The sequence below is a fragment of the Fervidicella metallireducens AeB genome, assembly GCF_000601455.1.
GTDB lineage: Bacteria > Bacillota > Clostridia > Clostridiales > Caloramatoraceae > Fervidicella > Fervidicella metallireducens.
On record NZ_AZQP01000003.1, the window covers coordinates 57,672 to 115,342 of the forward strand.

Sequence of the window (57,671 nt, forward strand, 5' to 3'; positions counted from 1 at the left end):
GCACTGTATTAAATTCCTTTTTTATTCCCATTAATGTTGTTTTAGGCTCTCCAGAGCCTGTAATACAAGCCGTATTAATTCCATGTTTTTTTAGCTCATATGCTATTGATTCATAAATATAGTTTGCTGTGTCTGCAAAAGCTGTAAATATCAATATCTTTCGGTTTCCAGGATTTATGGGAGTAGCTATTATTTTATTAACTATAACCTCCTGAAGAGTTTTTAGTTTTTCATCCCTATCATTATCAAGTATTTCCTTAACCTCATTCATAATATTTTTTAATATCTCTTTATCGTAGAGCAAATCTTCAAGAAAGTTTTGGCTCATTAAATGCTTAACATTTATCTCATATTTATAATCAAGTGTAATTTCACCTTCCTCATCTATATCATCCACTTCAAGATTCAAATCCTGTTCTGAATCTTTTGTTATCACATTAATATAATTATCTATTCTCTCCATAAGCCTTCTTATGGTTTCTCCAAAGGAATAAACAGAACTTTCAAGGCGCTTAAATAAATTAAAGCGATGTAATGTAGCTGTTATAAGCTCTCTCTGCTCATGATAAAATATTACCCTATCTCCATAAACCGTTTGATATTTTTCCCTATAATACTCCTTATACTGGGGTTTAATATATGACATGGGTGAATATACTGCAAGCTTTAATTTCTCAAGAACTTCATTGGTTTCTTTAAATTTTAGAAGTTTCCCTTCACTGTCAATTTCTGGATTATAAGTCTTAGGAGGAAGCTTGTCTGGAAACTTTCCTACATTATCATTACCATAATATTGTGTTATATGTTTTCTGCTTCTTGATATTGTAATCATCTCAAGAAGCTTAAAAAATTCAGATGGGAGCCTGTCAAGCAGGACATTCTTGCTTCTGTTACTTTCCCTCATCCACTCATTTATCTCTCTTTGAGCTTTTCTTAAAACTCCATCAACACTTGGAATGCCCTCTTCCTTAAAAGCTTTATCATCATCAATATTTATAACACTTAGCTGATTTTTAAGGTCTGTCAGTGAATTGTTGACAGGAGTTGCTGATAGCATTAAAACCTTAGTTTTAACACCCTTTTTTACTATTTCATTAATCAGTCTACCGTACCTTGTCATCTTTTCAGGATTTTCATTCCTGTTTCTAAAATTATGGGATTCATCAATAACCAGCAAGTCATAATTCCCCCAATTTATGCGTGATAAGTCAAGGCCACTACGTGCCCTTCCACCCTTTCTTGATAAATCAGTATGGCATACTATATCAAAAGCAAATCTATCCCTGGCAAATCTATTATCTATATAAGAGTTTCTAAAGGATTCCCAGTTATCATAAAGCTTTGCAGGGGTAAGTACTAATACTCTATGCTGTCTTAATTCATAGTATTTTATAACAGCAAGAGCCTCAAAGGTTTTACCCAGACCTACACTGTCTGCTATTATGCAGCCATTATGCTTTTCAATCTTTCTAATAGCAGAAACAACCGCGTCCTTTTGAAACTTAAATAAACTCTTCCAAATTTCAGTATCTTTAAAACCTATGCGGTCATTTTCAAACTTTTCAACATCTGAATCAAGGTTATCCCCAAAGAGTTCATTCAATGTAAAGAAATAGATAAACTCCGGACCATATTCCTTATATATAAAGTTTAAACTTTCAAGCAGCTGTTTTTTAAAATCCTCTGTATACTCTTTGCTATTCCAAAGCAGTTCAAAATTCTTTGATAACTGTTGAACTTGAATCTTATCTGTAAGTTCTACATTGAAATTAATAGTTTTATATAATCCGTTTATGGCTTTTTTTGTGATTTCTAAAGAGGAATCTCCAAAAACCGCGTAGTCATTATCAATAAGCATTAAATTACTCTTTACAATAGCTTTATTTTTTACCCTTTTTACATTTACATGCTTTTCTATAAATTCATGCATGCTCCTCGCCTTGTTTAAATGGTTTAACTTATTCTTTTCAATAATGTCATAGGAATTAAATAGCATGTCATTGACTGTACGGCTTATCTCGAATTCTCTTGATACCTCCCGTCCTGAAGGAATATAAGAAGAATCTCTGATTACAAGGTTAATATCTTTCACTTTGCTCATATTCTCTTTTAACTCTGAAAAGACAGAAAGAGTTAGTTTATCATTTATAATATTTACTCGGCTGCTTTTCTTATTAGAAAGCACACTATTTACTTTATTAATAAGCTGTTCATTTGAATTAATAATGCCGCTCACAGTCAATACCCCCACTTAAAACATAATCGTTTCTTTCCATCAGTTTTACGACAACCTCGTCTATCTATTGGTATATACAATAATATTTTATTCTTTATGAAGAAAGCATTCAATATTTTACATTATTTTCTCTAATTAATAGAAAATTCTATGTCCATGAATTTCTGCAACAGTTTATTATTTCATCTAACTTTATGCCAGCATAAAAAAACCCAGCTGACATTTATCACTTGTCAACTGGGTAGCACTTTTTACTATTCCCACTCAATAGTTGCTGGTGGTTTACTTGTTATGTCGTAAACTACTCTGTTTATTCCCTTAACTTCGTTTACAATTCTTCTTGAGATTGTTCCTAGAACTTCATATGGTATTCTGTACCATTCTGAAGTCATTCCGTCTATACTTTCAACAGCCCTTATAACTATTGCATGGGAGTATGTTCTCTCGTCTCCCATAACTCCAACACTCTTAATGTCAGGAAGAACCGTAAAGTACTGCCAGATAGCCTTATCAAGACCTGCTTTCTTTATTTCGTCTCTTAAAATAAAGTCTGTTTCTCTAACAAGTTCTAGTTTTTCCTCAGTTATTTCTCCAAGAACTCTTATTGCAAGGCCTGGTCCTGGGAATGGCTGTCTTGAAACAACTTCTTCTGGAAGTCCTAGTTGTCTTCCTACTTCACGAACTTCATCCTTAAATAATTCTCTAAGAGGCTCAATGAGTTCAAATTCTAAATCCTCTGGAAGTCCTCCAACGTTATGGTGACTCTTTATAACTGCTGAAGCACCGCTTCCACTTTCTACAACGTCTGGGTAAATGGTTCCTTGGACAAGGAATTTAACTCCTTCTAATTTTCTTTCTTCATCCTCAAATACCCTTATAAACTCTTCTCCGATTATCTTTCTCTTGCTTTCTGGGTCTGTTACTCCCTTTAATTTTCCTAGGAATCTTTCTTTTGCATCAACCATTATAAGATTCATTCCAAACTTTTCGGTAAATGTTTCATAAACCTGTTTTGCCTCATCTTTTCTTAATAAGCCATGGTCTACAAATATGCAGGTTAATTGATTTCCTATTGCCTTATGAACAAGAACTGCTGCAACAGATGAATCTACCCCACCTGACATGGCGCAGATAACCTTTTTATCTCCAACAATTTCCTTTATTTCCTTTATTTTTTCGTCTACAAAGGATGTCATGCTCCAGCTTCCATTAACCTTACAAACATTATATAGGAAATTTTCAATTACATTTTTGCCATATTCTGAATGTACAACCTCCGGATGGAACTGAACACCATAGAGCTTTCTTTCATCATTTGACATTGCTGCATGGGGACAGTTATCGCTTGAGCCTATAACTTTAAATCCTTCTGGAACAACAGCAACATGATCTGTATGGCTCATCCAGAAAATACTCTCCTCAGGTATTCCTTTAAATATTGGTGAAGTTGTATCTACTTTTATTTTAGTATTTCCATATTCTCTTACCTCTCCACCCTGAACTTTACCTCCCTTTGTATATGCCATAAGCTGCATTCCATAACATAGCCCTAATATTGGAATACCAGCTTCAAATATTTTCTTATCAAGTCTTGGTGCTCCTTCAGCATAAACACTGTTTGGTCCACCGGTAAAAATTATGCCCTTTGGATTTCTTGCTATCATTTCATCTACCGGCATAGTATTTGGCACTATCTCGCAGTAAACATGACACTCTCTGACCCTTCTTGCTATAAGCTGCTTATATTGTCCCCCGAAATCTACGATTAATATTAGTTCCTTTTCCATAGTTACCTCCCAATTAAACGTTAGTTGTGTAGTTTGGTGCTTCTCTTGTTATGTGTATATCATGTGGGTGGCTTTCTTTAAGACCTGCTGAGGTTTGAACAACGAATACTGCATTCTTTCTTAAATCTTCAATTGTTCCTGCTCCACAGTATCCCATACCTGCTCTTAATCCACCTATTAACTGATAGATAGTATCTGAAACTGGGCCCTTAAAAGGAACTCTTCCTTCTACTCCCTCTGGAACAAGTTTCTTTCCATCTTCCTGGAAGTATCTGTCCTTACTGCCGCATTGCATTGCTCCAATTGAACCCATACCTCTGTAAACCTTAAATCTTCTTCCCTGATATATTTCTTCTTCTCCTGGGCTCTCTGCACAACCTGCAAGTAAAGAACCAACCATAACTACTGATGCTCCTCCAGCCAGAGCCTTAACAACATCACCTGAGAACTTAATTCCTCCGTCAGCAATTACAGGTATACCGTATTTATCTGCTTCCTCTGCACAGTCCATAACCGCTGTAAGCTGTGGAACTCCAATTCCTGCAACAACCCTTGTTGTACAAATTGATCCAGGCCCTATACCCACCTTTACACAATCTGCTCCAGCAAGAATTAAGTCCCTTGTTGCCTCGGCTGTTGCAACGTTTCCTCCTATTACCTGAAGATCAGGATATTTTTCCTTTATAGCTTTCACTCCATTTATAACACCTGCTGAATGTCCATGTGCTGAATCCAGAACAACTACATCCACTCCTGCGTTATATAATGCAGTAACTCTATCTAATATATCTGCTGTTATACCCACTGCAGCACCAACAAGAAGTCTTCCCTTACTATCCTTTGCCGAATTTGGAAATTTAACAGCATTTTCAATATCTTTAATTGTAATAAGTCCCTTTAAGTTAAATTCATCATCAACTAATGGAAGTTTTTCTATTTTGTGTTTTCTTAATATCTGTTCAGCTTCTGTCAGGTTTGTATCTACTGGAGCTGTAATCAGATTTTCACTTGTCATAACTTCCTTGATTTTTCTTGAGAAATCCTTTTCAAATCTGATATCTCTATTAGTTAGTATTCCAACCAGCTTTGTTCCTTCTACTATTGGAACACCTGAAATTTTATATCTAGCCATTAAATTATCAGCATCTAAAAGGGTATGTTCTGGTGTTAAATGAAATGGGTCTGTAATTACTCCATGCTCTGAACGTTTAACTTTATCAACTTCCAAAGCCTGTTGTTCAATGGACATGTTTTTGTGAATTATACCTATTCCACCTTCTCTGGCAATGGCAATTGCCATTTTTGACTCTGTAACTGTATCCATACCTGCGCTCATAAGTGGAATGTTTAGTTTGATTTTTTTTGTAAGATAAGTTTCTGTCTTTACGTTCTTTGGAAGAACTTCTGATTTTTGTGGAACCAGTAAAACGTCGTCAAATGTGTAGGCTTGTTTCAAAATTTTTCCCATAATATATCCTCCCTCAACCAATGCTACTCATATCTGGAGGAAACAAAAAGCATGCTGCCTCCAGTTGGTGAGTGAAGTGCAACATGCAAAAAATGCAAAGCTACCTCACTCATAGTCAAAGGGTTATCGGCCCTTTGGTAGATACTCCCGAACCATATTATCAGGATTATATGAGTAATCATGTGTAATTTATATCCCTTATTTTATATGGTATTATACGTGTTATAAATCGCTGTGTCAATACAATTTACACTTTATTCAATATTATAGATATAAGTTTAAATTTTCAAAAACTTCACTGAACTTAATTTTCACTATATTTACTAATTACCTTCTGGCTTTGTTTCTTTCTCAAGATATTCTAAATAAGCCATAGCTTCATCTCTGTTTTTGCCGCACATTTCCTCTGAAGGCATGAGTTCTTTGCAGACTTTAGGTCTGTCTTCTCTCCCAAATATTCTGCATCTAAAATCCTCAGTCAGATGTATACATCTTACTCCAGCAGGTTTACCACTTGGCATATCTGGAATAGGAGAAGAAATAGAAGGTGCAATACAACAAGCACCGCAATTACTTCGGCATTTTATCTTACTCATTACTTACAGCAACCCTTCATCATATTATTTACCAATTTATTGTAAACTATATATCAATTTTTATTTCTTTATATAAATCCTTTAAAGGCAAATCAAATGCTGCAGCCGCTTCCCTCATGTCCTCATATTCTAAGGAAGTATTAACTACTTCATCTTTATAACTGGACAATTTACACCTAATATTCCCGTATTTTGTTTTTAAAACCTTTATCTCCTTTTTTAACTCTTCCCTCTCAATGTTGAATTTACGTATTCCAATTGTTGTACTCTCTTTAAAAATAATCTCTTTAATTTTTTCTTCTAATCTTATCGGAATAGTAACTGTTATAACAATTCCAGGCCTGTTTTTCTTCATGTAAACAGGTGTTAAATAGACATCCTTAGCACCTGCTTCAAATAATTTATCCATCAAATATCCATATATCTGTGGATTCATATCATCAATTGTTGCCTCAAGTATACAGTTTTCTGAAAAATCGTCCTCTGAAAGTATAACCCTTAATACATTTGGTATCTCGGTATCCCTTTTTCCACAGCCGTATCCTACCTTTTTTACTTTAAGATTGAAGCTGTTTCTAAAATCTGAAGATAAAGATTTAATAATGGCTGCTCCTGTTGGTGTTGTAAGTTCAAAGTTCCTGTCATCTGAATAAATGGGAACATCCTTTAATATGTTTAAAGTGGCAGGGGCAGGGACAGGGATAGTACCGTGTTGGCATTTCACAAAACCTCTCCCTGTATTTATATGGGATGATATAATTTTGTCAGGATTTATGTAATCGATACAAATTGCAGTTCCTACAATATCGATTATTGAATCAACTGCCCCAACCTCATGAAAATGGACTTCATAAATACCTTTTCCATGAACCTTAGATTCCGCTTCTGCTAACAGCCTGAAAATTCCTTTAGATAATTTTTTTATATTTTCATTTAAAGAGCTGTTATCTATCAGACCTTCAATATCAAAAAGATTTCTTCCATGATGTTCTTTTTCATGTTTATGGTTTAGTAAAATTACATTAAAATCAGTTGCCTCAATTCCATTCTTTATTGTCTTTGTTATTTCTATATCATATTCATCCTTTATCTGAAGCTTTTCTAAATTCCTTATTAAATAATCACCTGGAACTCCAAGGTCTAAAAGTGCAGCAACTGTCATGTCTCCACTTATCCCTGAAAAGCAATCAAAATATAACACCCTCATATCATTCATCTCCACTCTTTGAAATTCCTTTGTTTATCTGGGAAGCTAAATATCCCGCTCCAAATCCATTATCAATATTTACAACTCCTATACCTGCTGCACAGGAATTAAGCATAGTTAAGAGGCCGATAAGCATGAAAATTTGCTCCATACCCAACACTGGTTGGTACAGCTATTACAGGAACATCAACAAGACCTGCTACCACCGATGCCAGCGCCCCTTCCATTCCAGCAACCGCTATTATTACGTTAGACCTTCTGATTTCATCTATATTGCCAAATAACCTGTGTATACCTGCAACTCCTACATCATAAATCCTTTTTACATTATTTCCAAAAACTTCGCAGGTTATTGCTGCCTCCTCAGCAACTGGTATATCCGCAGTGCCACCGGTAACTACTGTTATTCTGCCGACTTTTTTATTTTCCTTAGGGTTTATAATACATATTCTTGCAGTTTTGTTATAATAAACATTATCTGTAACCTCCAATATTGCCTTATATGCATTTTCACTTACCCTTGTTGCAAGTATATTGGCATCCCTGTCTATCATATCCTTTATTATTCCCTTTAAATGTTCTTCTTCCTTACCCTGACAGAAAATCACCTCTGGATATCCAACTCTAATTCCTCTATGATAATCCAGTTTTGCAAAGTTCAAATCCCTGTATGGTAAATCCTTTAATTTTTCAAAAGCAATATCTACATCAATTTTTCCTTCTCTTACATCATTTAAAAGAGCTTTAATATCTTCCTTTACCATTTAATACCTCCTGGTTCATACTTCCTGTTTTATATCCAGCAATATCTAAGCTTACATATTTAAATCCATATTCTTTTAATTTGTTATCTATATCTTCTCTGAATTCAGAGTTTAAAAACTTTTCAAAGTCTTTACCTTCAATTTCTATACGAGCCACCTCTCCATGATGTCTTACCCTGACATTTCTAATTCCCTTTGATATTATATATGTTTCTGATTTATCTATCATTGACAACTTTTCTATACTTAACTCTTCGTTATATGGTATTCTTGTTGCTAAACAGGCAAATGAAGGTTTATCATGTGTTTTAAGTCCCATTTCTCTGGAAAACTCTCTTATATCTTTTTTAGTCATTCCTGCCAGAAGAAGGGGACTTTTAACACCCAGCTCCTCAACAGCCTTAAGCCCCGGCCTGTAGTCCTTTGTATCATCAAGGTTTGTTCCATCTGCAACATAATTTAATCCAAGACTTTCAGCAGTTTCAAGAAACTTTGAAAAAATGGCTCTCTTGCATATATAACATCTATCAACCGGATTAAATTTAAACCTATTTATTTCATTTATAGGATCTACTTTTACTATTATATGTTCCGCCATTAATTCTTTTGCCATTTCAAAGGCTTCCTCTGTTTCCCATGAGGGATATATATATGAAACTCCAGTTGCTGCAACTGCTCTGTTTCCTAACACATCCTTAGCCACCTTTAACAGAAAAACGCTATCAACTCCACCTGATAAAGCAACAAGGACACTTCCTAAATCCTTTAATATTTCCTTTAATCTTTCAAGTTTTTCTTTATCTGCCATATTACCACCCCTTAACTTTATCTCTTCTGTTTCCACATTTTTTCAGTATCTATATTTTGAAGTGCAGTAATTATTTTATCATGAAGATCTTTATATACCTCTTCCATATCCGCTAGAAGTTCCTTCATTTCCTGCCTTTTTGTTTTCCCAGCTACAGGACAATTGCTTTCAATAACCGGAAGCTGCTCCATTTCTACAATAGACTTTATGGTTTTCTCTTTAACGTATACCATAGGTCTTATAACCGTAATACCCTTTTCCTCAAATTTAATACATGGATGAAAGGTTCCAAGTTTTCCAACACAGAGCATATTCATAAAAAAGGTTTCTATTGCATCATCGCTGCTATGACCAAGGGCAACCTTGTTATAACCATTGGCAATTGCAACTCTGTATAAAGCACCCTTTCTAAGTTTTGAACAAAGAGAACATGGATTTTTTTCTTTTCTATCTTCAAATATAACTTCACCTATGTTTGTTTTTTCAATTATTAGTTCTATTTCATTTTCTCTGCAGTAATTTTCAAGAAGGGTCATGTCCATATCGAATCCTAAATCTATGTTTATACCACAGAGTTCAAAGTTTTTATTTGAATATTTTTGAAGTAGCTTAAGTATAAAAAGCAGAGTTATACTATCCTTTCCCCCAGATAGTCCAACTGCAACTCTGTCCCCATCTTCAATCATATTATATTCTTCAATTATCCTTCGAACATCATTTAAAAACATTCTGTTATAGTATTTCTTAAAAAGTATCATCTTAAAATCCTCCTTTGAAGTTTATTATACCTCAAAGCTTAAACATATTCATCTAATTTTATTTGTTAACAGCATAAAACATGGGGCTGGGCATTTGCATTTTCTAATGCTATGCCACAGCCCCGTGTTTTTTGAACTATGAATAAATATCTGAAAACTCAACGCTTATTCTTTGAATCCTTGCACTGAATATGTCATCATTAGTGCTTATGGTTTCTTCTTCCTCTTCCACCAGTCTGACAGGTAATTCAACTATAAACTCAGAGCCTTCACCTTCTGTGCTGTAAACTTCTATTTTCCCACCATGCATCTCAACAAAGGATTTTACAAGTGAAAGTCCTATCCCACTTCCTTCATGGTTACGGGTAAGGGACTTATCAACCTGCCTGAACCTTTGAAATATAATTTCAAGTTTATCCTTTGGTATGCCAATTCCATTATCCTTAACAGATATTTTTATGCTATCAATGCAGTCATAAATATTGACGTTTATCATGCCACCTGCTGGTGTAAATTTTACTGCATTAGATATAAGGTTCAGTATAATCCTTTCAAGTTTATCAGCATCAAATGCCATTATCTTTTCCTCAATCTCTGTATCAAAAATCAATTGAATTGATTTATTTTCAACGTAATCTGCCACTGAAAGTGCAATATCCTCAACAATACCCACGATATTTCCATTTTTTAAATTCAATTTAGAAAAACCAGAATCTATTTTTGTTATATCAATAAGATTATTAACTATTCTCAAAAGCCTGTAGCAGTTCTGTTTCATTATTGCTGAATATCTATTTAGTTTGTTTTCTTTATCATAAATTAAATTTGATTTCATATTTAAATCAAGTAATTGAAGTGCTCCCAGTATAACATTTAATGGTGTTCTTAATTCATGTGAAATATTTGCCAGAAATTCTGTTTTTATTTTCTCATACTGCATTGCCTCGTTAAGTATTCTCATTCTTTCCTCTGCATATTTTTTAAGCTGCTCCATCCTTTTCTTCTCAGTAATATCCCTTCCAATACACAATATTGATGTTACTTCGTTATTTTCTATTGTCGGTGCGTAGTTTACTTCTACAAAAAAGTATTGTCCATTTAAATCCTTAAGTTTTAGTTCATTGTTTATAACCTTTTCACCATTAGCAATCCTTTTTACAACAGCCCTAATGTCAGTCTGCTCCCCTATATCTATCAGGCTTGAAGCACTTTTAATCTCATCAAAGTTTAGACCAATTTTATCTAAAAAGGCTTTGTTTGCCTCAATTATGTTATAATCCCTTGCATCAATTACACAAATATAATCAGGTAAGATATTAAAAAAATTCCTGTACTTTTCCTCGCTTTCCCTAAGTATCCTTTCCATCTCCTTACGCCTTGTAATGCTTCTGATGGTCAAAATAGCTCCTATTATTTCTCCATTATCCATAACGTTATTGCTTATTGCCTCAAACCATATATAATGTCCATTTGAATGTCTGAATCTGAATTCCATTTTTCTTGCAGTACATTCAAGAAAACTTTTATTGCTGAAATATGATTTAACTTCCAACAAATCATAGGGATGAACCTTTTCAAAAAAGGATTTTCCCACTAAATCCTCCCTGCTGTACTCCAGTTTCTCTTCTACCGTTGGACTTATATACTTAATTGTCCCATCTAAATTAATCATAACTATTAAATCCAACATGTTTTCAGTAATCTGGCGATATAAATTTTCACTGTTTTTTAATTCATCCGATATCCTTTTGCTTTCAGTTATATCCTCATGTATACTTAAAAAATTTGTTATATTCCCATAATCATCTTTAATGGGAGTTATTTTTATTCTCTGCCAATAGCAAGTCCTGTCTTTTTTTAAGGATTTGACTGTTCCAGACCACTGCTCACCTTTCATAACCTTATCTACCATATCATTCCTGAATATTTCAACGTTATCACTACTGGCTAATTTATAAGGCAACTTACCTTTTAATTCTTCAAGGCTGTAACCTGTCATTTCCAGAAGCTTTGTGTTTGCATACTCAATTTCTCCCCTGCTGTTAGTTATAATTACAGCACTTGAATTTTGCTCAACAGCAAGAAAAAATTTTTTTAATTCCTCCAAAGTAATTTTATGTTTTGCTATTTCTTCATGGCCTAAAATATCTCCTCCAATTAGCGGCAGTATATTAACTACTATTCCTATTATCATAAGAAAATGTAACCTTAAATCCATATTTTTCGATAAAACAATAAACACACCCTGACTTAATACATTTATTATAATTCCCACTAGAATCATAAATGTCATTGCATCCTCTTTTTTAATATGGCTTTCATACATGGCATATGCTGCTGATATTAATAAAATCTCATTTATAAACATAAACTTAATAAGATTTGATATCTGAAATGGATTATAAAAAAATATAATACTTACTAATGCAGCTCCCAGTAACGAAAGCTTTATCATATTTTTAATTATTCTTTTTTCCCGATGACACACACCTATAATTATGGATATAGAAACGGAAACCTTACCAAGTATATAGATATATGATAATATATGTGATTTGTATGGTATTTTCATTATATTTATCTGAAGCGTCCCAAATATACCTGTATATAAACTTATTACACCCTCAATTAAAAACCCTATTGCAATAATGACATAGTATTTGTCTCTTTCTGATACTGCAAACATATAAATCATAAGACCTGAAAATAGAGCTGCAAGAGCGTTGATTATTTCAAAATTAAAATAAAACTTTTTTGGATTGGTGTTTAATCCTAAATTAATCATAAAAATTACTATAATCAATATGCTTATTAATGCCACAATGGATATACTGTGATTGCTTTTTATGTTGTTTTTTTTCATCAATTCCTCCTGATAACTCATTCTTCATATCCCCCCATCGACATACAGATAGAGTAATCTGACTATTTTTGTTTATATTACATTTAATTCTACATAATGCATTTTTTTCCTTTTATATATTTTAAAAAATTCCTTACAATTATCTACAAAATGTTATCTATAAAAATTTTTATATTTTATGGAACTTTTTTCTAAGCTTGAAGTCATATCTATTAGATGTAACCACAAATATATGAGGGAGGAGCGTTAACATGAAAAGACTACTTTCAACTTTTATTATTTTTACTTTTATTTTCATCACTGGAATGCCATTAAAGGGTTTTGCTGCTGTAAAACCTAAAATTGAACTGAAACAGGCAATTGAAATTGCAAAAAATGCATTAAAGCTTGAAACAAAGGGTTATGATTTTTCATACAATTATTATGAAAATGAGAAAAAGACATGGATGCTGCAGTGGAATCAAAAGGGTGGTGTATCAGGCTCTATATATGTATTTATCGATGCTGAAAACGGGGATATACTGAGTATGAATATCTGGAGCAGCAGTGATCAGCCTACATCTAAAATACCTAAGTATACTAAAGATCAAGGCCTTAAAAAAGCAGAGGATTTTATTAAAAAACTTCAGCCTCTAAACTACAAATATGTTAAATTTGATAATTCTTTTGATTATTACTACCCATATGACAATATTTATTCAAATACCTATAATTTCAGATTTATCAGATATATAAATAATATTCCATTCCCAGATAACGGCATGTATGTATCTATTAACAAAAATACATTAAAGGTAGTTGGCTACTCTTATCAATGGGATGAAAAAGAATTACCTTCATCACAAAAGGCAATAAAAATTGAAGATGGAAAGAAAATATTTGAAGATAAACTTGGTTTAGAGTTATCTTATCAGGCAATTTACGATTATCAGAAAAATAAAATAAAACCAATACTTGTTTATTCATTAAAAAAGGGTAACTATCCAATTGATGCTTTAACTGGAGAACTTTTATATAATTATGGGCCTTACTTTGGCAGCCCTTTAGAAAAAAATCAAAGCATGGATAAGCCAGCTGGCAGTAACTTAACTCCAGAGGAACAAATTTCTGTTGATACCAGCAGTAAGTATATAAGCAGCAATGAGGCAGCTGAAGTTGTAAAAAAATACTTCACAATATCAGACAAATATAAATTAGAAAGTTCAAGCCTTTTTATTAACAAACTTGAAAATTCCGCTTCATGGTATTTACAGTGGAATTACAGAGATGAAAAAAATAATGAATATGGAAATATTTCAGCAAGGGTTAATGCTGAAAACTCTAATCTTATGTCTTTTTATATAAATTCCAGTGACTATGCCCATAAATCCGATGAAAAACCAGCTTTATCAAAGGATCAGGCAAGAAAAATTGCTGAGGATTTCTTAAAAAATATAGAACCTGCTAAATATCCACTAACAGAACTTAGAGAATATAACAGGGTATACCCAGTGTATGAAAATGAAACTGGATATTACTTTACATTTATAAGAAAACACAATAATATACCTTGCCCATTTAACAATTTCACTGTTTATGTTGATGCATACTCAGGTAAAATTCTAAGCTATAACATGAGTTGGTTTGAGATTGATCTTCCTTCCAGTGAAAATGTTATTGACCTCAATGATGCTTATTTAACTCTATATAAAAAGTGCGATTTTTCTTTGAAATATATAAAAATGTACAGCCCAGTTGAAAACAACTACTCCAATATTAAACTTGTTTACTCATTGAATAAATTTAATGGATATATTGACGCTAAATCAAAGGAATTACTTGATTACAGCGGTAACCCTGTTAAGGAAATTACTCCTGTAGCCTATAAAGATATTAAGAATACCCCCTATGAAAAAGACATTAAGCTCCTTGTTGAATTTGGCATAATTGATTTTCCTGGTGAAAAATACCTTCCAAATAATAAAATACAACAGAAAGATTTTATTAAGATGTTAGTTAAAATATTAAATCCATATTATGAGGTAAACTCTGAAAAGGATAATTATGACGCATATTATAAAATAGCTGTAGAAAGAAAAATATTAACAGAAAAAGAAATAAATCCAAATTTAACAGTTACAAGACAATCTGCCGCAAAATATTTAATTAACTCTTTAAATCTTGGCTATATTGCAAAGCTAAATGGTATATATTCATCAATATTTAAAGATTTTAAAAACATTTCCAATGAATATAAAGGATATGCCGTTCTATCCTCAGGTTTAAAAATTATTCTTCCTGAAAAAGGATGTTTTAACCCTAAAAAAGAGATAACAAGAGGCGAGGCTGCAAATATTCTCGTAAACTATTTAAAGGTAAATAACTAATTTTATAAGAAAATCCCTGAAAGAATGTATCTTCAGGGATTTTTAATTTCTACCTTCTGATAAATTTATCCTTTATTATGTTTAAAATTGATTTACCCTTATTTTTCTCATTTTTATTACCCATTAATCGTAAATACATCTCACTCCATTGGGCAGGTGTACTTAAATTTTTCCTTATAAATTCATCTTTAACATCACTGTCCAATTTTACAACAAAATCTTTATTCTTCTTTTCTAATATATTTAACAGTAATTTCTTAATAAATTCAATGGTTTCAGTTTCTCCCTGAAGCTTATATACAGGTTCCAGATAAAAAAAGAAATATACAATAAATTTAAGAAATACACTATAACCTATACCTTCATTTTCTAGCAATAATCTTTCTAAATAATAAATATACCTTTGAAAAAGCTCCTCATTTGTATTAAAAACATTTATAGTTCGTATAATTCTTCTATGATCTTCAGCTGTTTTACAAAAAGTAAGAATAAGAGGCATAAACCATTCCATATATTCATTAAATCTTTTTTCACCAAGATTATCTAATTCCACTTCATCTAATACTTCATCAATAGAATAATCTGCATCTTTGTTCTTTTCCATCCATAAAGCCAGATCTATCAGATTTATTATATCCGGTGAGGTCTTTATTCCCATGGTCCTCTTCATATTTTTTAGCTGAAGTATAAAAGCTTCCATTTCATCAGATGGTTTTGTTAAAGCTAAGCCATACTCGAACCCTTTAATTAATAAAGCAATGGAGTCATAATCAAGTTTTATTTCATTTTTAAGCATCCCTTTTAATATATCTGAACATTCATCATTTAAAGCCTCGGCGGGCAACTCAAATATATATAGTTTTACAGCATCAGAATAATATTTACTTTTATATTCCTGAATCTTTTCGAATACATTCTCAAAATACCATTTAAAGAAACCAACCTTATCCTCCCTCTGTTTTAAGAGTACTTTATATTCCTCAAAAATTATTTCCTGGCAGCCTAACTTTGATATTGTTTTTCTAATCTCCAGTGCTTTCTCATTCTCCAGTGATTCCATAATAGAAACAAAATGTTGAAACATGCCTTCTATCATCTTTTGAGATTTTATACGATTATAAAAGATTATAACTAAACGAATAAAATATTCTTCATTTTTCCTGGCTGTTTCCAGAATTTCATCTATTCCATATTCCATTTCAATCAGTTTATTTACAGACATGTCAAAGAGGACTTCTATATTCTCAGATAAAATCGCCTGATTCCAGGAATAACCTAACTCCATAACATTATTTAAAAACATTTTAACGTAAATTTTGTAAAATCCAATGTTATCCTTCTCCTGGATTGCAGATATCAAATAGCTTATTCTGTTTTCATCTAAAGAAAATTTTAACAGAGTCTTAATTCTTTCTAAGCTCATATTTTTAATTTCTTCATAAAAATTGAAAAAACTTTCTTCATCAATTTCCATGTTATTTAATATATAACTGTCAATCATATTATAAAAGAGATAAAATCCCCTGTTTATTAAAATAACATTACTTGTATTCTTTAGAGCTTTGAATATAAAAATAGATGCTGTTTTTATGTTATTTAAATCCTTGGAAAAATCCATTTTATCCATTAAAGTCTCTATTTTTTGGAAAATGTTTAATCCCAGTTTATCTTCAGCAAATTCATTTACAAAATTAAGTGCATTTGTAATTTCATCTATTGTTATTCCTGAAATTTCACCCTTAATTATCTGTACCAAATTAAAACATTCTTCCACCCGTTCATCAGCTTCTTTGTAAGTGAATGCAGATAAGAATCTGTGAAAGGAGTTTAAAACCTCTGGAGAAATCAAGTATCCAAGCTCAACTGTCCTTGGAAATTTTAGATTTCCTTCTATTTTACTTTTATATCCTCTTTTATAATCAAAGATAAGCTGACTATTTAAATGAAAGGATTCTTCAGCATTTGCTCCATAAATTGTATATCCAGTATTCTCTTTGAAAATCATTGATGTTGTAAAATAAATTGTATGTGCCAGCTCAACTGTAAATGCCATTTGAATAGCAGCTATCCATTTCCATATTCTATCTTCATCATCGATAATAGTTACTGGTAAATTTGACTTTTTAAAGTATAAAACAGCAGATATCATATCCTGTAAGCCTGAGGCATTTGTCTGTTTTATAAACTCTGTTACATTCTGAAGGTTTATTTTATTACCAATCTCTATCTGAGTAAGTTCTGGCAATATTTGATTTTCTTTGTCTTCAGGGTTTTCTATGAATATCTTTGAATCCAATAATTCTACTGGATAACAGCCAAAATTGCCCTCCTCAAGAATAATTGCATAGCCAGAATACTCTGATAAATCATCCTCTGAAAAAGTTATTTTTACTAAACATTTATTGCCACTTTTAAGTTTAAAAAAGGAATAATTAGCAATTTGTTTTTTTTCAATAAAACCTTGTTTTTCTTCTTCATTTATATATTTAAATCTTTCCTCAATTTCTCTGATATCCCCGTCATTAATTTCATTGCTTTTAGAAATTATCTCAAAGTTTTTTTCAAGTAGTATGGAGTTTTTAAATGCGAATATCAGCTGCTTAAGTTTCATAATTGTTCCTCCAGAAAAAAGTATTTACATCTATTTAACTTATCGGAAAAGTTTTAACAATTATTTAGTATATTTAAATTGCAATTCATATCATAATATGATATTTTTTGACTATAACATACTCTGGAGGTAATTATGAAAATACTTGTTGATGGAGATGCATGCCCTGTTAAGGATATCATTGTTAAGGTAGCAAAGGAATTTAAGATTGATGTGGTAATTTTTATAGATACCAGTCATATTTATTCTGATGATTATTCAGTTGTCGTCACAGTAGATAAGGGGGCTGATTCTGTTGATATTGCACTGATAAATAAAACGCAGCCTGGAGATATCGTTGTAACCCAGGATTATGGTCTTGCAACTATGGTCCTGTCAAAGAAGGGATATGCCATCAACAACCATGGTCTGATTTATACAAATGAAAATATAGATGCCCTTTTGATGCAGCGATATATTGGCCAGAAACTGAGAAAGTCAGGGGTGAAAACCCACAATCCCCGTAAAAGGACAAGTGAAGATAACTCAAAGTTTGAGGCTCAATTTAGATATTTATGTGCCAAGGCGATAAAATAAGGCTAAAAAAATCCTCCCTGATTTGAGGGTGCGTCTTAGGGATTTTTAATTCCGTAAAAATATCGACATAGTTTGGTATGGATTATCGCTATGCCGATTTTTCATGCTTTGTGGTGGATGTAGAAACTGATGGTTCAAACTCGCCAATGCAGTTATAAACGATTCCCTTATAACAAGTTAAGTTACCAGACGAACTTGTAGCTATATTTTTACTAAATTTTATATCAAATTAGTAAAAAAATAGAGGTATGATTTCTCTGTCTATAAAGTAAACGAGATGAAAAACAACATAATTAAACCAAATATTGTTCCTAAAATTCCTGCAGTTCTTAATAACATAAAGTATGTTTTTGGTGGTTCAGATGTTGCCTTCCATGATTCGGTTATGCTCCATACAAAGCGTGGATTTATTGCGGTAATAAGAGCCATTAATGTACCAAACAAAAAAAATATAAAACCAATTAAATTCAAATTTACTCCTCCTAACTGGTATTCATAATAACTTATAAATACCTTAAATGATATAAAAAGGATTGAAAATATTTGTAAAATGTAATAAGATATACTTGTTATTATAAATATATTACAATAATGGTTAATTTTGGACAAGTATTATTTTAAAATTACGGGAGGGGATAAAATGAAAAAGTTTAGAAAAATTATTTCTTTAATAGTATTCGCATTAATGATTTTAACGAATTCAATATGTGTATTTGCTAACGAAGAAGGTGGCAAACATTTCGATTATGACAAAAATGACAAGTTTCTTTCAGAGTACAATAAAGCAGTTGCAAAAGCTAAAAACGTAGATGAATTATTGCAGATAATAGAAAGTTATGGGTTTGAAAAAGTTAAGGAAGTAAAAACAGTTACATATTACGAAGAAGTAGATGGTAAATGCATAAAAAGCAACAAGAAAAAGGTTATAGAGAATGGCAAAGAGAAGTTCTTTATTGATGAAAAGGAAGTTGATTCAAAAACATTTGTAAGTACATTTACATCTATAAATAGTCCAGAGTTAACACTAACAATGAGACAATACAGGGGAAAACAGATAGATCAATATATTACGGATCAATTAAATTTAGTATATGATTTTTCATGGAGTGGAATAAAAATTTTTGATGATCTTTACGGGGCATGGTGGGATGATAATAAGGTATATAAGACAAGTGTTTCAGCAAGCAGTGGATTAGTATATATGAATACAGATAATACATCAAGAGTATTTAAAGTGCCCGCGTCAGTAAAAGACGGATATATAAATGTAATGCTTAAATCAAGAGATGGTGTTATTAGTGATGACCACGGTTCCGCAACATCAGAGTATAGACACTCATCATTTACTAACTGGATGGGGAGGAAGTTTTGGTGTTAATTTTTTAAAAATATTTAACTTTAGTATCTCATACAATCCTCAATCAATAATTGTAAGTAGCGTTGCTGACTTTCTATTCTAGGAAAATTATAGATATAATTAAACAATGTCCAAAATTATCGTTTATTAAAGAGTGAAAATATAACTTAAAAAGCCACGAAACTTAAGTTTTGTGGCTTTATTTACTCGAAAGAACAATAGCAGGTGAGAATCTGCATCTCCAACCGCTAATGCGTGGCGACGGCTGCCTGTTCCGTCCTCAAAGTTCTTTCCTTTAATTTTCTATACCAATTTTTTTAGATATCAATTTAAAAAAACTTATAAAATGTTAAAAACGACAATTTATGTATAATGAAACTTGGACAATTTAACTTATGCTTAATTCCTCATGGAAATATTGTAATGTAGAGAAATTGCATAAGTCTTGGTTTCTCGATATATCAAGCCTTATCAAAGCTTTTTTGTATTTTTCTGGATTGTCAACACTTTTTTGTACAATTTTTATTCGGTCATTTTTGCTAGGCGATATTCTACTGGTGTCATATAATTCAGATTACCATGAATACGTTTGTTGTTACACCATGATACATAACTTTGTAATTCTTTTTTAAACTCAAATGATATGTTTTGAAACGTCGCATCTGTACGACCACCAGATAGTAATACATCTTCACTATGGTATTGTCCAGCCATTGTAGGATTAAGTTCTTTCAGAATAGGCTTGATAATATCGGAGTAAAAATGTATTTTAATATCATCTTCATTTCTAAAAATATTTCGCTTGAAATCATATTTAAGTTTTTTAAATCCATATGTAGTCTCCTTTCGCAAAGATACAAATAAATCATAATTTATCGTAACACAAAAAACTCATTGGTCAATATGAATATAGGGCTATATATGGCTAATTTCACATAGATATTATCTATTGGTCAATTGGCCATTGACAACATGATGTTTGTATTATACATAAAGAAAGACTGCACTAAAGGTTTTATCCTTCGGTGCAGTCTTTTATGCTGGTTTCCGCTTGAAGAGAGTCGGCCAAAAATTCACTTGTTTTCATAAATCCCTAAGGCCAACTCTCTTTGGGAGAATTTTTTATTAATACATATCTGGCATTCCGCCTGGCATACCAGCTGGCATGTTATCTTTCTTTTCTGGAATATCTGCAACTACTGCTTCAGTTGTTAAGAATGTTGATGCAACTGATGCTGCATTTTGAAGTGCTGATCTTGTAACCTTAGTTGGATCAACTATACCAGCTTTTATCATGTCAACATATTTTTCATTTAATGCGTCAAAACCAATTCCAGCTTCGCTGTTTTTAACTTTTTCCATTATTACAGCTCCGTCTAGTCCTGCATTTTCAGCAATTTGTCTTACTGGTTCTTCTAATGCTCTCTTGATTATATTGATACCGATTTTAGAATCTCCTTCAGCTGTAAGGCTTTCCACAGCCTTAATAGCTGCAACGTATGCTGTTCCACCACCTGGAACTATTCCTTCTTCTACAGCTGCCTTTGTAGCTGCAAGTGCGTCTTCTATTCTTAATTTTCTTTCCTTAAGTTCTGTTTCACTAGCTGCTCCAACCTTTATAACAGCAACTCCACCAGCAAGTTTAGCAAGTCTTTCCTGAAGTTTTTCTCTGTCAAAATCTGAAGTAGTTTCTTCTATTTGAGCTCTTATTTGTGAAACTCTTGCTTTAATTTGTTCCTTATCGCCTTTCCCGTTAACTACAGTTGTAGTTTCCTTTGTAATCTTCATTCTCTCTGCACGGCCAAGCATTGTTATATCTGTATCCTTTAAGTCTCTTCCAAGCTCTTCTGAAATCACTTGACCACCAGTTAAGATTGCAATGTCCTGAAGCATTTCTTTTCTTCTATCTCCAAATCCTGGTGCCTTTACAGCAACACAAGTAAATGTTCCCCTTAGCTTATTAACAACTAATGTTGCTAATGCTTCACCTTCAACATCTTCAGCTATTATAACAAGTTTTCTTCCTTGTTGTACGATTTGTTCTAAAACAGGAAGTATATCCTGAATGTTTGATATCTTCTTATCAGTAATAAGTATATATGGATCATCTATTATAGCTTCCATTTTTTCTGCATCAGTAACCATGTATGGGCTGATGTATCCTCTATCAAACTGCATTCCTTCAACTACATCAAGCTCAGTTCCCATTGTCTTTGATTCTTCAACAGTGATAACTCCTTCATTACCAACCTTTTCCATAGCATCAGCTATTAGTTTTCCTATTTCTTCATCAGCAGCTGATATTGAAGCAACTCTTGCTATATCTTCTTTTCCTTCTATTTGCTTTGAAATCTTCTTTATTTCTTCAACTGCAACTTCAACAGCCTTATTAATTCCACGTCTTATAAGCATTGGGTTTGCACCAGCTGTTACGTTCTTAAGACCTTCTCTTATTATAGCTTGTGCTAGTAATGTAGCTGTTGTTGTTCCATCTCCTGCTACATCATTTGTCTTTGTTGCAACTTCCTTAACAAGTTGAGCACCCATGTTTTCATATGGATCTGCAAGCTCTATTTCTCTTGCTATTGACACACCGTCGTTAGTTATTAATGGTGCACCAAATTTCTTATCTAAAACAACGTTTCTTCCCTTTGGTCCAAGAGTTATTTTTACAGTGTTAGCAAGCTTATCTACACCTTTTTGCATTGAACGTCTAGCTTCTTCACTAAATAATATTTCCTTTGCCATTTTAAAACCTCCCCTTTAAGTTTATTATCATTACTCAACTATTGCCAGAATATCATCTTGTCTTAATATTGTATATTCTTCTCCATCAACCTTAACTTCATTTCCTGAATACTTTGAGAATATTACCTTATCCCCAACTTTTACCTGCATTTGAATTTCTTTACCATCAACAACTCCACCAGGTCCAACTGCAATTACCTCTGCTATTTGTGGTTTTTCTTTAGCAGCTCCTGGAAGGACTATACCGCTTTTTGTAGTTTCTTCAGCTTCTACCTTCTTAATAACAACTCTGTCTCCAAGTGGTCTTAAGTTCATTGTAAACCCTCCTTGTATATTTTTATTTATATTTTACTTAATATTTTACTATTCATTTGTTAGCACTCAATTGAATTGAGTGCTAATACAAGTATAATATTAAATAAATCCCACAATATTATCAAATTAACATTAATAACTAATCAGCCCACTTTTTATGATTATCTTTGATTAACGATAATTATCTTATTTTTTCTCATAATTTCTTACAATATATACTTTTTTCACTAATAGACTTAGTATATGTAACCATTTAACCACAAATAAAGGCATGTGGTCAAACTAAATTTTGACTCCATGGCCTTTAGAAATGGGAAATTAATCTCAATGCCTTTACCCCTTTAAGATGTTTAATTGATGCAAGTAACTCCTCCTGACTTCTATTCATTGAAATTGTATCAATTGAAATTGAAACCATAGCCTCATCATCCTGAGGTATACTTTGGTTTATGGTAAGTATATTTGCATTACATTCAGCAATCTTTTCCAAGATTCTAGATAGTGTTCCTGATATATGATGCAGTATAAGCATAAAAGTCAATATATTTGATTTGCTTTCATGGAATTCAAAAATGCTATCTTTATATTTATAGTAAGAGCTTCTGCTTATACCCGACCGTTTTGCAGCTTCGTTAATTGTTCTGCATTCACCTGTTATCAGCAGTCTCTTAGCCTCAGCTACTTTGATATAAACCTCAGGCAAAGCAGATGCTTCAACTACGTAAAATTTTGAATTATTGATGACCATAACTTCCCCCTTTGCCCTCTAAACAGCTAATTTTTATTTCTTTAATTTTTATCTTGTTTTTTACAAAGCATATATAATCCATCAATATGCTGTATCGGGAGTATTTATTATCCCTTTTTGATAAATCCAAAATAACTGTCAATTTATTGGCATCAGCAGTGTATTTCACTTCCTGCCTGATAACTGCCTTCCTGCTGACATTCCATGCCTCTATAACATTGGTTTTAATGATATCCTCGCTTGATATATCAATCATTATCTTTTCGCTATCTGTGTTTTTTAGATTCTCAATTATATGTTTTATATAACCCTCTATCTTTTCATCTGTAGCCTGAAGCAGTTCTATAACAATGTTATTGTTAGTCTTATCAATCTTTTTTATTAAAATTTTATTTAACAGGCTGGTTGAGGTAAACAAAACTATAAATGTCAGTGCACTATATATTATATTAAATTCAGGAAATAATAGCAAAGACATTAAACAATATCCTGTAAAGGAAATATTGAAGGTGTAGAAAAATAAATTCAGATTGTTATAGTTCTCTTTCACATAAAGCAGCTTTTCTATTCGTTTAGACTTATCAATACATTGAATTATATTTATTGTAGATGAAATTAAAAAGCTAAGTATCCAATAGAAATATATTAACAACTCTATTGTTTTAATGAATCTTAAGTCTGACTTACGAATTATGATGTAAATAAAAAGAAAAAAGGTTATTATTCCCGAAGATATAAACCCATATATTTTACATTCATCGAATGTAAGGAAACACATGAGATATTGATAAGCATACAAATCAATTACAGAATCCCTTTTGTTTTTATATCTTTTCTTTAAATTTTCTGCAAGAAATATTTCTGCAAAATTCCATACATATATCCTGTTTTCATCAAGTATATAGATTTCATCATTAAATATTTGAAAATCAATGAAATTATTTAATCCTAAAACATCAGGAACTAATTTCTTTACTTCACCTGTTGTTGTATCTAGGATTATTAAATTATCAGTTTCACCTGTAACCAAGGCAAGAATATAATCCCCATAATTTAATATTTTACTGATAAACCCATTGTTTTCTCCTACACTGAATTGCCACTCATTTAAAATTTTACCTATGTAATTCATTTTTATAATCCGATAGGTGTTGTCAAAATTAAAGCCTCCAAGAAAAATATAGTCGCCATATAAACTAATACAACTACCAAACAATATATTAGGCTGTATTACCCCTAAATTATCACCATTTTCATTAAAAATTTTTATTAACGTTATATTCTCTTTATTTCCTAAACAGACAAAATGGCCAGTTTCATTTATTTTTAAATCAAAATATATGCCATCAGTTTCAAAAATTTTTTCTTTGTTATTTTTATTAAATCTATACATACTTGTATATTCTCCAATATTAAGGATATACATCTTTCCATCTGATAAAATAAATCCCTGTCCTCCATCTGTTTCACCAATCACCTCAGTGTTACCATCTTTATAAAAACAAAATTTTCCTTCATGTTTATTTAATTTATCAAAATAATATATGCCATCATCAATTAATTCAAATATCTGCGGAACTACGGAGTCCTTAAGATTTATGATTTTATTTTCGGCAACACTTGCCATAGCTAACCTCCCTTTCTTTCTTATAACTATATTATTAGTCATTATTAGAAATATTAAACATTTAATGAAATATTTAATAAAAGCAAAATCCTTTGGCGATGATATAAAAATCGACAAAGGATTACAACGTTTTTCTATTTTATTCTAATTTACCCTTTAACTCTCTGACATAATAAAAAAGATATTGCTGAGCAAAACCTGCATACTCCCCAAAGGTATTTCTCCCATATTCCCTTATTTTTGCCAGGTTCACATCTGGAGCTAAATAAAAATGCTGCATGACTCTCTTTACCCAGACATCAACTGGAAAAGCATCATGTTTTCCCATAGAAAAAAGCAAAATACAATCAGCTACCTTAGGACCTATTCCCTTTAAATTCATAAGTTCTTTTTGTGCCTTATCTGTTGGCATGGTTTTAATCTCATTTAGATTAACATTTCCATCAAGTATCTGCCTTGTTGTTTCAACAATATATTCAGCCCTGAACCCACATCCGCAATTCTTTAAATCATCAACTGTAGCATTTTTAAGTTCTTCAGGACTTGGAAAGGTATAATAAATTTTGTTGTCAAGCAGTATTTCTTCACCAAATCTTTTACTTATATTTTCCACTGCTCTTTTTATCATTGGTATTCTGTTATTTGCAGAAATTATAAAGGATATAATAGTTTCAAATATTTCCTGGTTTAATATCCTTATTCCTTCTCCGTGCTTTATTGCCTCCATTAATATTTTATCCTTAGAGAGAACCTCCTTAATTTTTTTATAATCCCTGTTTAGATCTAAGTAGCTTATCCAAAAATCTGCATCTTCAAATTTCCCACCATGTATATATATATCTTCGTGTTTTTTTGAAATTCTTACTGCCTTTTTTGATGCAACTCCTATATAACTTCCATCTGGTTCCTCATTCCATCTAAAACATTGCCCACAGTCAAATATATGTTTTAATTCAAAATCTCTTACATCCTTTAACACTATTCCTTTTTCATATTTCACAACTTCTTTATACATATCTTCACCTCAAAATATCACTTGCTAAATAGAAAAGCTAATGCATCTATCCCACTTGTTTTATTTAAATCTATATCTTTAACAGAAATATTTACTTCCAATATATTAATATTTGTCATGTACTCTAGGTTATCCTTTACCCTTTTAGCCGCAGATGCACATATTTTATATAACAAATCACAGATCATCAATGTAACTTCAACCGTTACAATTGTTCCATTTTCTTTATTTTCTATACCTACACCATGTACCTTGGCTACCCCTTCAACTTCCAATGCAGAAATCATAGCTATTTTTTTAATAACCGATGGTGTTATGTCATATTTTCCAAGATAACTGAAGGTAGGACGAACAACTGTTTTTTCATAAGTTTCAAACTCCTTATTGTTTTTAAAAACCAAATGCCTGATTGAATCAAGAACGTAACCAGAAAATTGCTTTTTAACTTCAAAGGTTGGAACAGGAATAACATGCTTTCCCTTTTGCTTTCTTGCTTTTTTTGCAGCTTCTATCTCTTCATATGAAGATACATCTTCAATCCTGATTAAATTATAGCTATTTCCAAGTTTTAAATTCTTCATTATATTATGTATCATATTTTCAGATGTACCTATAATAAGGAGCTTATCTGGATTATGCTGTTTTAATGCATTAAGAACCTCAAGTCTATGCTGTTCATTAAGAAATATAGCCCTTTTTACGGCAGCTATTTTTGTGTTTTCTCTCTTAGCTGACACACCTGCTAAAATCTTATTTCCCATAATTAAAATACCGTCATCTATAATATACTGAATGTTATAGATGCCTGCAACGTTAAGGGCTTTATAACTCTTTCCCGTTCCACTTCTCCCCACTAATGCAAATATTTCCATTTAAACTCCTCCATTGTATTTCTTATTTTAATTATACCCAATATTATATTAGTTGTAACGGCTATTAATCTTAAAAATAATTTCAACTTTTTTGAAAAAATCAATGTAATTTCCTAAATTCATATTGACTTTTTTCTATATGAGTAATATTATAATATTAGATATACCCCATAAGGGTATGTTATATGTTAAGAATTTTATTTAGGAGGTATATATTATGGCAAAACATGTTACTGATTTAACCTTTAAAGAGGAAGTTATTAATTCTGATATACCAGTTTTAGTGGATTTTTGGGCAACTTGGTGTGGTCCTTGCAAAATGCTTGCACCAGTAATTGAAGAGGTTTCTAAAAATCTTGAAGGCCAGGTTAAGGTTGTAAAAATTGATGTTGATGAGAACCCACAGGTTGCTGGAAGCTACGGTATCAGCAGCATACCAACTATGATATTATTTAAGGATGGAGCTCCTGTTGGAAAGATGGTAGGATTTAGACCTGCTGATCAAATTGAATCAGCAATAAAGGGAGCTTTAGGTCTATAATGTACGATATTGCAATCATTGGAAAAGGTCCAGCGGGGATTTCCGCCGCAATAAATGCATTTGCTAGAAATAAAAGTGTTATCTTATTTGGTTCTGACAGCAAAAAGGTTATCCTTTCTCCATCCATCCCTAATTATCCCGGTCTTCCAGATATAAAGGGAGTTGACTTTGCCAAGCGATTAGAGGATCATCTTTCTTCTACGAATGTTGAAACTTCAAGTAAAAAGGTAAATGCCATTTATTCAATGGGAAATTACTTCTCTATTCAGGCAGAAAAGGATGTTTATGAAGCTGAAACTGTAATTTTAGCAACTGGAGTTGATTTTAAAAAGTCAATTGAAGGAGAAGACTCATTTCTTGGCATGGGAGTAAGTTACTGTGCAACTTGTGATGCCCCTTTGTATAAGGGGAAAATAACCACTGTAATTGGATATAATGAAGAATCCTATAAAGAAGCTGATTTTCTATCAGAAATCTGCACTAAGGTCTACTTTGTACCTGTATTTAAAATGGAGTATAATTTTAACTCTAACGTAGAAATCATTAATGATACTCCTCTAAGATTTGAAGGTTCAATGAAGGCTGATAGGCTTGTTATGAAAAACAGTGAGATTTTAGCTGATGGTTTCTTTGTTATTAAGGACAGTTATCCCGTATCTTCATTGGTTCCTGGTCTTGAAGTTGATGGGCCCCATGTTGTTGTTAACCGCAGTATGGAAACAAATATAAAGGGACTATATGCTGCAGGCGATATAACTGGTAGACCATATCAAATTGCAAAGGCAGTTGGCGAAGGTCAAATAGCTGTTTTAAGTGCCTGTGATTATCTAGATAAAAAAGCTAGCCAATAAATATGGCTAGCTTACTTCATTTTTTGCTTTATTACAGAAAGTATAGCTTCAGTAGGTTTCCAATATAGGCTCCATGCTGCTGCTCCTGCAAGATCATATTCATTTATTAAATCCATTCTCCATGCCATTGAATCCTCGTTTTCAATCCATACCTTATGCAAAAGTCCATCAATAGGATACACATAGGCTCCTATACTTTGACGTGCATTCTCATCATAAAGAAGAGTTCCTATATTGTTTATAATTCTTTTACTTACATCCAGGGAACTAAGGGCTTTGTTGTTGATTACAAAGGACTTGCTTGTATTTGCTTTTACCAATGCAGAATCAGCAACCGGTACATATCCTGTAATTCCAAAACAGTCTACCTTATAGCTTTTTTTGTCTGATGATAACCCTAAATATTTAAACTGTTCATCTGGCAGACAATCTTTAAAAACCTTATTTGAACTAAGTTTCTCATCGTAGTATATTTTACTTTTTTTCAGGTATACAACGGTGTCAAACTGGGGATTGATAACTTCAACTACACCGAAATCCCTCATATAAAACGGAACAGCAAGTACTAATTTTTCCTTCTTAACACCCTGCTTTAAAAACATATCAATACCTTCTTTAACCCAAGTGTAGGATCCTACTGAACCTGGGGTTTTTGAGCCTGAATAATGCTCGTCATAGGCCATATAAATAACGTAATCCACATAATCCTGAATTACCGGAGCATTAAACCAAAGACTCCAGCTGTAGGGCTTCATAACGTCTACAGAAACACTTAAACCTTCCTTCTTAAGTCTTTCAGATAAATCCTTTACAAAGGCAGTAAACCCCTCCTTATTTACACTTCCTAACCCTTCAAAATCTATGTTAATTCCATCAACATTATATTTTAGCGCGTTTTGAACTGTTTCCTCAATGATTCTTGCCCTGATAGATGGTGTTTTAAACATATATGAGGCTCTTTCCTTTGTCATCTCAGCAAATCTCGCCCATACCTCATATCCGTTTCTATGGGCAATTTTAGTATATTCTATATCAGCTAAATCTAAAAATTTAGGTGCAGCATAATCCCCTGTTACACCGAACCAGGTTGGAGATAATACATCAAAACCTGTGTCAACTGAGCTCCTATTTACATAATCAGTAGACTCATCATAATTAAACTTATTTCCATTTTTAGTATTTGTATAATCCCAGGCAATGGTTACCTTATTCTTTGGGATTGTGTTTAAAGCTGTAGCCTTTGATTTAGGTAAGAATCCTGTTATTCTTCCTATTTTTATTTTATAAAATCCATCAATTTCTTCTAAAACTTTGTATTTTTTCCCCTTAACTGCATACCTTTCATCTTCTTTCCCGCTGATATCTAAAAGAAGAGGTGTATCTTCGTTCACTTCTATATACTTTTCCTTTAAATCAGAATTCTCTACCGCATCTTTTACTTCTTCTGATTGTTCTATTTGTGTTTCATCATTTTTAGGTATTTCTGGACTATCTGTACTCTTTATGTCATTACCTGTATTTTCCTGTTTTGTTGAAGATGCAGTGTTTTTTGAATTTCCAGTGGTTTGAACAACTTTGCTACTTGTTGTGTTTTGTGTTTTGCTATTTGTAACTGTAAGTGTTTTTGTATATTGTGATAAAATATATCCCTTAGATGTTTTTAAATATGACCCACTTTTCCCAATTATATCGACAATATTTCCTTTGTTGTAATAGCCTATAATTTTAGCTGTGGATGATGCCTTCTGTCTTATATTCAGTTTTTTTGCAGTTACAGTTACTTTATATGGTTTAAAAGTCTGCTGCTTTGCAAAGGTCACTAGCGATATCAGAGACAATAGAAATATTGTCATTAATATTATTACTAAACTTCTTTTAGCTTTCATAGTACTCATCCCCCCTGTAATAAATTGTAACATATCAAAACTCTCTCTTCCAGTTTAGACACAAAAAAACAAAAAATGTTCCTCAAGCTTAAAGCCTAAAGGAACATGTACTTACAATTTTGATAAAAAACAGATATTTCTACCCTTTAAAGTTTTCTAAAAAATTTACTTCTTCTCATTTAATTTACAGTTAAAGCATTTGCTTCGACTATTTCTTTGTAGTGTTTTGTATTGAGCTTTATTTTTTCAATTCTAAGTCTTGATTCGATAAATTCTAATATTTCTTTAGTTTTAATGTTTCTTATTAACATCCTTCTATCATTTCTGTATTCTGTTCCTTCTTTAAAAATTCAACTTCCTCTTTAAAAACCTTGTATGTGCATTTATATACTAATTACATAGGCTTTCGCTGGCTTTTTTAGGATTTTTGCTGAACTTAACCATAATAGAAACATATTTCTTCATATGATTGCCCCAAACATTTTTGCGTACCCAAAAAACCTCCTATTGTATATACTCTACCATAGGAGGTTTTTTCATATTATTTTATCTCTTTTTGAATCTTAGAACTTTACCAGCTTTCTGACGTTGTGGTTTACCTTCATTGATTAAAATCTTACCATTTACTAATACATATTCAATTCCTAATGGATATTGAGTTGGATTTGTATAATCGGCTGTATCTTGTATCTTTTCTGGATCAAATATTACTATATCAGCTGCTAGTCCTTCTTTTAATATACCCCTGTCTGTTAATCCAAGTACATCAGCAGCTTTTCCTGTCATTTTGTGAATTGCTGTTTCTAATGTAAATGCCTTTTCTTCCCTTACATATTTACTCAATACTCTTGGAAATGCCCCATATAGTCTTGGATGAGGCTTTCCCCCCATGATCCCATCTGTACAAACATTATGCTCTGGACGGCTCATTATTAATTTTACGTGCTCTTCTGTACCATAAAAATCTACTAATCCTACTATATTTTCTTCCTCCATGATTACATCAAATATTGCATTTAAAGGATCTTTACCTTTAATCTCTCCAACTTCAACAAGGTTTTTACCAACTAAAGCCTGATTCCTTTCTGAGCCAACGAATGTAACAAATATTCCTTCAAGTCCTGCGAATTTAACAAAGTTATCCCATCCTGGAATGCCATTTTCAATATCTTCTATCATCTTTTCTCTTAATTTGGGGTCCTTTAATCTTTCAATTAATTTATCTGTCCCCCCATCATGTACCCAAGGTGGAAGTATAACACTCATCATTGTACTTCCTGCTACATAGGGATATTGGTCAAAAGATACTGTCATTCCCTCTTCCTTAGCCTTATCAAGCCTATCCAAAACCTTAGGGAATTTGTCCCAATTGTTTCTACCACAAACTTTAAAATGTGAGAAGTGCACTTTACATCCACTTTCTTTCCCTATTGTTAATATTTCTTCCATTGAATCTAGTATTGAATCAGCTTCACTTCTTTGATGTGTTACAAATACACCTCCTTTTTCATGTATAACCTTTCCTAACTCTATGAATTCCTGAATTTCAGCATAGCAACATGGTGGATAAATCATACCTGTCGACATACCGAATGCACCTTCATCTATTGCTTTAGCAAGATTCTTTTGCATTAATCTTATTTCTTTTTCAGTTGGCTTTCTATTATCCAATCCCATAGATACCATTCTTATATTTCCATGTGGTGCAAGGTATGCAATATTGGGACCTAACTCTAATGTTTCGATTAATTTTAGATAATCTGCTACACTTCTCCAAGTCCACTCTATTTGATATTCTCCCTCCAGGCCTTTCATAGCTTTAATCCATGGTGATAAAGTCTCCTCAGTAACAGGAGCTGGTCCCATACCATCTTGAGCTACTAATTCTGTAGTAATACCTTGGCAAATCTTCGGTGTTAAGAAAGGATCTTGAAATAAAAGCATACTTGAATGACTGTGAGTATCTATAAAACCTGGTGAAACTACTTTCCCAGCTGCATCGATAACTTTTTCATAGCCATCTTTACATATATCACCTATTTTAACTATTACATCATTTTCAATTGCTATATCTGCTTTGAATCTTTCTTTTCCTGTACCATCAACTACTATACCATTTTTTATTAACAATTTTGCCATATAATATCCCCTCCCTGAAATTTATTATAATATACCTCATAAATTCTATTTAAAATCTAATTCCTTTGCAGGCTTAATACCCAGTTTTCTATCTAGTGCTGATACTATAAATATGACCGCAAATGCTATAATACCACCTGGAACCATTGCACTTAAACCCCAAGGTGTTTTAAAAACATAAATCCATACAGCAGCTACTAAAGTACCAGCAACAATTGATATGAATCCTGCTCTTTGTGTAACGTTTTTATAGAAGATACCACATATAAAAGCCGCAAAAGGTCCTGCACTTCTTAATGCAAAAGCTCCCATCATAACACTAATGATGTTTGAAGCTGTTAAAGCAACTCCAAGTCCTACAATCCCGACTATTACCATTGTTGCACGAGAAACCCAAACCTCTTTATTTTCATCCTTAACACCTTTATTTATATAAGGAGTAAAAATATCGTTGGTAAACATTGTAGCAGTACCTATCATATTACCTGAAGCACTACTCATAGTTGCTGCCACAATAGCCGCAAGAACTATACCTGAAACCCAAGCAGGAGCAAAAGTCAATGTTGATTGTGCTAGAGCATTTTTCTGAATACCACCTGCTGCAAATCCATCAATACATGTATAAGCTACTAGCCCTATGATAGCAGGAACTATAGCATAAGCGGCAGATATAATACCAGCTATAAGAGAACCTAATTTCGCAGACATTCCATCCTTTGCAGAACAGTAAGTTTGTACTATTTCCTGTCCTGTTGGGAAGGTCATGAAATACATAGCAATATATCCTATTATTGTTGGAAGTCCCACCTTAGTCATGCTAGTAAGATTTAGATTTTCACCAGAATTGTTAGTAATTGTCTTCGCCTTTTCAAATAACGCTGAGAAACCTCCAACAGCACTATTGTTAACAATTATAAGCATAGCTATAGCCATTCCAAGGGTTATAAATAAAACGTGCATAATGTTTGTTGCTGTAACAGAAGTGAAACCTCCTACCATGGTGTAGAGAATAACAACCACTGTCGTAATTATTGCTGCTGTCTTAAATTGAAGTCCAGTAACAACGTTAATTATTGAAGCAGTAGCTATTATCTGCGCACCTGTAGCCATAAACAAAGCAGTAATAGAAGTAATTGCTGTAAAAATATGTGATGACTTACCATATCTTTTACGTATTATCTCAGGAACAGTATTAGCTTGTGTTTTTCTGAAATAAGGAGCAATAAACGAAACTAAAACGAAGCCTATACCTGCTGCAATAACGTACCAGCTTGCAGATAACCCATACTTATAAACATTAGTTGCCACTCCTGTGGTACTTGCCCCACCTGTGTTAGCTGCAAAGAGTGTACCTGCAAGAACTATAGGTCCTAGGGATTTGCCTGCCATTAGGAAATCATCGTTACTTTGCTTTTCTTTCTTACTCTTTTTATGATTTGATACAACGAGACCAATGACAACTGTTGCTGCCATATATAATAGTATTATTACCAATGCCGTTATTTGTGTACTGTTCATAATAATTCCCCCTATTTTTATTTTTATTTAAGTAGTGCCTTCATAACCCCATAATAACACTGAGTTACTGAGGTTAACTGTTCAATTTCAATGTACTCATTTATTGTATGTGCAAGATTTTCTTTTGAAGGTCCTATACCAAGAGTCTTAATATTAGCCTCTCCTGCATAGTGACTTCCATTAGTGCAGAAATTATATTGAGTAATGGATGGATTAAAGCCCATAGCTTTTATTTCTTCATAAACAGCTTGAACAAATTCTTCCTTTTCATCATAGAGCCATCCAGGGAAAAATCTCTCCCCCTCAATTACATTACCGGTATAACAAATTTCTTTTCCTACTGAATATGAAGCCTTAACCCTAAGCTGTGGATCCTTTTTCATCATCCCTTCGAGAAGCTCTGTTATAGGTGCCAATACACTTTCCTTTGTTTCTCCTACCAAAAGTCTTCTGTCATAAGTAGCTCTACAATACTCAGGCACTACTGAAGCTCCAGGATAAGGCCACGACTTGACATCTGTAAGCTCTAAAATACCATCACCTAATATCTCATGGTGTGTTGGTTTTAAGGTTCTTATTGCTTCAATTACCTGAGCCATCTTATATACTGCATTGATGCCCTTTTCTGGATTTGCTGAATGGCAAGGTTTTCCAAAAGTTTCGATTATTATTTCTCCCCTGCCCCTTTGTCCGATTTTAATGTTAAGCTGAGAGGCTTCGCCTATAATCACATAATCAGGCTTTACTTTTTCACTTATAGCCCTTGCAGCAACACCCTCAAAGCATTCCTCATGAACCACACCTGCTACATAAATATCTCCAGCAAATTCTCTATTGCAGTCCTCTGCGAAATTTGCTGCAGCACAAACCATTGCAGCCACAGCTCCCTTCATGTCTGAGGCACCTCTTCCATATATTTTCCCATCATGAATCTCTGCTCCGAAGTGGATAAGCCCATTCATCAGGATTTGTTACCGGAACTGTATCTATATGACCGTCAAAAAGTATTTTTTTACCTGGCTTGTTTCCTTTTATATGGCCTATAATGTTTCCGTATCCATCTATTATTACGTCATCGAATCCAAAATCCTGGAAGTTTCTTTTTAATACCTCCGCAACCTTGTTTTCCTGCCCCGAATAGCTCTTAACTCTTATAAGCTCCTGACATAAACTAATCACCTTTTCTTCTCTTTCTTTACTAAGCATTTTCTCACCTCTCAACATTTATTTTTTATCATAGCTTGGATATTTTCCGTTCCAAACAATGTCCCTGTAATTTTCTTTATCTGTATCTCCCTCTGTACTAATAAATAAAACCCTTGAAGTTTCATCAAGCCTAAGTTTTTCCCTCATCCAAGCCAAATTATTGTTGGTCATTATTTCTGCTACACAACCAAATGCAGCAGCTCCACTTTCACCAGAAATAACTCTTTCATCTCCTTTAGGTGGATTCCCTAAAATTCTCATTCCTTCTGCAGCTGTATAGTCCGGACAAGATATAAAATTGTCAGCATATTCCTTTATAATATTCCAAGCTATTGTACATGGCTCTCCACAGGCAAGACCTGCCATTATAGTATCCATATCACCTGTTACGAAACGTAACTTTCCGTCATTGGCTTCTGCTGTTCTGTAAATACAATCAGCTTTATTAGGTTCTACTATGGTTATAATCGGTCTAGCTTCGCCATAAATGGCTGAGAATAAACCTGTGATAGCACAAGCCATGGAACCTACCCCTGCTTGAAGGAAAATATGTGTTGGCTTCTTCTCTCCAAGTCTCTTTAATTGTTCATATGCCTCATAACCCATGGTGCTGTAACCTTGAATAATCCATTTAGGAATATCTTCATAGCCCTCCCAGGCGGTATCCTGAACCATTACCCAGCCCTTTTTCTCAGCCATGCTATTTGCAAAGCGCACCGCTTCGTCATAGTTCATATCAGTTATATACGCTTCTGCTCCTTCTGCAATAATGTTATCTAATCTTTCCTTAGCACTCCCCTTTGGCATATATACCACTGAGTGTTGTTTTAGCTGCTTTGCTGTCCATGCTACTCCTCTTCCATGATTGCCGTCAGTTGCAGTAACAAAAACTATATCCCCAAGTTTTTCTTTAACCTCTTGAGATATTAATCTTTCATACGGCATTTTCGATATACTGCTATTAAGTCTCTTAGCTAAATAATTCCCTATTGCGAAACTTCCACCCAGCACCTTAAAAGCATTCAGCCCAAATCTATAGGATTCATCCTTTACATATATGGCTCCTAAACCCAATTCTTTAGCTAGATTCTTCATGTCTCTTAAAGGTGTCTCAGCATAAACCGGAAAACTTTCATGAAAGCTCTTCACCTCCTTTGCTATATCGATATTAAGAAAACTTAAAGGATAATGTTTCCCTTTTTTGCGTTGAAATTGTACCATCTTAAAGGCTTCCTTCATCAGTCCATCCTCCTTCTATCGTTTACCAGTTGATAAAGTTTTCTCCATATTTTTTACTAATTTAATATAAAGCAATTATTATGCCAAATTTTAAAAATCTACGCTTTACCGAAAATATATTTATATGCTAGTTTAAAAGAGCAGATATTTCAAAGGATATAAATCTAATAAATAAAAGAAGACGTTTATAAGTGTAATTAATAAACGTCTATACTAACCCTAAATTAAATTTATTCTAATAACATATTTTACTTCAATTATTTTTCATTTTTAAAATTGAATATTCATTATGAAAATTCTGAATAATTCTATTTATTAAGCATTTCCTCCAACCTTCTATAAAAGGTAGTTAAACTAATGCCCAGACTCATCGCTGCCCTTCTTTTTCCTTCTGTTGTATCCCCGAAAATACTTAGAGCCTTCTGTATTTCCCTAAACTCAAGCTCCCTAAGAGGTGTTATCATGTTTGAGTTATTATTGATTGCCACACTCTTAGGAATATTCTCAAAAAAATCCATCGGAAGAGTTCTATCATTTAGAATTCCATCACTTTCCATCATATTAACCATAAATTCCACAGTATTTTCCAATTCTCTTACATTACCTCTCCACATATGGTTCTTTAACTTCTCCATAGTACTTCTTTCAATATGGCTAAATGGTTTATTTAGTAAATAGCTGTATCTTTTAACAAAATAACCTGTAAGTTCTTCTATATCATCCCTTCTTTCTCTTAAAGGCTTAATACTAATGGGTATAACATTTAGCCTGTAATACAGGTCTTCTCTAAATTTTTTTGTTCCAATCATAGCTTTAAGATCCTTATTTGTAGCTGCTATAACTCGAACATCTATAGGAATAACCTGATTAGAGCCAATACGAGTAATTGTCCTTTCTTGAAGTACCCTTAACAGCTTAGCCTGAAGGTATATAGGCATATCCCCTATTTCATCTAGAAATATTATGCCCTGATTTGCAAGTTCAAACTTTCCTATTCTTCCCTTTGGATCAGCTCCACTGAAGGCTCCCTTAACATAGCCGAAAAGCTCACTTTCCAGTAACGTTTCGGGAATGGCTGCACAATTGACAGCCACAAATTTCTGGTTCCTTCTTTCACTTTGTTGCCAAATGGCTCTAGCAACCATTTCCTTACCTGTTCCACTTTCTCCTGTAATCAACACCGTGGAATTTGAACCAGCCACCTTCTTTATGTTGCTTTTTAATTTTTTTGTTTCCTCACTACTACCTATAATATTTTTTGCATCTACTGCTTTATGTGTAGCCATCATTTCGTATAGATCAGAGTGTATAGTTTTAACCGTTTTAAAAATAACGATACTGGTATATTGATCATTTCTTAGCCCAAATGGATACACCTCTCCCATGATAAATACCTCTTTATTATCTATTATCATCTTGTATTCCGATGTATTATTAAGTTCATCACCAGTATAAATAATTTGCATAGTTTTACCTTTTAACATGGATATACCTAACTGCTGCTTGGCACTTTCATTACATATTGTTATGATATTACCTTTCCCGAGTATCAATACCCCTTGATTCATATAATCAATTACACTTTCTAAGATAGCTATTATGGATAAGTTATTTTCTCTTTCCTTCAATTCTAAAACCTTTGCAGCAATAAAATATGCTATCTGATTAACAAACTCGAGGTACAGCTTCTCATTTTTTAAAATTAAATCTCTTTGGTCCTTACTACTTCCTACAAGTCCTATAATTCCTATTATTTCTTCATGAATCTTTATTGGCATGGAAATCTCAATAGTTTCCTGACAATTACTGCAATTTGGACAATTAAAACACAAAGGATCCTCTCCAGGATTATAAATAATCTTTGTCTCTCCAGTATTTAAAATATGTCTATAAACATACCCTTCAGAGGACATGTCCTGATTTACATTTCCAGCATAAAGACCCGTACCGGCAATACGATATAATTTTTTATCCACTACTTCTACATCTACTCCCGAAACTTGTGAGATAATATCTGCATATTTCTGAACTATATCTTGAATTGAACATAAATCAAAATTCATATTCTCACCCTTTTTCACATATTTATTACATAATATATCAATACTAACAATTTATTAATTACTAGAAAGCATCATTAAATCTCTCGATATATCTTTAATTTTATCCCTTTTTTATAGGCTTGACTACATCCATCTGTAAATTGTACCTATATATATAAATTATATATATATTAAGTAACTTGTCCCACTTATCCTAACTGATAAATATAATTATTTCTTATATCTATCCTTTATTAACCATTTATTTGCAACTTTTTTACATTATTATTTATGACTTTATTATTGCTATAACTTGTAAAATGACATTACCTTGTTTTTACCTTACTATTCTACTATTCTAGTAATAAGAAAATATCTCTTTTCAAAGCTTATTTTATTATTGATATTTCCTTTGAAAGGAAATGTCATCTATTAGATATTAATTGTGTTTATGTGTACCATCTCATAGTTTGTCAACCACAACTACTATCGATGAAGAGCCTTTTTACTAATTGTTGTCCATGATTAATTTTCTAATATTGGAAACAAAAAGTATAATAGTTAAAATTTTTTAAATAAATAGCCACACCCCATATTAGTAACCCTATGGCTAATAAAATTAATATGATCATCAAACAACCTTCAATTTAATTTACTCATCCACTTTGCTTATGCTTCTTGCCATTACGTGAAAATAGTACCTTGCTTTTTCTGTCTTTCAATCCTTGGCATAATAAAAACATCTCCCTTCATAGTTAAGCTTTTCGTTAGCGTTTCCTTTGAAGGAAGATGTTGTTAACTGGCTGCAGACACCACTTATATGTCCCTATTTATTAACTCCTATTTTTTCACCCATATAAACAAAGGTTTCATATCCCATTTGTGTCTGTTCTAATATATCATCATCTATTATAACTGTATTTTCTTTAAAGAAAAGAATCACTGTTGACGCACCAAATTTAAAATATCCCTTTTCATCTCCTCTTTCAACCTCTTCTTTGGGTTCATACACTTGAACAATTGAACCAACAAAAGTTGCTCCAACCTCTACATAGAGTATATCCCCAAAATTTTTCGAATTAAAAATACTCCATTGTCTCTTATTTTCACAAAACAGCTTTTCTATTTTATCAAGTGCAACAGGATTTACCGAATAATAGAATCCCTTTAAATTATTTGTCTTCTGGCATATTCCATCATCTATAAAATTAAATCTATGATAGTCTGATGGACAAAGTCTAAAAATTAAACAAGTGCCTTTATTATATTTTTCAGCAACATTATAATCACCAATTAATTCCCTTAAGGAATATGTGATATCTTTAACCTGCAAAATCATATCTATGTCTATATTTTGATATGCAAGAACCTTTCCATCACAGGGTGATATAAGAAGCCTATCTTCTTTTTCAATATTTATCTTATCCTTCTTTAGTTTTCTATAGAAAAATTCATTAAAGTTCCTATATCCACCCTCTGGGACTTCAAATCTATCCATATCGATATTAAAATCCCTTATAAATTTCTCTATCTTCTTTCTGCTGACAGACATAGAACAGTAAATGCCGTAAATTCTTGATGCTATTCTTCTCTTAATCAAAAAGTGAAGAAGTCCTGCTCCAACAAGCCTTGAACCATATATCCAATTTATAGCCCAATTACCCGCTACCTTTTCTATCTGATATTTTTTGTTTCCTCTATTATAAAACTTTATCATAATTTTACCTACTACTCCTTATAATCTTACCTTTACACATTATGGTATATATTATTGTAAATATCAATCGTATTTTTACAGGGATTTGGCTATAAAATATATCATAAGTGGTATTGTAAACATATGCGATAAGGCATAAAAAAACATCTCCTCCAAAGTGTGCCTTGTAATTGCTATTCCTTTGATAGGAGATGTTATTTTTATAATAAACAGTACTTATATGTCCCTATTTATTTACTGTAATCGTAAAAACCTTTTCCAGTTTTTCTTCCTAAATATCCTGCTCTTACCATCTTCTTGAGGTATGTATGTGGTCTGTATTTAGGATCACCTGTTTCTTTATATAGATATTCCATTATAGCAAGGTTTACATCATTTCCTATAAAATCAGCTAATTCAAGTGGTCCCATTGGATGGTTAGCTCCTAATTTCATTGCCTTATCTATATCTTCAACTGTTGCAATTCCTTCAGCTAAAATTCCAACTGCTTCGTTTATCATTGGGATTAATATTCTGTTTACTACAAAGCCTGCAGCTTCTTTAACTTCAACTGGTTCTTTTCCAATTGCTGTTGAAATCTCTTTTACCTTGTTATATGTTTCATCTGAAGTAGCTATTCCCCTTATTACTTCAATAAGTTTCATAACAGGTGCTGGATTAAAGAAATGCATACCTATAACCCTGTCTGGTCTCATAGTTGCAGCTGCAATTTCTGTTATTGATAAAGATGATGTATTTGTCGCAAGTATTGTTTCATCTTTACATATTCCATCTAATTTTTTAAATAAATCCTTCTTAATATCCATATTTTCCACTATAGCTTCCACAACCAAATCGCAATCCCTTGCATCCTCTAAATTTGTTGTTTTGCAGATTCTTGACATGATTCCTTCTTTAACTTGTGCATCCATTTTTCCCTTTTCAACTAATTTTGAAAGTCCCTTATTTATTCCGTTGTATCCCTTTTCCACAAATTCTTCTTTGATGTCGCATAGTACTACTTCATAGCCCTTTGAAGCGAAAACCTGAGCAATACCTGAGCCCATTGTTCCAGCTCCTACAACACACATTTTCATAATATAACCCCCTTATATAAATAGTGTTTTAGGGTATTTAGAAAATATTTTCTAAATACCCTATATATATTATTTTTGCTAAGGTCTAATTATATCTCACAGCTGAATTTTTGAGCCTTTATTTCCTTTATCATCTCTGGTATAACCTTATAAAGGTCTCCAACTACAGCTAAGTCAGCAACACTCATAATTGGAGCTGAATCATCCTTATTTATTGCTATTATATAATCACTTTCCTGCATACCTGCCAAATGCTGAATAGCTCCTGAAATACCACATGCTATATAAAGCTTTGGTCTTACAGTTTTTCCAGTCTGACCTACTTGATAATCTTTTTCAACCCAGCCTGAGTCAACAGCAGCACGGGAAGCTCCTACAACTCCGCCTAAAATTTCTGCCAGCTCCTTTATTAATGCAAAGCCTTCCTTGTTTCCAACTCCACGTCCTCCTGAAACTATAACCTCAGCTTCTGTTATATCTATTTTGTCCTTAAGTGATTTAACAATTTTTTCTACCTTTGTTCTTATTTCTTCTTCTTTTAAGTCAGTTGCAACTACTTCAACTTTTCCTGTTCTTTTTTCATCTGCACATGGAACATTGAACACACCTGGTCTTACAGTTGACATTTGTGGTCTATGGTCTGGACATTCAATTGTTGCCATTAAGTTACCACCAAATGCTGGTCTTGTCATCAGCAGATTTCCAGTTTCCTGATCAATATCAAGGGATGTACAATCTGCTGTAAGTCCGGTTTTTAATCTACCAGCAACTCTTGGTCCAAGATCACGACCGATATATGAAGCACCAATGAACATGATTTCCGGTTTTCTTTCGTTAATTAAATCACATAAAACCTTTGCATATGCATCAGTTGTGTAGTTTTTTAGTAACACATTATCAACAAGTATAACTTCATCTGCTCCATGTGAAATCAATGAATTTGTTAAATTCTGAACTTCATATCCTAATAAAACTGCTGTTAATTTTTCTCCTAATTTATCTGCAATTTCTCTTCCTTTTCCAATAAGTTCTAATGAAACTTTTTGTAAGTGTCCATCTCTTTGTTCTGCGAATACCCATACGCCTCTATATTCCTTATTCATTCTAAATCCCTCCTACCGTTATATTAAATGCTTTTCCTTTAATTTTGCTGCAACAAAGGATGCTGCTTCAACTGGAGGCATATCAATCTTTTCACCCTGACCCTTTGGTCCCTTTGTGAAAGATTTCTTAACCTTAGTTGGTGAACCCTTAAGTCCTAAGAGGGATTTATCAACATCAAGGTCATCTGCAGTCATAACTTTGATTTCCTTGTTATATGCAGTAAATATATCTGACATATTCATATATCTTGGATTATTTAATTCTTTTATACACATAAGTACACATGGCATACTTACTCTGATTTTTTCATATCCATCCTCTAAAGCTCTCTTTATCTTAAGCTCCTTGCCTTCTACCTCTACTTCTTCTACGTATGTTACCTGAGGTAAACCAATATGTTCTGCAATTTCCGGTCCTACCTGTGCTGTATCTCCATCGATAGCCTGTCTACCTGCAAAAATAACATCATATCCTATCTTTTCAATTGCCTTTGAAAGTGCAAGTGATGTCGCTAATGTATCTGCTCCTGCAAAGGCTCTGTCTGTAAGTAGAACTGCCTCATCTGCTCCCATAGCTAGAGCTTCTCTTAAAGCTCTTTCAGCCTGTGGTGGTCCCATTGTTATAACTGTAACATGAGCACCCATTTCATCCTTTAATCTTAAAGCCTCTTCAAGGGCATTTTTATCATCTGGATTTATTATACTTGGAACCCCATCTCTTATTAGTGTACCTGTAACTGGGTCTATTTTAACTTCATTTGTATCTGGAACTTGCTTAACACATACTACTATCTTCATATCTGCCACCCCACTTATTTAAGTATATTTGCTGCGATAACCATTTTTTGTACTTCAGATGTACCTTCATAGATCTCAGTTATCTTCGCATCTCTCATCATTCTTTCAACTGGATAATCTCTGGTATATCCATATCCACCAAAGATTTGAACAACCTTAGTTGTAACTTCCATTGCAGTTTCTGATGCAAACAGCTTTGCCATTGCAGCATCTACACTATATGGCAGACCATTTTGTTTCTTCCAAGCTGCCTTATAAACTAATTGTTTTGCAGCCTCTACTCTAGTTGCCATTTCAGCTACATACCATTGTAGACCTTGGAAAGTAGCAATCTGCTTTCCAAATTGTTTTCTTTCTTTCATATATTTAACTGCTTCATCAAGAGCTCCTTCAGCAATTCCTAATGCCTGTGCAGCAATACCTATTCTTCCACCGTCAAGTGTAGCCATTGCTATTGAAAAACCTTTTCCTTCTTTTCCAAGAAGATTTTCCTTTGGCACTTTGCAGTCCTTGAAAATCAATTCAGTAGTTGATGAAGCTCTGATACCCATCTTGTCTTCTTTTTTACCAATTGAAAAACCTTCAAATTCCTTTTCAACAATAAAAGCAGAAATACCTCTAGTTCCCTTACTTCTGTCTGTCATTGCAAATACAACAAAAACATCAGCAGCCCCGCCGTTTGTTATAAAAACTTTACTTCCGTTTAAGATGTAATAATCCCCTTCAAGCTTTGCAACAGTTTGTTGTCCAGCTGCATCTGTTCCAGCGTTTGGCTCTGTTAAACCAAATGCTCCTACTTTTCTTCCACTTAGCAAATCTGGAAGATATTTTTTCTTTTGCTCTTCAGTTCCAAACATATATATTGGAGTACATGCAAGTGAAACATGGGCTGAAAGGATAACAGATGTTGATGCACAAGCCTTTCCTAACTCTTCAACAGCCATGATGTAGCTTATATAATCTCCACCTGCTCCGCCATATTCCTTTGGAAATGGAAGTCCCATCATTCCATATCTAGCCATTTTCTTAACAGTTTCCATTGGAAACTCTTCTGTTTCATCTATTTCAGCTGCAAGAGGTCTAACTTCGTTTTCTACGAACTCTTGAAGCATTTGTTTTACTAATTCCTGTTCCTTTGTTAAAGCGAATTCCATAACTTAACCCCCTATTTATTATTAAAGCCCTCTAGCTTTCTTTTCTCTACAAACGCACCCATGGCATCTTTTTGATCGCTGCTTGCAAAGCATTGTGCAAAAACTTCACATTCATAATTGACAGCAGTATTTATGTCACACTGCATACCCTTATTTATTGCTGCTTTGCATAACTTAACAGCTATTGGAGCATTGTTTGCTATTTTATTTGCCATGTTCATTGTTTCTTCCATAAGCTTATCCTGTGGTACAACTTTATTTACCAGGCCGATTCTCAAAGCTTCTTCTGCTGTAATCATATTGCCTGTATAAATAAGTTCCTTCGCCTTTGGAGCCCCAACTACTCTTGCCAGCCTTTGAGTTCCGCCAAACCCAGGGGTTATTCCAAGAGTCACTTCTGGTTGTCCAAATTTTGCATTCTCTGAAGCTAACCTTATATCACAGCTAAGTGACAGCTCGCATCCTCCGCCAAGGGCGAAACCATTTACCGCTGCAATAACAGGTTTTTCAAGAGATTCAATTTTTCTAAAAACATTGTTTCCTAATTTAGCAAATTCCCTTGCCTCAAATACATTCATATCCTTCATTTCGGAGATATCAGCACCCGCCACAAATGCCTTTTCCCCTTCACCTGTAATAACGAGAACATAAATGTCATTATCCTTTGAAACAATATCAATTGCTTCATCGATTTCTAACAATGTCTTAGAATTTAATGCATTTAATGCTTTGGGTCGAGAGATAGTTAGAATTCAATATGATTGGATTTCTCGAATTTTACATTTTCCATATCATCACCCCTATTGTTAACATTCTAACAATTCACCCGCCAAAAATATTTTTTCTTCCACAATTCCATTATATTATTCACTGAATTTTTTTTCAACTTTTTAATAATTAAATATTCCTAAAATTATCATTATTAATACAAATTTCAACAATTATTTATAAATTTAAAACAAAAATGCAGAGCTTTAGTCTGCATTTTACAGATTGTTGACAAACCTAATTGTTAGTTAAAATATGAAAAAGCCCCATGAAAGGATTTCAAAAAGGCATATTTCATGAGCTTTAGCAATTCTTAGGTTTTCGACTTTGAAAAAGTCCGTAAATCGGCACAGGACGTGCCGAGCTGAGGGGCCATCAGGACGATGGCATCCCGAGGGTAGGACTTTTCAAACAAAGAAAAACTTAGAATTACTTGGCAAAATGAAGGGATGCCCAAGAAATCCTTCATGGGGCTAATCAATATATAATTTTTCAACAGCCCAAAAAATGCAGAACTTTAGTCTGCATTTCAATTAATCTTCAAATAGATTTCTCTCGTTTAATCTATAACTTAAAGTCATCAGACTTTCACTTAAATGTACGTTCTCAATAATAACATCATCAGGCACCTGTAAATCTGTTGGTGCGAAATTCCAAATTCCCTTAATCCCCTTGCTTACTAAAATATCCGCAACAGATTGGGCATGAAGCCTTGGTACACATATGATTGCTATATCCACTTTATTGTTATCAAGATATGAGGATAGTTCATCAACATCCTGAATTTCTATATCTCTTATTTTTATTCCAACAAGTTTTGGATTTTTATCGAAAATAGCCTTTAAATGAAATCCATATTTCTCAAAACTGCTGTAATTTGCAACAGCCTGGCCTATGTTCCCTGCTCCAATTATTATTGTATTATATTGCTTATCAAGGCCAAGTATCTTACTTATTTCATTATGCAACTCTTTTACGTTATACCCATAACCCTGTTGTCCAAAATCTCCAAAGCAATTTAAATCCTGTCTTATTTGTGATGCAGTAAAACCTATCCTGTCTGAAAGTTCCTTTGATGATATTCTATCTATATCGTTTCTCAATAATTCCCCTAAATATCTATGATACTTAGGTAATCTTCGCACAACAGCCATTGAAATTCTTGTATCTTTGCTCATAGGTTCACTCCCTATTCCTTTATTTATCATATGCGATATTATTTTAACAACCAACAGTTAAATTATATATTATATTCTAATACTTTAAAAGAAATATTGCAATTCGTGTATTTTAAACTAATATCATGCTATATCGTTATAAATATCCGATATATATAATTTTTTAAACCTTTATGTTATTATATATATTGATTATAGCAAAAAACTTAGTTTGAGGTGTTACTTATTATGTATGTTCTATCGCTGAATAAAGTTTCAAAGTCCTATGGGACTGATATAATACTTAAAGATATAACCTTTTCAATAAATGAAAATGAAAAAGTAGGTCTTGTAGGTAAAAACGGGGCTGGTAAAACAACGCTTTTTAAAATTTTATGCGGGTTATTAACACCTGATACCGGTGATATATTTATTGCAAAGGAAAAACGCATTGGATATCTGTCACAAAATCTTGATCTTGAGGATGAATTAACTATCTTTCAGGAAACGATGAAGGTTTATTCCCATGTTAAGAGCTTAGAAGCAAGGTTAAGAGAACTTGAAATACTTATGTCCACACCTGAAATGCTGGAAAATGAAGCTGAACATAACAGGCTTCTTAAGGAGTATGGACATGTTCAAGATGAATTCGAAAGGCTGAACGGCTATGGCTGTGAGAGCTTTGCAAAGGGAGTATTAGTTGGTCTTGGAATTAGACCTGAAGATTTTAACAAGGAAATTAAATATCTATCTGGTGGTCAGAAAACAAGGGTGGCTCTATCAAAGTTATTGCTGTCAAACCCGGAAATACTTCTGCTGGATGAGCCTACAAATCACCTTGATCTTGATGCAATTTATTTCCTTGAGGGTTTTTTAAAGGATTATAAAGGAACAGTTATATTGATTTCCCATGATAGATATTTCCTTGATGTTATTACTACTAAAACACTAGAACTTACCCAGGGAATGATAGAGGAATATAACGGAAATTATACTTACTTCATTAATGAAAGGGATAAAAGATATGAACAAAAACTAAAGGAGTATGAGCTTCAGCAGAAAGAAATTGAACGCCTTGAAGAAATAATTGAAAGGTATCGTTCTTTTAACAGGGAAAAAAGTATTAAACAAGCGGAGAGCAAAGAAAAACAGCTTGCAAAAATAGAGCGTATAGATAAACCTGCTGTTGATACTAAAGCAGCCAGGATTAATTTCGAAGTAAAATTCAAAAGCGGTAATGATGTACTTATTGCCGAAAATTTATCAAAGGCATTTGGTGAAAATCTTTTATTTGAAAATCTTTCTTTTATGATAAGGCGTGAAGAAAAGGTTGCCCTGATTGGAGAAAATGGAAAGGGAAAAAGTACGATTTTTAAAATAATCTGCGGCAATCTCTCCCCCGATAGCGGGCTTGTTAAATTAGGAAAGAATGTTTATATTGGTTATTATGATCAAGAGCAAAAAGATTTAAGTCTAAACAAAACAGTTTTAGATGAACTTTGGGATGCTTATCCTGATATGACAGTAACTGAGATAAGAAACTACCTTGCTGCTTTCTTATTCACTGGTGATGACGTTTTTAAAACTATAGATAAATTATCTGGTGGAGAAAGAGCACGACTCTCCCTTTTAAAATTAATGCTTTCAAAGTCCAACTTTCTTCTCCTTGATGAACCTACCAACCACCTGGATATATTATCGAGAGAAGCTTTGGAAAAGGCATTATCTGGATATGAAGGTACTTTGTTTGTTATATCCCATGACAGGTATTTTTTAAACAAAGTTATTAATCGTATCCTTGAACTTGATGAAAATGGTTTGACAGAATACCTTGGAAATTTTCAATATTATTTGGATAAAAAAAATGCATCAGATGATGAAATAGTAATCAATACAACAGGTAAAACTAAAACCGAAATTAAAGAAGAAAGAAAGAAACTTAGAGAATCCCAGGAGAGAAAAAAGCAGATTCAAAGAGATATTAAAAATATTGAAAAAGAAATAGAAGAAACTGAAAATGAAATAAAATATTTAGAAGAGCAAATGTGCTTGGAGGAGGTTTACTCCAACCCTGAAAAGTCATTGGAAATAAATAAGAAAATCCTTGCATCCAAAGAAAAATTGGAAAAACTATTAGAAAGATGGGAAGAGCTTATAGTCCTGGAAGAATAATAATTATAAGGCAGCCACACATTATTTTCAAATTTTGTAGGCTGCCTTTTTTGTTATGCTTCCTTTTTTATTCCTGATGTTACCTCACTTAAAGCGCTTTGGAGTTCTTGTATTGTAAAGGGTTTTTGAATGACCTTATCAATCTTCTTTAAATCTAAAGCCTTAAATTTTCCCATCCAGCCAGTCATAAGAATGAAGGGTACCAATGGTTTTTTATTTTTAAACCTTTCAGCAATCTGCAGACCAGAATAATTGGGCATAGCAAAATCACACATAACACAATCAAAATCTTCATTATCGAATTTCTCAATCGCTTCATTGTCATCAGTTGCATAGACTGCATCATGGGACATAGATTTTAACATTTCTGCAACCGTCTGTGCAACAGCCCTTTGATCATCAATAACCAATATTTTTAACTTATCAATACTTAAAATATCTTTATTTTGTTGACTGCTGATTAAGTTTCCAGCCTTCAGTGGCAATTTTATTATAAATTTTGAGCCCTTTCCAACTTCACTTTCAACCTCAATTGTTCCCTTCATCTGTTTTATGATATTGCAAACTATTGAAAGTCCAAGTCCATTTCCCTTTTCATTTTTAGTGGTAAAAAAAGGTTCAAAAATTCTATCTTTTATTTCTTTTTCAATACCAATACCGCTATCTTTAACTATTATAGTAACATGGTTATCAACGTTAAACGATTTTATACTTATAATTCCTCCATCAACCATAGCATCAACTGCATTTGAGATTAAATTTATAAATATTTCTCTGATTTCAGTGGGAACTCCCTCTACCAATCCGTTGGATTCCAATGACATATTAATATCTATATATTTTTTTGCCAGTTGAGACTCAAAGGTCCATTTTGGTTTTGTTATTTCTACTGCCTGTATAATTGCTCTGTCTTTATCAACAAGTTCCTTGATTTTCTTTCTAGCCTTTGAAAATTCCTGTATCCTTTTTACAATGTTTGTACCATCCTTTGCACTTTCCTCAATCATCTCAACATATCTTAACAACAGGGGGTTATCTATCTCATTTTTTAAAATCTGTATATATCCTAAAACAGGAGTTAAAACATTGTTAAACTCGTGGGCTATCCCACCTGTAAATTCTCCTAATATCTGCATCTTCCTTGATTGGATGAGACTTTCCTGTATTCTTTTATATCTTCTATGTTCCTCTAAAATTTGTATAATGCTTTCACTAATCTTAAATAAAAACTCAGAATTTTCTTCAACTGAAATATATCTGCTATTTGCTGCAAGACACATATATCCATATAAATTGTTGTTAAGTCTTAATGGGATTGCAAGGCTTGTATGAATACCGTATTTCCCATACAATTCCATCAATTCATCATCAAAGTCATCTTTTTTTACTATCAGGTAGTTAACCTTCGATAAAATCTCTTCCTGATTCTTTAGCTTTTTAATTATTCTTTCTATATATGTATTGCTAATTTGATCAGGAATATTGGATTTAATATATTTATGTTCATCATGCTTATTCTCTTTCAGTATTACCACAAAGCCGTAATCTGCATATGAAGCCTTACAAATAGCATTTAAAGAGATTTCGAATATTTCTTCTTCATCTTTTCTATATGAAATCTCCCTTGATAATCTGCTGATAAATTCATAAATCTTCTTTTCTCTTAACACCTTTTCACGTCTTTTTAAAAAGTTATAGACAACAGATACAGACTCAACAGGAGAAAAGACTACTTCTTTATCATTATGAATAAAGACTTCATTGTCACTTTTATACACAAAATTAGGATTTACATGCTTCAGAGCAAATATTGAATCCACACCAAACTTATCAATATTATAACAACATAGTGCACTGATTGGCGAATTGGAAAAAATACTGTTTAAAGCCTTTTCATACTCATATAAACTTTCTACAAGGCCTTGACAAAAGAAGCAATCCCTGTCAGATATAACCGCAACCCCAGAATACCCCTCTTCTAAAGCCTCATTTACTAAGTTAATAACATTTTCATGTCTTATATATGTCCTTTTAGCGATGAAAAAATCAAAAGCAGACTCAAACACAAAAGACTTATTCTCAATGATACTTTTAATATCAAGACCATATTTTTTTAGGTAAAAGTCCAGCTCCATCTGACAGTCATGATCAATAAAATAATAGCATTTTTTTCTGTTTTCCATTGCCCAAAAAATATATTCAGCTATTATGTCATAACCATTGTCGCTTGATGTACAGATCATACTATATCTAAGACCATCCCGAAAAAATTTCCTCACTTCCATACAATTCCCCCTAAAACGACCTTACCTGCATATATTCTACATTTATGTCTAAATTCCTGCTTGTTTGTTTATCTTTGTCAAATTATCTACCTATATGATTATATTCACATTCTACTTTTTTATTCATAAAACTACTAAAATTTTTTTACTATTTTTATGAATTTAACTAAATTAATTTATAAAAAACTTCTAAAGCATATAAGTCTATTAGACTCAAAAATATCTATAAAAAAAGAGCTGCTCATTAGCAACTTAAAATGCTATTGTCACAGCCCTAGATATTAGTCTAAAATATTCACAAAATTATGTTAATATCCACAGTTTCCACAGGATTATCCACAGGTAAATCCCCTTTATTTATATATATTCACAGGATTATTAAACATTATCCACAGATTTTTATCAACAACCCCAATTATTTATGCACAGATTTATTAACAAATTACTAACATAAAATTAATCTCTTTCCCCTATTTTAAGGGATGGTACTGCATTTAAGGAAAATGCAGAGGTTCTTCCCTTAATATATTCATAATATCCACAGCAGGCAATCATAGCAGCATTATCTGTACATAATACTGCTGGTGGATAAAACAGACTTATACCTTCCTTTCTACATTGTTTTACTAATTCCTCCCTGAGAGCCGAGTTTGAAGCAACCCCACCTGCAAGACAAAGCTTATCAGTCTTATTGAATTTTGCAGCTTTAACTGCCTTGTTTACAAGAACCTCAATTACTGCCTGTTGAAAACTGGCTGCAACATCTGCTTTATTTATTTCTTGTCCCTGCATATTCATTTTATTCAGGTAATTCAAAACAGCTGACTTCAGCCCACTGAATGAAAAATCAAAGCTATCATCCTCCAAATACACCTTAGGAAACTCTATTGCAAATTTATTGCCTTCTTTAGCAAGTTTATCTATTAAGGGCCCCCCAGGATACCCTAATCCAATAGCTCTGGCTATTTTATCATAAGCCTCCCCAGCAGCATCATCTCTGGTCCTGCCTAATATTTCATACTCTCCATAATCCTTTACGTATATCAGATGGGTATGCCCACCTGAAACAACAAGACATGTAAAAGGCGGTTCAAGCTCCTTATGAGCTATATAATTAGCACAAATATGTCCCTCAATGTGATTTACACCAATGAAAGGCTTGTTTAGAGACATTGCAATCCCCTTTGCTGCTGATAAACCTACTAATAAAGCCCCAACAAGCCCTGGGCCATATGTAGATGCAACAAGGTTTACATCATTCAGTTTTATGTTAGCTTCCTTAACTGCCTCATTTATTACGTTACTTATAACCTCTACATGTTTTCTTGATGCTACCTCAGGTACCACACCTCCAAACTTTTTATGTATATCAATCTGGGAAGATATTATATTAGATAAAATTTCCCTGCCATTTAAAATAATTGCTGCTGATGTTTCGTCACAGCTTGATTCTATACCAAGTGTTATAATATCATTCATACCTTATCTCTCCTATAATTTATTTCACTTATATTATAGATATAAACTTAAAAAATGTAAAAGTATTTCAGACTCATTTGAAACCCAATTTCGACTTAATTCTGTATTTTTTTACAAATTCTTAATACACTTTAGTAATAATTTATGCTACACTAATTATGCGGCAACAAATAAACCCCAACCCATTTACCCATTTACCCCGGGATCCCCCCGGGCTTTTTTTTATATTTTTTATTTTTTCCAATAGTTATATTTTGTTGCTAAATATTTCCCTAAATGATACAATATAGAAAAGATTGGAGGGTTTTATATGGTAAAAAAAATTCAGTTTGACATTAACGGAAAGAAAAGGGCTAAAAAGAACCTTGCAAAGGGACTAGCTATTGGAGCTGCAGCTGGAACTGCAATTGGTGCATTAGCTGGGCTGATTTTTGCTCCAAAGTCAGGAAAAGAAACAAGAAATGAAATAAAAGAAAACGTAACATCAGGTGTTAAAAAAGCTGCTGATGAAGTTAAAAACGCTAGTAGCAAAATAGTTAATGAAGCCAAAAAACTTGTTAAAAAAGAGCCAGTTGCTGTTATTTCCAGTGATGATAATATAGAAGATGCAGTCTTAGAAGCTGCTGAAGTACCTGAAGAGGTTGAATAATATGTCCGGTGGAATTACAATTACATGGAATAGTCTTATTATAGGTATTTTGGTAGTTATCGCTGTAATAGTAGCAACATATATAGTTATTACCCTGAAAAATTTAAATCAGACAATTTCTAATCTCAATTCACTCCTAGAATCTAATAAGTCTGATATTAATTCAACGATAAAATCTTTACCCGAAATATGTCAAAATATCAAAGGTATTACTGACAGCCTTAAAGATAAAGTTGATAAGGTTGATGGATTCTTTTCAAAAAACGATGAAGTTGCAGCAACTAATGATATTGAATCGTTAATTGCCTCTTTGTCATCAGTTGTGGATGTTGTTTCTGATATTAAAAATCTTTTTTCTAAAAAGAAAAGGCACTTTCTAAAAAGATAGGGTGATATTCTCCACCTCAGATTGTTGACAAACCTGATTGTTAGTTAAAGTATGAAAAAGCCCCATGAAATCCTTCATGGGGCTAATCAATATATAACTTTTTCAACGGCTGAGGGGGATATAATCCCCCTATTTTAATCTGTCTTTATTGCCTCTAAAGCACTTATATTCATTGCCCGTCTTGCCGGTAGATAACCTGCAATTAATCCAATTAATGTAGTAAACAAAACTGCAGCTAGTGCAAGCCACATAGGTATTATAGATATCTTTGAGCCTGTATACATAACTTCTCCAAAAAATCTTCCACCATATAGGTTAAGCAATTTTGAAGTAAGTATACTGACAATTAATCCAAAAACTCCTCCCATTAATCCTATCACAGATGATTCGAAGAGAAACATCCTTTTAATATCCTTTAAGGAAGCTCCTATAACTTTCATAACACCGATTTCTTTTCTTCTTTCATATATCGCCATAACCATTGTATTTGTTATACCAATTGTTGCAACTAAAAGAGAAATAGCTCCTATACCTCCAAAGATAAGCTGCAACGTATTGGCATATTTATTCATTTGTTCAGCTATATCCAAGAGACTGCTTGCCTCATAACCTGCTTTCTTTATCCTATTCTGTATTTCTTTTATATCTTTAATGTCTTTAACCTTTATTCTTATCTCCTCATAGCCAATGTTTGAAATCTTATTGCCCCTTGATCTATCATATTTTTTTTTTAATGCTCTAACCTCATCAAGAGGCATATAAACATTATAATCCTTTTCATTCTGTCCCGGACTTAAAATTCCAATTCCCTTAACTAAAGTATTATCAATCTTCTTTCTGCTGGCTATACTTGTTTGTTGTTCAATACTATTTTCAATCTGAACAGGTGGTCTATCTATTTCACTACCCATATCAAAGGTCATTAACATCTTATCTTTTAAAGGATTTACATTTGCCTTTCTCTTTTGATTTCCATAATTACCATAAAAATTACCGTTTTGTTTAGGATTTTGAAAGAAATAGGGTACCTCACTCCCAAAAACCAAACAACTTTTATCTGCAACATTCAAAAGCCTGCCTTCTCCTATTTTAAATTCAAATGTTTCCATTAAATCTGGATTTATCCCCATAATAGTAACATATGCTACATATTTCCCTGATTTCAACTGAGCCTGAGTATATAAAATTGGCATAACAGCTTCAACACCATTAAACTTTCCCAAGGTTGCTACATCTTTGTCATTTAGAGTTTTAGACTGGCTGTTAAAGCCAGAAGAATTATATGAAGGCCTGACAGTTATTACATTTATACTACCCATAGAATTAATACTTTCTTTATAACTTTCCTTCATGGCTATTCCTAAAGATACCATTGATATAATTGCAAGGGTACCTATTACTATTCCCAGTGTTGTTAAAAAGGTTCTCAGTTTTCTTCTAAACAGGTTTTTGAATCCAAATTTCATTAAATCAATGCTATTCATCTAACTCAAAACCTTTCTTTCTTGACCTTACTTTTTTTACAATTATTATCAATGCAATTAAAACCACCAATGAAGAAACTGATACTATAATTATTGTTTTCCTGCTAAGTTTTTTAGGACTTTGCTCCTGTTGAATCTCTCCCCCATTGAAATTCGGATCCATTGGTGGTGCATCTATTACATTTAAAGTGAAATCTCTAATTACTTCCTCCTGATTCCCCTTTGGATCTTCATAAACAAATATTATCCGTCCCCTCAAATCTCCTGAAGAACTTGGGATTATCTCAACCTCATATGTATCACTACTGCCAATATCAAAATTTCCGATATATTGACTTGACTTTGATACTTTGAAATTACCTTCAGTTTTAATCATTAAATTACTCATTTTTGTTTTTCCTGTATTGTAGAAATCTATTGAAATTGAAAAGGGCTGTCCTAAATATGCTTCAGGTGGCAATTGTATCTCACCTGTTCTAAGCTGTGAATTCTGCTCTACAGTAATCCCAACTAGCTCTTGCGCTGTGTATGCTGTACCATCTGAACCTTCATATTCTAAATTAACTGTTATAGTGTATGTCTTTGGCTTTGCATCTGGTACTGAACACATAGTTATACTCTTTGTTATACTCTCCTTAGGTAAAATCTCATCTATATAGAAAGTGTTGCTGCTGTTTACTGGCATAAAAATATTTCCTGTTTCGCTACTCTTCTCGTCAACTGTTAAAAATGCTTTTATATTTTTCACAGTTTTTGTTGAATTTGTGTTTAAAAATGACATTTCTAAATCAAAATTATTTCCTGCCTTTACAATGCTAGGAGTTACTTTGTAGCTGCTTATTATAACCTTGGGTACTCCCTTGGCTGTTTCTTCCTTTGAAATAAACACACTGATCTTTTTCTTTATAACGTTTTCCCTCTGTTTACCATATTGGATTTCAATATTTATTGGATAATTTTTACTTTCAATATTAGCTATAGATTGAAACATAAATTTTACATTATATGTTTTACCTGCATCAATCCTTGTTATTGACTTTATATCTTGAGATCTGCATATTAAAAAATCTCCCCCATCCACATTAACAGTTAAATTTTCAGCTGTTTCTGTGCCGTTATTCAGTACATCAAAGGATATTTCAAATATATCTCTGGCTTTTATATCGTTTAAGCTTGTTTTAACATTGTCAATAGTTAGACTTACGTACTTTGTCTCAGATATATTATTTACCTTAACATAGATTGTTTCACTGTCTTCGAATTTGTCATGGAAGGCATTTTCATATGTATATTTAAAAGTTATGGGATATGTATCAGCCTTAGCATCTTTTTTAACAATAAAAGAATAGCTCATATTAAAAGGTTTACTAGAATTTAATTGCTCAATTTTCTGAACTAAATTGCCCTTGTTTACCTGAAATACAGTGTTTTCTCCTAACAATGGTTTTACAATAACATTAAGTGCCTGGTTTGAAGAAAGATTTTTTAATGATAAATCAAGTTTTAATATTTCTCCTGCTTCTACTTGCGGCATTTCAATATCACCAAAAGAAAGGTTTGGCACAACTTTGTTTGTATCAACTGATGGTGGATTATTATTTTTACTGTCTGGAATTGCATTTATCCCAACATAGTTTGATGTCTGTTTATCGCCATTATATTTTACAATAAAATGAAAATTAGTGTCTTCTCCGCCATTATATACAAGCTTAAATTTAATTGGAACGGAACTTGAATTTGCAGGTATTATCTTCCCAGTATCGATTATTCTTCCATAACTTTTAGAGTAATATGATCCTGGCTCTATTATTATCTGAACATCCTTTGCGTCTTCACTTCCTACGTTTTTCAAATTCAAGGTTATATTGAATTCATATCCCTTCATTATGGTTCCTGCATCTACCGAATATCCATCAACTACGATATCATTGGTTTCCTCTGCCATTACAATCTTAGCTGTAAAACTGCAAAAAACAATTATAAAAATTAAAATCTTACTTATTATCCTTTTCATTCTTTCTTCCCTTCTTCACTGAATTTTTCATTTATTTTTAAAATCTTTCCGTCCTGAACATATATTACTTTATTTACAAAGGAAGCAGTTTCTACATCATGTGTTACCAGAATTAAGGTCTGTGCATTTTCCTTCACCATATTTGTAATAAGCTCCATGATTTCTAAAGTAGTTTTGGTATCTAGGTTTCCTGTTGGTTCATCAGCAAAGAGAATTTCAGGATCAGATACCAGTGCCCTGGCTATACTTACCCTCTGCTGCTGTCCTCCACTCATCTGTGAGGGTTTATGAAACAATCTATTCCCTAATCCCACAGCATTTAAAATTTCCCTTGCCTTTTTTTCTCTCTTTGCCCTTGGAATGCCTGCAAAAATAAGTGGTAATGTAACGTTTTCTAAAGCATTTAAATTGGGAAGTAAATTATATGACTGAAAAACAAAACCAATATTTCTTTGTCTGAATTTTGTTACCTGGTTTTCATTCATTTTCTCCAAGTGTTTACCTTTTATTATTATTTCACCCTTGGAAGGCTTTTCAAGTCCAGCAAGCATATTTAACAGTGTTGATTTTCCTGAACCCGAGGTACCTAAGATAGAGCACAGTTCTCCTTTTTTTATAGTTAAATTTATATTATCAAGGGCTATTACCTTTTCTTCCCCCATTCGGTATACCTTCCTTAAGTTATTTACTCTTATTATTTCTTCCACATCATCACCCCCAAGACATTGATTATTAAATCTATTAAAATAAAGGAAGGTTATGGTTATATTACCATAATATCATATTTTATGATTATAAGGTTAAAATTTAGTTACAGTTATTACAAATTAATATATTTTTTATCAATATAATTTTCATATCTAATTTTTAAGCTTTATTATGACAATTTCCCGGGTAATTATCATTTTTTTGTGAAATACAACACAATAAATTTGGTTTCTTTGTATAAATGGCAAAATTACTTTTATTCTGTTGAAAGAAATTATTAATTTAGACTTTTTTCTAAGTTCTCTAATACTTTTTCTCACAGATTTTATTCACTATGTATGTTAAAATATGACCTTTAAAATGTTATAATTAAATGGTTACCTAATCATTATGACAAGGCGGTGTTCCAATGTTTTTTATTGGTATATTCGGTATTGAAAATAAAGAGAAAGAAATAAAAGATATAAAAAATGTTTTGTGCAATAACTGCGGTTCTCTTACCTCCTATAAGCTGATAAAAACTTACACTTTCTTTCATATTTTCTTTATTCCTTTATTCAAATGGAACAAAAAAT

Annotated in this window: 43 protein-coding genes, 3 pseudogenes and 1 riboswitch (2 of these 47 cut by a window edge); of the genes and pseudogenes, 9 read left to right on the plus strand and 37 right to left on the minus strand. The window is 32.7% G+C overall.

Translation table 11 applies throughout. The features are described 5' to 3' along the window. The 9 genes and pseudogenes from Q428_RS01705 to Q428_RS14320 form a co-directional block, all read right to left on the minus strand. Positions 1–2,236, minus strand: partial view of a helicase-related protein gene (locus tag Q428_RS01705; protein ID WP_035377593.1) — the 5' portion only. It extends 932 nt beyond the left edge of the window; only the first 2,236 of its 3,168 coding nucleotides appear in the window; its start codon is at positions 2,234–2,236; its stop codon lies off the left edge, out of view. 254 nt (positions 2,237–2,490) lie between these two features. Next, entirely contained in the window at positions 2,491–4,023 is a 1,533-nt protein-coding gene (guaA, locus tag Q428_RS01710; protein WP_035377594.1) for a glutamine-hydrolyzing GMP synthase, read from the minus strand. A gap of 13 nt (positions 4,024–4,036) precedes the next feature. Next, on the minus strand, positions 4,037–5,491 hold the full coding sequence (gene guaB, locus Q428_RS01715) for an IMP dehydrogenase (RefSeq protein WP_035377596.1): 1,455 nt from the start codon (positions 5,489–5,491) through the stop codon (positions 4,037–4,039). A gap of 92 nt (positions 5,492–5,583) precedes the next feature. Continuing rightward, positions 5,584–5,685, minus strand: a riboswitch (purine riboswitch). Between the two features lie 129 nt (positions 5,686–5,814). Further along, complete coding sequence (locus Q428_RS01720) at positions 5,815–6,087, minus strand: YkgJ family cysteine cluster protein (RefSeq protein ID WP_035377598.1); 273 nt, start codon at positions 6,085–6,087, stop codon at positions 5,815–5,817. Between the two features lie 46 nt (positions 6,088–6,133). Further along, positions 6,134–7,294, minus strand: a complete 1,161-nt coding sequence (gene larC, locus Q428_RS01725) for a nickel pincer cofactor biosynthesis protein LarC (RefSeq protein WP_035377601.1) — start codon at positions 7,292–7,294, stop codon at positions 6,134–6,136. Position 7,295: 1 nt separating this feature from the next. Continuing rightward, a pseudogene (larB, locus tag Q428_RS01730) lies at positions 7,296–8,058 on the minus strand (nickel pincer cofactor biosynthesis protein LarB). Next, positions 8,039–8,866 carry an ATP-dependent sacrificial sulfur transferase LarE gene (gene larE, locus Q428_RS01735; RefSeq protein ID WP_035377603.1) on the minus strand — a complete coding sequence of 276 codons (828 nt, stop codon included), beginning with the start codon at positions 8,864–8,866 and terminating at the stop codon, positions 8,039–8,041. Before larE ends, larB begins: the two are co-directional and overlap by 20 nt. Positions 8,867–8,883: 17 nt before the next feature. Beyond that, positions 8,884–9,624 carry a tRNA 2-thiocytidine biosynthesis TtcA family protein gene (locus tag Q428_RS01740; protein ID WP_035377605.1) on the minus strand — a complete coding sequence of 247 codons (741 nt, stop codon included), beginning with the start codon at positions 9,622–9,624 and terminating at the stop codon, positions 8,884–8,886. A 136-nt stretch (positions 9,625–9,760) separates the two neighbouring features. Beyond that, complete coding sequence (locus Q428_RS14320; RefSeq protein WP_051514811.1) at positions 9,761–12,508, minus strand: PAS domain S-box protein; 2,748 nt, start codon at positions 12,506–12,508, stop codon at positions 9,761–9,763. Between the two features lie 230 nt (positions 12,509–12,738). On the opposite strand from Q428_RS14320, the gene Q428_RS01750 reads away from it, so the two are divergent. After that, complete coding sequence (locus Q428_RS01750; protein WP_035377608.1) at positions 12,739–14,853, plus strand: YcdB/YcdC domain-containing protein; 2,115 nt, start codon at positions 12,739–12,741, stop codon at positions 14,851–14,853. Positions 14,854–14,902: 49 nt separating this feature from the next. Here Q428_RS01750 and Q428_RS01755 read toward each other — a convergent pair whose 3' ends face one another. Beyond that, positions 14,903–17,464, minus strand: a complete 2,562-nt coding sequence (locus tag Q428_RS01755; protein ID WP_035377609.1) for a hypothetical protein — start codon at positions 17,462–17,464, stop codon at positions 14,903–14,905. 135 nt (positions 17,465–17,599) lie between these two features. Here Q428_RS01755 and Q428_RS01760 point away from each other — a divergent pair, with 135 nt between their 5' ends. Further along, positions 17,600–18,040 (plus strand): YaiI/YqxD family protein, encoded by a 441-nt coding sequence (locus tag Q428_RS01760; RefSeq protein WP_035377611.1) that lies wholly within the window; start codon positions 17,600–17,602, stop codon positions 18,038–18,040. A gap of 261 nt (positions 18,041–18,301) precedes the next feature. Here Q428_RS01760 and Q428_RS16630 read toward each other — a convergent pair whose 3' ends face one another. After that, the gene (locus Q428_RS16630) at positions 18,302–18,469 is read right to left on the minus strand and encodes a DUF6199 family natural product biosynthesis protein (RefSeq protein ID WP_423219569.1); all 168 of its coding nucleotides are present in this window, start codon (positions 18,467–18,469) and stop codon (positions 18,302–18,304) included. Between the two features lie 211 nt (positions 18,470–18,680). Between Q428_RS16630 and Q428_RS01770 the strand changes: the two genes are divergently transcribed. Beyond that, the gene (locus Q428_RS01770) at positions 18,681–19,418 is read left to right on the plus strand and encodes a hypothetical protein (protein ID WP_035377615.1); all 738 of its coding nucleotides are present in this window, start codon (positions 18,681–18,683) and stop codon (positions 19,416–19,418) included. A 501-nt stretch (positions 19,419–19,919) separates the two neighbouring features. Here Q428_RS01770 and Q428_RS16235 read toward each other — a convergent pair. From Q428_RS16235 to Q428_RS01805, 7 genes are all read right to left on the minus strand, one after another. After that, on the minus strand, positions 19,920–20,111 hold the full coding sequence (locus tag Q428_RS16235; protein ID WP_278244855.1) for an IS3 family transposase: 192 nt from the start codon (positions 20,109–20,111) through the stop codon (positions 19,920–19,922). A 411-nt stretch (positions 20,112–20,522) separates the two neighbouring features. Further along, positions 20,523–22,145 carry a chaperonin GroEL gene (gene groL, locus Q428_RS01780; protein WP_035377619.1) on the minus strand — a complete coding sequence of 541 codons (1,623 nt, stop codon included), beginning with the start codon at positions 22,143–22,145 and terminating at the stop codon, positions 20,523–20,525. 30 nt (positions 22,146–22,175) lie between these two features. Then, the gene (groES, locus tag Q428_RS01785) at positions 22,176–22,460 is read right to left on the minus strand and encodes a co-chaperone GroES (protein ID WP_035377621.1); all 285 of its coding nucleotides are present in this window, start codon (positions 22,458–22,460) and stop codon (positions 22,176–22,178) included. A gap of 304 nt (positions 22,461–22,764) precedes the next feature. Then, the gene (locus tag Q428_RS01790) at positions 22,765–23,208 is read right to left on the minus strand and encodes an ACT domain-containing protein (RefSeq protein ID WP_035377623.1); all 444 of its coding nucleotides are present in this window, start codon (positions 23,206–23,208) and stop codon (positions 22,765–22,767) included. Beyond that, the gene (locus Q428_RS01795) at positions 23,195–24,835 is read right to left on the minus strand and encodes a hypothetical protein (protein ID WP_035377625.1); all 1,641 of its coding nucleotides are present in this window, start codon (positions 24,833–24,835) and stop codon (positions 23,195–23,197) included. The genes Q428_RS01790 and Q428_RS01795 overlap by 14 nt, the downstream gene beginning before the upstream one ends. A gap of 139 nt (positions 24,836–24,974) precedes the next feature. Next, on the minus strand, positions 24,975–25,850 hold the full coding sequence (locus Q428_RS01800) for a DNA-3-methyladenine glycosylase family protein (protein WP_035377626.1): 876 nt from the start codon (positions 25,848–25,850) through the stop codon (positions 24,975–24,977). A gap of 17 nt (positions 25,851–25,867) precedes the next feature. Further along, positions 25,868–26,722 (minus strand): Asp23/Gls24 family envelope stress response protein, encoded by an 855-nt coding sequence (locus tag Q428_RS01805; protein ID WP_035377628.1) that lies wholly within the window; start codon positions 26,720–26,722, stop codon positions 25,868–25,870. Between the two features lie 217 nt (positions 26,723–26,939). Between Q428_RS01805 and trxA the strand changes: the two genes are divergently transcribed. After that, a complete protein-coding gene (gene trxA, locus Q428_RS01810) occupies positions 26,940–27,263 on the plus strand; it encodes a thioredoxin (RefSeq protein ID WP_035377629.1) in 324 nt (107 codons plus the stop codon). Continuing rightward, positions 27,263–28,114, plus strand: coding sequence for an NAD(P)/FAD-dependent oxidoreductase (locus Q428_RS01815; protein WP_035377631.1), 852 nt, complete (start codon positions 27,263–27,265; stop codon positions 28,112–28,114). The genes trxA and Q428_RS01815 overlap by 1 nt, the downstream gene beginning before the upstream one ends. A gap of 11 nt (positions 28,115–28,125) precedes the next feature. On the opposite strand, the gene Q428_RS01820 is transcribed toward Q428_RS01815, so the two are convergent. The 14 genes and pseudogenes from Q428_RS01820 to Q428_RS01880 form a co-directional block, all read right to left on the minus strand. Continuing rightward, positions 28,126–30,000, minus strand: coding sequence for a glycosyl hydrolase family 18 protein (locus Q428_RS01820; RefSeq protein ID WP_035377633.1), 1,875 nt, complete (start codon positions 29,998–30,000; stop codon positions 28,126–28,128). Between the two features lie 179 nt (positions 30,001–30,179). Next, positions 30,180–30,311, minus strand: coding sequence for a hypothetical protein (locus Q428_RS16240; protein WP_278244853.1), 132 nt, complete (start codon positions 30,309–30,311; stop codon positions 30,180–30,182). Positions 30,312–30,546: 235 nt separating this feature from the next. Continuing rightward, positions 30,547–32,139: an N-acyl-D-amino-acid deacylase family protein gene (locus Q428_RS01825; RefSeq protein ID WP_035377636.1), complete on the minus strand. Its 1,593-nt coding sequence runs from the start codon at positions 32,137–32,139 to the stop codon at positions 30,547–30,549. A gap of 45 nt (positions 32,140–32,184) precedes the next feature. Next, a complete protein-coding gene (locus tag Q428_RS01830; RefSeq protein ID WP_035377638.1) occupies positions 32,185–33,657 on the minus strand; it encodes a sodium:solute symporter family protein in 1,473 nt (490 codons plus the stop codon). 23 nt (positions 33,658–33,680) lie between these two features. Beyond that, a pseudogene (locus Q428_RS01835) lies at positions 33,681–34,863 on the minus strand (YgeY family selenium metabolism-linked hydrolase). An 18-nt stretch (positions 34,864–34,881) separates the two neighbouring features. Then, positions 34,882–36,102 (minus strand): diaminopropionate ammonia-lyase, encoded by a 1,221-nt coding sequence (gene dpaL, locus Q428_RS01840; RefSeq protein WP_035377640.1) that lies wholly within the window; start codon positions 36,100–36,102, stop codon positions 34,882–34,884. Positions 36,103–36,410: 308 nt separating this feature from the next. Continuing rightward, positions 36,411–38,165, minus strand: coding sequence for a sigma-54 interaction domain-containing protein (locus Q428_RS01845; protein WP_035377642.1), 1,755 nt, complete (start codon positions 38,163–38,165; stop codon positions 36,411–36,413). Positions 38,166–38,970: 805 nt separating this feature from the next. After that, positions 38,971–39,861 carry a phosphatidylserine decarboxylase gene (locus Q428_RS01850; protein WP_035377645.1) on the minus strand — a complete coding sequence of 297 codons (891 nt, stop codon included), beginning with the start codon at positions 39,859–39,861 and terminating at the stop codon, positions 38,971–38,973. A gap of 230 nt (positions 39,862–40,091) precedes the next feature. After that, a complete protein-coding gene (locus tag Q428_RS01855) occupies positions 40,092–40,940 on the minus strand; it encodes a 3-hydroxybutyryl-CoA dehydrogenase (protein ID WP_035377647.1) in 849 nt (282 codons plus the stop codon). 86 nt (positions 40,941–41,026) lie between these two features. Continuing rightward, on the minus strand, positions 41,027–42,040 hold the full coding sequence (locus Q428_RS01860; protein ID WP_035377649.1) for an electron transfer flavoprotein subunit alpha/FixB family protein: 1,014 nt from the start codon (positions 42,038–42,040) through the stop codon (positions 41,027–41,029). 18 nt (positions 42,041–42,058) lie between these two features. Beyond that, positions 42,059–42,838 carry an electron transfer flavoprotein subunit beta/FixA family protein gene (locus Q428_RS01865; RefSeq protein ID WP_035377650.1) on the minus strand — a complete coding sequence of 260 codons (780 nt, stop codon included), beginning with the start codon at positions 42,836–42,838 and terminating at the stop codon, positions 42,059–42,061. 14 nt (positions 42,839–42,852) lie between these two features. Further along, positions 42,853–43,992 (minus strand): acyl-CoA dehydrogenase, encoded by a 1,140-nt coding sequence (locus Q428_RS01870; RefSeq protein WP_035377653.1) that lies wholly within the window; start codon positions 43,990–43,992, stop codon positions 42,853–42,855. Positions 43,993–44,003: 11 nt separating this feature from the next. Further along, a pseudogene (locus tag Q428_RS01875) lies at positions 44,004–44,782 on the minus strand (short-chain-enoyl-CoA hydratase). A 511-nt stretch (positions 44,783–45,293) separates the two neighbouring features. Next, positions 45,294–45,938 (minus strand): redox-sensing transcriptional repressor Rex, encoded by a 645-nt coding sequence (locus Q428_RS01880; protein ID WP_035377655.1) that lies wholly within the window; start codon positions 45,936–45,938, stop codon positions 45,294–45,296. A 228-nt stretch (positions 45,939–46,166) separates the two neighbouring features. On the opposite strand from Q428_RS01880, the gene abc-f reads away from it, so the two are divergent. Continuing rightward, positions 46,167–48,089 carry a ribosomal protection-like ABC-F family protein gene (gene abc-f, locus Q428_RS01885; protein WP_035377657.1) on the plus strand — a complete coding sequence of 641 codons (1,923 nt, stop codon included), beginning with the start codon at positions 46,167–46,169 and terminating at the stop codon, positions 48,087–48,089. Between the two features lie 53 nt (positions 48,090–48,142). Here the strand turns inward: abc-f and Q428_RS01890 are convergent, their stop codons facing one another. Together Q428_RS01890 and tsaD are read right to left on the minus strand one after the other, a co-directional pair. Next, entirely contained in the window at positions 48,143–50,374 is a 2,232-nt protein-coding gene (locus tag Q428_RS01890) for an ATP-binding protein (RefSeq protein WP_035377659.1), read from the minus strand. A 456-nt stretch (positions 50,375–50,830) separates the two neighbouring features. Further along, positions 50,831–51,853 carry a tRNA (adenosine(37)-N6)-threonylcarbamoyltransferase complex transferase subunit TsaD gene (tsaD, locus tag Q428_RS01895; protein ID WP_035377661.1) on the minus strand — a complete coding sequence of 341 codons (1,023 nt, stop codon included), beginning with the start codon at positions 51,851–51,853 and terminating at the stop codon, positions 50,831–50,833. Between the two features lie 310 nt (positions 51,854–52,163). Here tsaD and Q428_RS01900 point away from each other — a divergent pair, with 310 nt between their 5' ends. Next, entirely contained in the window at positions 52,164–52,502 is a 339-nt protein-coding gene (locus Q428_RS01900; RefSeq protein WP_035377663.1) for a YtxH domain-containing protein, read from the plus strand. A gap of 1 nt (position 52,503) precedes the next feature. Then, positions 52,504–52,890, plus strand: a complete 387-nt coding sequence (locus tag Q428_RS01905) for a DUF948 domain-containing protein (protein WP_035377665.1) — start codon at positions 52,504–52,506, stop codon at positions 52,888–52,890. A gap of 134 nt (positions 52,891–53,024) precedes the next feature. Here the strand turns inward: Q428_RS01905 and Q428_RS01910 are convergent, their stop codons facing one another. The 3 genes from Q428_RS01910 to Q428_RS01920 are packed head-to-tail and all read right to left on the minus strand — an operon-like array spanning position 53,025 to position 57,095. After that, positions 53,025–54,374: an ABC transporter permease gene (locus tag Q428_RS01910; RefSeq protein ID WP_035377666.1), complete on the minus strand. Its 1,350-nt coding sequence runs from the start codon at positions 54,372–54,374 to the stop codon at positions 53,025–53,027. Continuing rightward, complete coding sequence (locus tag Q428_RS01915) at positions 54,367–56,388, minus strand: COG1361 S-layer family protein (protein WP_035377668.1); 2,022 nt, start codon at positions 56,386–56,388, stop codon at positions 54,367–54,369. Before Q428_RS01915 ends, Q428_RS01910 begins: the two co-directional genes overlap by 8 nt. Continuing rightward, positions 56,385–57,095, minus strand: coding sequence for an ABC transporter ATP-binding protein (locus Q428_RS01920; RefSeq protein WP_035377671.1), 711 nt, complete (start codon positions 57,093–57,095; stop codon positions 56,385–56,387). The genes Q428_RS01915 and Q428_RS01920 overlap by 4 nt, the downstream gene beginning before the upstream one ends. 410 nt (positions 57,096–57,505) lie before the next feature. Here Q428_RS01920 and Q428_RS01925 point away from each other — a divergent pair, with 410 nt between their 5' ends. Continuing rightward, on the plus strand, positions 57,506–57,671 hold the 5' end (the start) of the coding sequence (locus Q428_RS01925) for a zinc ribbon domain-containing protein (RefSeq protein WP_035377672.1). It continues 215 nt past the right edge of the window; only the first 166 of its 381 coding nucleotides appear in the window; its start codon is at positions 57,506–57,508; its stop codon lies beyond the right edge, outside the window.

What these genes read in the sequence shown, in the direction of transcription:
- guaA (WP_035377594.1), bottom strand. Translation starts at nt 4,023, where the DNA reads ATGGAAAAGGAACTAATATTAATCGTAGATTTCGGGGGACAATATAAG.
- guaB (WP_035377596.1), bottom strand. Translation starts at nt 5,491, where the DNA reads ATGGGAAAAATTTTGAAACAAGCCTACACATTTGACGACGTTTTACTG.
- Q428_RS01720 (WP_035377598.1), bottom strand. Translation starts at nt 6,087, where the DNA reads ATGAGTAAGATAAAATGCCGAAGTAATTGCGGTGCTTGTTGTATTGCA.
- larC (WP_035377601.1), bottom strand. Translation starts at nt 7,294, where the DNA reads ATGAGGGTGTTATATTTTGATTGCTTTTCAGGGATAAGTGGAGACATG.
- larE (WP_035377603.1), bottom strand. Translation starts at nt 8,866, where the DNA reads ATGGCAGATAAAGAAAAACTTGAAAGATTAAAGGAAATATTAAAGGAT.
- Q428_RS01740 (WP_035377605.1), bottom strand. Translation starts at nt 9,624, where the DNA reads ATGATACTTTTTAAGAAATACTATAACAGAATGTTTTTAAATGATGTT.
- Q428_RS14320 (WP_051514811.1), bottom strand. Translation starts at nt 12,508, where the DNA reads ATGAGTTATCAGGAGGAATTGATGAAAAAAAACAACATAAAAAGCAAT.
- Q428_RS01750 (WP_035377608.1), top strand. Translation starts at nt 12,739, where the DNA reads ATGAAAAGACTACTTTCAACTTTTATTATTTTTACTTTTATTTTCATC.
- Q428_RS01755 (WP_035377609.1), bottom strand. Translation starts at nt 17,464, where the DNA reads ATGAAACTTAAGCAGCTGATATTCGCATTTAAAAACTCCATACTACTT.
- Q428_RS01760 (WP_035377611.1), top strand. Translation starts at nt 17,600, where the DNA reads ATGAAAATACTTGTTGATGGAGATGCATGCCCTGTTAAGGATATCATT.
- Q428_RS16630 (WP_423219569.1), bottom strand. Translation starts at nt 18,469, where the DNA reads ATGGCTCTTATTACCGCAATAAATCCACGCTTTGTATGGAGCATAACC.
- Q428_RS01770 (WP_035377615.1), top strand. Translation starts at nt 18,681, where the DNA reads ATGAAAAAGTTTAGAAAAATTATTTCTTTAATAGTATTCGCATTAATG.
- Q428_RS16235 (WP_278244855.1), bottom strand. Translation starts at nt 20,111, where the DNA reads ATGGCTGGACAATACCATAGTGAAGATGTATTACTATCTGGTGGTCGT.
- groL (WP_035377619.1), bottom strand. Translation starts at nt 22,145, where the DNA reads ATGGCAAAGGAAATATTATTTAGTGAAGAAGCTAGACGTTCAATGCAA.
- groES (WP_035377621.1), bottom strand. Translation starts at nt 22,460, where the DNA reads ATGAACTTAAGACCACTTGGAGACAGAGTTGTTATTAAGAAGGTAGAA.
- Q428_RS01790 (WP_035377623.1), bottom strand. Translation starts at nt 23,208, where the DNA reads ATGGTCATCAATAATTCAAAATTTTACGTAGTTGAAGCATCTGCTTTG.
- Q428_RS01795 (WP_035377625.1), bottom strand. Translation starts at nt 24,835, where the DNA reads ATGGCAAGTGTTGCCGAAAATAAAATCATAAATCTTAAGGACTCCGTA.
- Q428_RS01800 (WP_035377626.1), bottom strand. Translation starts at nt 25,850, where the DNA reads ATGTATAAAGAAGTTGTGAAATATGAAAAAGGAATAGTGTTAAAGGAT.
- Q428_RS01805 (WP_035377628.1), bottom strand. Translation starts at nt 26,722, where the DNA reads ATGGAAATATTTGCATTAGTGGGGAGAAGTGGAACGGGAAAGAGTTAT.
- trxA (WP_035377629.1), top strand. Translation starts at nt 26,940, where the DNA reads ATGGCAAAACATGTTACTGATTTAACCTTTAAAGAGGAAGTTATTAAT.
- Q428_RS01815 (WP_035377631.1), top strand. Translation starts at nt 27,263, where the DNA reads ATGTACGATATTGCAATCATTGGAAAAGGTCCAGCGGGGATTTCCGCC.
- Q428_RS01820 (WP_035377633.1), bottom strand. Translation starts at nt 30,000, where the DNA reads ATGAAAGCTAAAAGAAGTTTAGTAATAATATTAATGACAATATTTCTA.
- Q428_RS16240 (WP_278244853.1), bottom strand. Translation starts at nt 30,311, where the DNA reads ATGTTAATAAGAAACATTAAAACTAAAGAAATATTAGAATTTATCGAA.
- Q428_RS01825 (WP_035377636.1), bottom strand. Translation starts at nt 32,139, where the DNA reads ATGGCAAAATTGTTAATAAAAAATGGTATAGTAGTTGATGGTACAGGA.
- Q428_RS01830 (WP_035377638.1), bottom strand. Translation starts at nt 33,657, where the DNA reads ATGAACAGTACACAAATAACGGCATTGGTAATAATACTATTATATATG.
- dpaL (WP_035377640.1), bottom strand. Translation starts at nt 36,102, where the DNA reads ATGAAGGAAGCCTTTAAGATGGTACAATTTCAACGCAAAAAAGGGAAA.
- Q428_RS01845 (WP_035377642.1), bottom strand. Translation starts at nt 38,165, where the DNA reads ATGAATTTTGATTTATGTTCAATTCAAGATATAGTTCAGAAATATGCA.
- Q428_RS01850 (WP_035377645.1), bottom strand. Translation starts at nt 39,861, where the DNA reads ATGATAAAGTTTTATAATAGAGGAAACAAAAAATATCAGATAGAAAAG.
- Q428_RS01860 (WP_035377649.1), bottom strand. Translation starts at nt 42,040, where the DNA reads ATGAATAAGGAATATAGAGGCGTATGGGTATTCGCAGAACAAAGAGAT.
- Q428_RS01865 (WP_035377650.1), bottom strand. Translation starts at nt 42,838, where the DNA reads ATGAAGATAGTAGTATGTGTTAAGCAAGTTCCAGATACAAATGAAGTT.
- Q428_RS01870 (WP_035377653.1), bottom strand. Translation starts at nt 43,992, where the DNA reads ATGGAATTCGCTTTAACAAAGGAACAGGAATTAGTAAAACAAATGCTT.
- Q428_RS01880 (WP_035377655.1), bottom strand. Translation starts at nt 45,938, where the DNA reads ATGAGCAAAGATACAAGAATTTCAATGGCTGTTGTGCGAAGATTACCT.
- abc-f (WP_035377657.1), top strand. Translation starts at nt 46,167, where the DNA reads ATGTATGTTCTATCGCTGAATAAAGTTTCAAAGTCCTATGGGACTGAT.
- Q428_RS01890 (WP_035377659.1), bottom strand. Translation starts at nt 50,374, where the DNA reads ATGGAAGTGAGGAAATTTTTTCGGGATGGTCTTAGATATAGTATGATC.
- tsaD (WP_035377661.1), bottom strand. Translation starts at nt 51,853, where the DNA reads ATGAATGATATTATAACACTTGGTATAGAATCAAGCTGTGACGAAACA.
- Q428_RS01900 (WP_035377663.1), top strand. Translation starts at nt 52,164, where the DNA reads ATGGTAAAAAAAATTCAGTTTGACATTAACGGAAAGAAAAGGGCTAAA.
- Q428_RS01905 (WP_035377665.1), top strand. Translation starts at nt 52,504, where the DNA reads ATGTCCGGTGGAATTACAATTACATGGAATAGTCTTATTATAGGTATT.
- Q428_RS01910 (WP_035377666.1), bottom strand. Translation starts at nt 54,374, where the DNA reads ATGAATAGCATTGATTTAATGAAATTTGGATTCAAAAACCTGTTTAGA.
- Q428_RS01915 (WP_035377668.1), bottom strand. Translation starts at nt 56,388, where the DNA reads ATGAAAAGGATAATAAGTAAGATTTTAATTTTTATAATTGTTTTTTGC.